This is a genomic window from Massilia norwichensis (assembly GCF_024753245.1).
Taxonomy (GTDB): domain Bacteria; phylum Pseudomonadota; class Gammaproteobacteria; order Burkholderiales; family Burkholderiaceae_D; genus Telluria; species Telluria norwichensis.
Genome location: NZ_JANUGX010000018.1, coordinates 1 through 55,632 on the forward strand (window position 1 = coordinate 1; position 55,632 = coordinate 55,632).

Sequence of the window (55,632 nt, forward strand, 5' to 3'; positions counted from 1 at the left end):
CACCGGTTGAATCTGGGTAGTTCTTGCCGGTCAGTTCAGGATTGACCGAGGTGTTGTTGCCGTTGATGGTGTACTGGCCGCCACCGAGGGCTGCGACGCCGCCGACGGCATAGGTGCCGACGTCGGAAAGGCTGTCGCCGAAGGTGATCTGGTTGCTGAATTTCGTTTTGGGCGCCTGGTCGCCAGCGCTTGGGCCGTTACCGCCGCAGGCGGTCAGGACGGCCGCGGTCAGCAGCGCCAGCGCGAATGAAGTCTTACGCATTGTGTCTCCTAGATGAGTTTTTCTTTGCTTTGAAACGAACGCCCGTGCTATTCGTATCACAACTAATATGCCAGTGTTCAGCCTGGTTGTATAGCGAAAACACTTTTGTATCGTGTGGGGCAAGACTATTTGCAACACGGTACGAATGAAGCCGGCATCGCTGGCGATTATAGCAACGCGATCCGGCTTGTCATACGTAAAAAGTGTATTTTGGAACCTCTCTAGCGCGCCAGTACCGACTGGAAGTAATCACGCGTCGCGGCCATGCAGAAAGGCGCCACCAGACCGGCGTGGTAGCTCGACGCGACGGCGGCATCGCCGTTCGCCGCTCGCAGCAGACTACGCGCGGCCACGAAGCCGGCCTTGGCGGTGCGGAAGGGGTCGTTCAGGCTCGGCGTGTCGTCGATGTCGAGCTCGGTGATGGCCGCGCCGCGCGCACGGAAATAGGCGGCCGAGGCCGTCGTATTGAAATACGGCACGGTCGGATCGTCGTGGCCGCCGCACAGCAGGGTCGGCGCCATCGGCAGGTAGCTGCGCAGATCGTTGCGCACCAGCCACTGACGCAGCGCGTGCGCGGGGGCGCAGTTCAACGGCGCCGTGGCATCCTGGTCACAGGGATGGGCCGCCGCATCAAGCAGGTAGGCCGCGCGGTAATCGCTGCGGATCAGGTTGCCGGCGCCAAAGTATTGGGTATAGCCCGGCGTCTGCGGCATCGAGTCGGCCGCGAACAAACTGGTCGCCGGCAGCTTGCCCTGGCTGACCAGCTCGCTGCTGCCCAGCGTGCCCGGCACCAGGTCGGTGATGGTGGCGGCGTAAGGCGCCTCGTAGACGTCCGCAGGCACGCGGTAGATCGCCGCGCTGGCGTGCTGGGCCGCATTGATGATGGTCGGCACGATCACGGTGGCGCCATCGCGCGGCGCGCCGCCGAACAGCGCATCGCCGAAACGCGCGATCGCATACGGGCCCGACATGCCGCTCGCTGCGGTGAGCGTGAACTCGGCGTTGTTCAGTTCCTGCATCGCGCGCTGGGTTGCCAGCGCCACGAAGCCGCCCTGCGAATAGCCGGTCACCATCAGCTTGCCGGAATCGCGTGCGCCGATGGCCGTGAAGCTGCTGCGCGCCGCGCGCAGGGCGTCGATCATGTCCGCGCCTTCCTGCACGCGGTCGAGGTAGGGATGGTAGCCCAGCGAGGAGCCGCCGTAGCCGGCGTAGTTGGGCGCCACCACGATGAAGCCCTGGGCCGCGAACACGGCGGCGGCCAGGCGCGCTTCCGTGTTGTTGGCGATGTCGGCCATGTCATACGACTTCTGCAGCGAGGTGCCGTGGGCATACAGCAGCACCGGGCGCGAGTTGGTGCAAGAATTGCCGCTGCCGCTGGGCACGAAGATGGCCGCGCTGGCATCGGTCAGCTCGCCGGCGCCGCCCACGGTGTTGTAGCGCACGCGGTAGACCGAGACCGCACACTGCGGCTGGCCGGCCACCGCCAGGGTGCCGGTCTGGGCCGATTCGAGGAAGCCGGCCAGCACGGACGGCGACAGGGTGCTCAGGCTATTGCCGGCGACATTCACGGCGACCGAGGCGGCCTGGCCGACCAGGCTGCCACGGATGGGCGCAGGCAGGGGTGCGGGATTGGCGACGCCTTGCGCGGTACCGCCGGAGGTGGTGCCGCCGCTACAGGCGGCAAGCAGCATGCCCAGGCCGAGGCTGAGGGCCGGGGTGATGAACGAACGCATGGGATGTCCTTCTGACAAAACGGGGCTCACAAACACGTCGTCCCCGCGCAGGCGGGGACCCAAGTTCTGCTGGCGCTATCGAAACGCTCGCAAAATTGGGTCCCCGCCTGCGCGGGGACGACGGGGAAACTAAATTTCCGACAAGCATGCGCCCTGCATGCGTTTTTGAGAAGTAACGGTGTGTATCAGAGGGCGGTAGTGTTGTTTATCAGTCCGTGCACGATGCCGGTCGAGCGATAGGCGGCGCGGCGCAGGCGGTCGTTGACGCCCAGCCAGGCGCCATCCTGCGGCGGTGCCTCGACCAGGATGACATCGGCGCCGACGCCGTCCATCGCGCGCAGCGCCGCATACAGCGCGTGCGCAAAACCTTCCGGTGTGGGCGGCAGCGCGACCTCGGCGTGCGTCGCCGGCAGCGCCGAATAATGGATCAGCGCAACCTTGCGGCCGGCCGCGTGCAGGCGCGCCAGGGTCGAGTTCAGGGTGGCCGTGTCCTGCATCGCCACCGGCGTGTGCGGCGCGTAATGCGATTCGAGCGTGCCGGAAGCGCGCGGTGCCGCCGCATCCGGACGTGCCGGCATGCGGTCGATCACGGCGGCAATCGCCTCGGCCGAGATATGGCCGGGACGCAGCAGCACCGGACCATGGGTCGCCAGGCGCGACAGGTCGACGATGGTCGATTCGATCCCGACCTCGCTCTGGCCGCCGTCCAGCACTGCGGCAATGCGCGCATTTTCACCGACCGCGTCGCCGAACTCGTCGCGCACGTGCTGGGCCGTGGTCGGGCTGACGTGGCCGAACTTGTTGGCGGACGGCGCCGCGACGCCGCCCTGCCCGCCCTTGAAGGCTTGCAGCAGGCGGATCGCCACCGGGTGCGAGGGGCAGCGGATGCCCACCGTGTCCTGGCCGCCGGAGACGGCATCGGGAATGTTCGGTGCGCGCTTCAGGATCATGGTCAGCGGCCCCGGCCAGAAAGCATCGGCCAGCTGGCGTGCCTCGGCGGGGATGTCGGCGCACCAGTAATCGAGAGAAGCACCGGGCGCCACGTGCACGATCACCGGGTGATCCTGCGGACGGCCCTTGGCGGCATAGATGGCGGCGACGGCTGCCGGATTCTCGGCGTCGGCGCCGAGGCCGTACACGGTCTCGGTCGGGAAGGCGACCAGCTTGCCAGCTTCAAGCGCGCGTGCGCCGGCGTCGATATCGGTGCTCACAGTGCAATTCCCAATATCGTGCAGGCCGCTTCGAACTGGCGCTGCGCCTCGGCCAGCGTCGGCGCGACGAAGGTCACGTGCCCCATCTTGCGGCCGCGGCGCGGGTCGTCCTTGCCGTACAGGTGCAGGTTGGCACCCGGCAGGGCCAGCACGCGATCCCAGGCCGGCTCGCGCATCGTCTGACTGTCGCCGTCGAACCAGACGTCGCCCAGGATGTTCAGCATGACGGCCGGCGAATGCTGGCGCACGTCGCCCAGTGGCAGGCACGCCATCGCCCTGACCTGCTGCGCGAACTGGCTGGTGACGCAGGCGTCGATGGTGTAGTGGCCGCTGTTGTGCGGACGCGGCGCCATCTCGTTGACGACCAGCGAACCGTCCACCAGCACGAAGAATTCGATGCACAGCACGCCGACGTAGCCGAGTTCGGCGACGATCGCGCGCGCGGCATCCTGCGCCTTTTGCGCGCACGCGCTGGAGACGTTCGGGCCCGGCACGGTGGTGGTGAACAGGATGCCGTCGCGGTGCACGTTCTCGGCGATCGGATACACGACCGAAGCGCCGTCGTGGCCGCGCGCGGTCAAGACCGACACCTCATAGGCCAGCGGCAGCATCTTCTCCAGCAGGCAAGTGACCTTGCCCATGGATTCGAAGGCCGCGCGCACGTCCTCGCGGGTGCGCACGCGCACCTGGCCCTTGCCGTCGTAGCCCATGCGCACCGTTTTCAGGATGCCGGGCAGCAGATCGTCGGCGATCGTATCGATGTCCTGCTGCGATGCGATCACCTTGTGCGGCGCCGGCATCACGCCGGATTTATCGGCGCAGGCGACAAAGAAGGATTTCTCGGCGATGCGGTCCTGGGCCACCGACACGCCGTGCGCGTTCGGGGCCACGAAGACCTGCTGCGCCAGTTTGCTCAGGCTGTCGGCCGGGACGTTTTCGAATTCGGTGGTCACGGCCGCGCACTGGCTGGCCAGGGCGTCCAGGCCGGCGGCATCCGTATAGCCTGCTTCGACCAGGCGCTCGGCAACCTGCCCTGCCGGACAATCGGCGGCCGGCTCCAGCACGGCAACCTTGAAGCCCATGGCTTGCGCGGCCTGGGCGAACATGCGGCCCAGCTGGCCGCCGCCCATCACGCCCAGCCAGGTGGACGGGTTGGCGGCGGGCAGCAGCGGTTTCATCTCGTGGTCACTCATTTATTCAAGCGGCAAAGTCATGGCCTTGGCGGCCGCGGTCTGCTTCGCGCGGAAGTCTTCCAGTTGCGCGGCCAGCGCATCGTCGGTGGCGGCCAGGATCGCCACCGCCGTCAGTGCGGCATTGGCGGCGCCGGCTTCGCCGATGGCGAAGGTCGACACCGGCACGCCCTTCGGCATCTGCACGATGGACAGCAGCGAGTCTTCGCCGCGCAGGTAGCGCGAAGGCACCGGCACGCCCAGCACCGGCACGATGGTCTTGGCGGCCACCATGCCCGGCAGGTGGGCGGCGCCGCCGGCACCGGCGATGATGGCGCGCAGGCCACGCGAACGGGCGCTTTCGGCATACCCGAACATCTCGTCCGGCATGCGGTGGGCCGAGATCACCTGCGCTTCATGCGGCACGCCGAACTGTTTCAGGATGGCGACCGCATGCTGCATCACGTCCCAATCGGAATTGGAACCCATGATCACGCCGACCACTGGCTTGTTTTGTTCGCTCATTGCTCAGGCCTTCAGCTTTTCGCCGGTCAGGCGCTCGATGGCCTCGAAGTACTTGGCCTGGGTCTTGTCGATCACGTCCTGCGGCAGCGCCGGTGCCGGCGGGGTCTTTTTCCAGTCGGTCAAGGTTTCCAGGTAATCGCGCACGAACTGCTTGTCGAAGGACGGCGGCGACATGTCCGGCGCGTACGAATCCGCCGGCCAGAAACGCGAGGAATCGGCGGTCAGGACTTCGTCCATCAGGTGCAGCACGCCATTGTCGTCGAGGCCGAATTCGAACTTGGTGTCGGCGATGATGATGCCGCGCGTGGCCGCGTAGTCGGCGGCGGTCTTGTACAGCTGGATGCTGATGTCGCGCATCTTGGCAGCCAGTTCGGCACCGATGCGGCTTTCCATGTCGGCGAAGCTGATGTTCTCGTCGTGCTCGCCCAGGTCGGCCTTGGCCGCCGGGGTGAACAGCGGCTCGGGCAGCTTGTCGGCCTGGCGCAGGCCGGCCGGCAATTCGATGCCGCAGACCGAACCGGTGGCCTGGTAATCCTTCCAGCCGGAACCGATGATGTAGCCGCGCACCACGGCCTCGACCAGGATCGGTTTGAGACGCTTGGCGACCACGGCGCGCCCCTTGACCTGGTCCACCTCCTCGGGCGCCACCACGGATTCCGGCGCCACGCCGGTCAGGTGGTTCGGCACGATGTGGCCGAGTTTCTCGAACCAGAAATCGCTCATCTGGTTGAGTACCATGCCCTTGCCCGGGATCGGTTCGTTCATCACGACGTCGAAGGCGGACAGGCGGTCGGTGGTGACGATCAGGATCTTGTCGTCGCCGACGGCATAGTTGTCGCGGACCTTGCCGCGGCCGAGCAGTGGCAGGGAGGAAATAGTGGACTGGTAGAGGCTTTTCATAGAGGGGATATCTTGATAAAGCGAAAACCGGCGGGGAGCCGCCGGTGAGGAAGTGCGTAATTTTACGTCATTTTTGACGCGGTGCCGCATCACTGCCGTCGGCCCGCGCCTTTTGTCCGTCGTTCCCGCGAAGGCGGGAACCCAAGTTTGGTCGGTATGCCATTAACTTGGGTCCCCGCCTGCGCGGGGACGACGGGTGTTTCTTACTGAACGATCTGCGCCAGTTCGCCAGCCTTGTAGCGCTCGGCCATCTTCTCCAGCGGCACCGGCTTGATCTTCGAGGCCATGCCTTCGCAGCCGAAGGACAGGTAGCGCTGCTTGCAGATCTCGGTCGCGGCTTCGCGGGCCGGCTTCAGGTAGTCGCGCGGGTCGAACTTCGACGGGTTCTGGAACATGTACTTGCGGATCGCAGCGGTCATGGCCAGACGGATGTCGGTGTCGATGTTGATCTTGCGGACGCCGTGCTTGATGCCTTCCTGGATCTCTTCGACCGGGACGCCGTAGGTTTCCTTCATGTCGCCGCCGAATTCGCGGATGATCGCCAGCAGATCCTGCGGCACCGAGGAGGAACCGTGCATCACCAGGTGGGTGTTCGGGATGCGCGCGTGGATTTCCTTGATGCGGTCGATCGCCAGGATGTCGCCGGTCGGCTGGCGCGTGAATTTGTAGGCGCCGTGCGAGGTGCCGATCGCGATCGCCAGCGCGTCGCACTGGGTTTTCGCGACGAAGTCGGCGGCCTGGGCCACGTCGGTCAGCAGTTCTTCACGGGTCATGGTGCGGTCCGCGCCGTGGCCGTCTTCCTTGTCGCCCTTCATGGTTTCCAGCGAACCGAGCACGCCCAGTTCGGCTTCGACGGTCACGCCGATCGAGTGCGCGAACTTGACGACTTCGCGCGACACTTCGACGTTGTACTCGTACGAAGCGACCGACTTGCCGTCGGCTTCCAGCGAGCCGTCCATCATCACCGACGAGAAGCCCGAACGGATCGCGGCCATGCAGACCGCCGGCGACTGGCCGTGGTCCTGGTGCATGACGACCGGGATGTGCGGGTAGGCTTCGACGGCGGCGTCGATCAGGTGGCGGAGAAAAGCTTCGCCGGCATATTTGCGGGCGCCGGCCGAGGCCTGCATGATTACCGGGCTGTTGACGGCATCGGCCGCGGCCATGATGGCCTGCACCTGCTCCAGGTTGTTGACGTTAAAGGCCGGCAGGCCGTAACCGTTTTCGGCGGCGTGGTCCAGCAGTTGACGCATTGATACGAGTGCCATGGTTTTGCTCCAAACAATTAAAAAACCGGTGTGGAACCCTACCGATACCGTCATCCCCGCGAAAGCGGGGATCCATGCTCAGTGTCTTCGGCCACCTCAGCATGGGTTCCCGCTTTCGCGGGAACGACGATCAAGGTTTTACGAGGATTCCTTCAAAAAGTTTTCCGCATCGCCGACGCGCACGATCTTCAGCGCGTTGGTACCGCCGGCCTGCCCCATCGGCGAGCCCCAGGTCACAACGATCAGGTCGCCCTTGCGTACGACGCCTTCGGCCTGGAGGAGTTCCTCAGCCTTGCGCAGCACGGCGTGGCTGCCGCCTTCCTGCAGCAGGTGGAAGGCGCGCACGTTGCGGTACAGCGAAGCCTTGCGTTCGGTGGTCTGCGACGGGGTCAGCGCGAAGATCGGGGTGTCGATCGAGTGGCGCGACATCCACAGCGCGGTCGAGCCCGACTCGGTCAGCGCCACGATCGCCTTCACGCGCAGGTGGTGGGCGGTGAACAGGGTGCCGTAGGCGATCGACTGGTCGATACGGGTGAATTCGACGTTCAGGAAGTCGGCTTCGAGCTTGTTGTACTCGGACTGCTCGGCTTCGGCGCAGATCGCCGACATCATCTCGACGGTCTCGATCGGGTACTTGCCCGATGCGGTCTCGGCCGAGGTCATGACGGCGTCGGTGCCGTCCAGCACGGCGTTGGCCACGTCCGACACTTCGGCGCGGGTCGGCACGGCGTTGACGATCATCGACTCCATCATCTGGGTCGCGGTGATCGCCAGCTTGTTCGAGTTGCGCGCCATCTTGATCATGCGCTTCTGCAGCGCCGGCACGGCGGCGTTGCCGACTTCGACCGCCAGGTCGCCACGGGCGACCATGATGCCGTCGGAGGCGTCGAGGATTTCCTGCAGCACCGGAATCGCTTCGGCGCGCTCGATCTTCGCGATCATCATCGGCTTGTGGCCGAAGGGTTCGCCGGCGATGTTCGCCAGCTGGCGCGCCATTTCCATGTCGGTGGCGTTCTTCGGGAAGGAGATCGCCAGGTAGTCGGCCTGGAAGCTCATCGCGGTCTTGATGTCTTCCATGTCCTTCGAGGTCAGGGCCGGCGCGGTCAGGCCGCCGCCCTGGCGGTTGATGCCCTTGTTGTTCGACAGTTCGCCGCCGACCTTGACGGTGGTGTAGATCTCGCTGCCGGCCACCTTGTCGACGATCAGCACGATCAGGCCGTCGTTCAGCAGCAGCTTGTCGCCCGGCTTGACGTCGCGCGGCAGGGCCTTGTAGTCGAGGCCGACGCGTTCCTGGTTGCCCAGTTCGCCGTTCTCGCCCCACTTGGCGTCGAGGATGAAGTTGTCGCCATTGTTCAGGAAGATCTTGCCTTCCTCGAACTTGCCGACGCGGATCTTCGGACCCTGCATGTCGGCCATGATCGCCACTTCGCGGCCGCACTCGGCGGCGGCGCGGCGTACCAGGGCAGCGCGATCGATATGGTCCTGTGCACGGCCGTGCGAGAAGTTCAGGCGCACGACGTCGACGCCGGCGCGAATCATCTTGACGAGAATGTCGAAATCGGTCGATGCGGGGCCGATGGTTGCTACGATCTTGGTGCCACGGTACATGGTTATCCTTCAATGAAAAGCGCAGCCTGGGGCTGCGCTAGGGTCTCACTCAGCTTATTGGACGCTGCGTTGCAGCAGGATCTCCACCGCCGGCAGGGTCTTCCCTTCGAGGAACTCGAGGAAGGCACCGCCGCCGGTCGAGATATAGCCGATCTGGTCGGCAATATTGTATTTTGCGATAGCAGCCAGGGTATCGCCGCCGCCGGCGATCGAGAAACCCTTCGACTGCGCGATGGCCGTGGCCAGGGTCTTGGTGCCCTCGGCGAACTGGTCGAACTCGAACACGCCGACCGGACCGTTCCAGACGATGGTGCCGGCCTGCGCAATCTGCTGGGCCAGGGTAGCGGCCGTTTTCGGGCCAATGTCCAGGATCATGTCGTCGTCAAGCACGTTGGCCACGTCCTTGACGGTGGCGGCGGCGGTCGGCGAGAACTCTTTCGCGCACACCACGTCCACCGGGATCGGCACGGTGGCGCCACGTGCGGCCATCTTGTCGATGATGGTCTTCGCCTCGGCCACGAGCTCGGCTTCCATCAGCGATTTGCCGACGTTCAGGCCAACCGCCTTCATGAAGGTGTTGGCGATGCCGCCGCCGACGATCAGGTTGTCGACCTTGTCGGCCAGGCTCTGCAGGATGGTCAGCTTGCTCGAGACCTTCGAACCGGCGACGATGGCCAGCAGCGGACGCTGCGGCGCGTGCAGCGCTTTACCCAGCGCATCGAGTTCGGCGGCCAGCAGCGGGCCGGCGGCCACCCTAGGGGCGAATTTCGCGATGCCGTGGGTGGTCGCTTCGGCGCGGTGGGCGGTGCCGAAGGCATCGTTCACGTACACGTCGCACAGCTTGGCCATCTTCTGGGCCAGCTCGTCCGAGTTTTTCTTTTCGCCCTTGTTGACGCGGCAGTTTTCCAGCAGCACGACCTGACCCGGCGCGACATCGACGCCATCGACCCAGTTCTGCTTCAGCTCGACCGGCTGGCCCAGCAGCTCGGACAGGCGCTTGGCGACCGGCGCCAGGCTGTCTTCCGGCTTGAACTCGCCCTCGGTCGGGCGGCCCAGGTGGGAAGTCACCATCACGGCCGCGCCTGCCTGCAGGGCGTCGCGGATCGCGGGCACGGAAGCGCGCACGCGGGTATCTTCGGTGATGTTGCCGGCGGCGTCCTGCGGAACGTTCAGGTCGGCGCGAATGAAGACGCGCTTGCCCTTCAGCGCGCCTTGGTCGATCAGGTCTTGCAAGCGGGTGAAATTGAGAACGGCCATGTCAGCGTGGGTCCGAAAGGTAGATTAGTGAAAAAACGCTATTTTACCTTAGCCGATGTTGCCGAAAACATGAAACACACGCAACAGTGTCAGCACTACCATGCCGAACACGATGGTCTGCAACATCGCCCTGCGCCACAGGTAGAACAGCAGCGCGGCAATGCCTGCGATCAACTTCGGGTTGGCCAGCGCCAGCTGCAATTCGTCCTGCGGCCCCAGCAGCATGTCCGGAAACACGATGGCGGCCAGGGCGCAGGCCGGCGCGTAGCGCAGCATTTCCTGGACCCGCGGCGGGATCGTCACCTTGTGGCCGACCAGCCAGAAGACGCTGCGGGTGCAGGCGGTCGCCACGCCCAGCACCAGGATCACGACCCAGATCTCCCAGTCAGCCATGACCGCTCCCCTTCCGACGGCGTTTTTCCATCGTTTCCTGGCAAACCATGGCGGTGAGCATGCCGGCGACCACGGCCGCCAGCAGCCCCAGCTTGTAAGGCAGGCCATGCGCCAGCACCGCCGTGACGCCGGCCACCAGCACGCCGCACAGGGCGGCGCTATTGATAATCAGCGGCACCATGATGCAAAGAATGGCCAGCGTGCCGGCAAAGCCGAGCTGCCATTCGGTCGGGACGGCGCTGCCGAGGAAGATGCCGATCAGCGAGCCGACCTGCCAGGCGAACCAGTTCGGGTACATCAAACCCTTCAGGAAGGCCAGCTTGCCAGGCTCGGGCGCCGGGCTCGGGTAGCGCTGCAGGAACAGGGCGATCGAGACATCGCCGGAGATATAGCCGAGGTAGAAGCGCTGCCACAGCGGCAGGCGCGAGAAATGCGGGCCCAGCAGGGCGGAAAAGATCACGAAGCGCAGGTTGACGACCAGCGCGGTGAGAAAGATTACCCAGATCGGTGCGCCGGCGGCGATCAGCGGCAACGAGGCCAACTGGGCCGAACCTGCGAACGCCACCAGGGTCATACCGGATGCCTGGGCCACCGTCAGGCCGCTCTTGACCATCGCCACCCCGACCACCATGCCCCAGGCGCCGATGCCGAACAGGGTGGGAAGACCGGTGTGGAAGCCTTCACGCCAAGCGCGCGCGTCCGCTTGCGGGTCCGCCGGCAGGTCCGGGTGCATTTGCGTCATGTCGCTTTCCTGCAACATTGAGTATGCGTCAACAGCACAAGGGACGGATGGCAAGGGGACATCGAACGGGACCAGGTGATAGAGCGAGAGAATTTCTTGGAGGGAAATCTACTCGACAGTAATCGACCCGCTATTCTACCGGAGCATTCCGGGCACCAGTGCAAATCCGTTAAAATCATGACTTCGCATATTTCGCAATGACGGAGAAGACCAAACATGAACGAGAAGACCATTCCTGTGGTGGAACTGCAAGCCAAGGACCTGCCGGCCTACTGCCCGAACCCGGCGATGCCGTTGTGGTCGTCCCACCCGCGCGTCTTCCTGGATTTCGATCACCACGGCCACGCCAAGTGCCCCTACTGCGGCACCCAGTACCAGGTGGAACCCGGCGCCCTGAAACACCACTGATCCGACTGATCTTTTCATGGCCGTGAGCCAGTACTGCGCCGAGTGCAGCAGCCTGTTCGAAGGCATGCCCGCCTATCGCGCGCCATTCTGGCTGCCCGGCGGCGACCTGCAGACCATCTACCCGGCCGTCTGCATCCGCAAACCTGACGTGGCATTCCGGCGCGAGCGCTGGGACACGCCCTGCGGCCAGGATTTCATCGACGTCGATTTCGTCGACGGCGCCAGGCCCGATTCGCCTTTCCTGATGCTGTTCCACGGCCTGGAAGGCTCGTCGGACAGCCACTACGCACGCGGCCTGATGGCGGCGGTGCAGGCACGCGGCTGGCATGGCGCGATCCCGCATTTCCGCGGCTGCTCGGGCGAAGCGAACCTGGCGCCGCGCTTCTACCACTCGGGCGACGCCGAAGAGCTCGACTGGATCATCCGCCGCCTGCGTCCGCGTTTCAAAGGCCCCTTCTACGTGGCCGGCGTCTCGCTGGGCGGCAATGCCCTGCTGCGCTGGCTGGGCGAGCAGCAGCACGGCGCCGAACTCGTCAATGCGGCCGTGAGCGTCTCGGCCCCGCTCGACCTCGCGGCTGGCGGCGCGGCCCTGTCGAGCGGCTTCAACCGCGTCTACACGCGCATGTTCCTGGAAACCCTGAAGCCCAAGGCCCTGGCCAAGCTGGAGCGTTTTCCCGGCCTGTTCGATCGCGCCGCCCTGCTCGCCTCGAAAGACCTGTACAGCTTCGACAACGTCGTCACCGCGCCCCTGCACGGCTACCGCGATACCGACGACTACTGGCACCGCGCCAGCGCCAAGCACGTGCTGCACGACATCACCGTGCCGACGCTGGTGCTGAACGCGCGCAACGATCCCTTCTTGCCGGGCAAGCACCTGCCGCAGTCGGCCTCGCGCGCCGTCACGCTGGAATACCCGGCCACTGGTGGCCACGTCGGTTTTCCGGTTGGTCCTTTCCCCGGCCACAACGACTGGCTGCCGCGCCGCATCCTGCACTTCTTCGACCATGCTGCCGGAAAAGCCGGCACGCGCGCGCCGGCGGCGTCCCAACTATGCCAAGCTTGAACCATGGATGACATCGTAAAACAGGCCATGGCCAAGTGGCCGAACGTGCCCAACTGTTATGGCTGGCTGGCGCTCGACGCCCGCGGCACCTGGCGCATGCGCGACGAAGCCGCCCAGCGCGCCGATGCCCCCGGCGACAAGCTGAGCAATGCAGCCCTGGTCGGCTTTATCAACCGCAATTACGCCCGCGACGAGCGCGGCTGCTGGTATTTCCAGAACGGCCCGCAACGGGTCTACGTGAACCTGGAAGCCACGCCCTTCATCGCGCGCACCGACCCCAGCCAGGGTTTTGTCCTGCACACCGGCGAAGCGATGATGGCGCCTGAGCAGGTATTCATGCTGGAAGCCGGCAGCATCCTGCTGCGCGCCGGCGAGCGCCTGGCCCAGCTGGACGACCGCGACGTGGCCCAGCTGCTGCAGCTCATGGAACTCGATGGCAGGCCGGTGACGGATGAAGGTTTGCTGGCCTGGCTGGAAGGCGGCTCGGGCGCGCTGAGCCTGCGCTGGCAGGAGCAGAAGATCGCAGTGGAACGCCTGGCGGCGAACGAGGCACCGCAGCGTTTCGGTTTCGTGCAGCGCCCCGACCGGCTGAGCGATCAGAAATAAAATTTCATTTTAGGCCACTAGGTGAAATATTATTTCATCTGGCGCGGCCTTGTATCCGCTTCTCGAACGCATCCAGCGACTCGAAACCCGAACGGGTGTCGTTGCCGAAGCCCGGCGCGGTGCCGAGCCGGGAATTGCTCATCGTGTCGCTGCTGGTTTCGACCTTGAGCTTCGCGCCGCCGTTCTGGCCCGCGGCCCAATTGTCGCCCCTGTCCTTCTTCTCCTGCTTCTCGTCTTTCTGACGCTGCTGCAGATCGCGCTCGCGGGCGTCGATCACGGCCTGGTCGTAGAAGGACACGTCCTTGGCCTTGCGCGCCATGTTCAACTGGTCGACCGCGGCCGGCAGCGCGCCGCTCAACACATAGGATTCGGCCAGCGCCATGTGCTGCAGCGCGATCTTGCCCTGCGCCGCATAGGCCTTGGCCAGCTGGTCGTAGAGCTTGGGCTCCTCGCGATATTGCTGGACCTGGTCGCGCAGGAAAGCCGCTGCCTGGTCCAGCTTGCCGGACGCGATCATCGCATCGGCGTACTGGCGTGCCAGCATGCGCGACAGCGGGAACTTCTGGTGCGCCTGGCTTGCCTCCTGCTCCGCCTGCGCCAGCACTTCCGGCGGCTGGCCCGGGGCCAGCTTGATCTCGACGCCGAGGCTGGCGAACATCGCCGAACCGTCGGAACCGGTGCGCTCGGCCGACAGCACGCCGGGCTTCGGCTTCATCGAGCCCTTGGCCTTCTCTAACCAGCTCTGCGCCGTTTTGAGATCGCCTTCCTTGAGTGCGAGGAAGGACAGGCCATACATGGCGCCGGTCTGCTCCTGGGTGTTGTCCTGCTTGAGCTGGGTCTCGAACGCCGATCGGGCTTCCTCGCGGCCCTTGGCGCTCGGATCCTGCAGCACGCGGGCGCGGGCGCGCACGAGGTGGAATTCGATCGAATCCGGCTTGATGCGCCCGGGCTTGGGTGCCTCGCGGATGCGGTTCTGGATGTCGGCGATGCGCTCGCCGGTCAGCGGGTGGCTGGACAGCCAGGCCGGCGCCTCGCCGTACAGGCGGGTCGTGCCCTGCAGGCGCTTGAAAAAGGACACCATGCCGGAGGTGTCGTAGCCGGCCGCGCGCATGGTCTGGAAGCCGACGCGATCGGCCTCGCGCTCGGCCTCGCGGCTGAAATTCAGCTGGCGCTGGATGGCCAGGCCCTGTCCGCCCATCACCACGCCCATCGCCGCATCGGCGCCCCCACCGGCCTTGCCGACCAGCGCCGCCAGGATCAGCGCCGCCAGCGGCAGCAGCGCATCCTGCTTCTGCTGCCCCAGCATGCGCGCGATGTGGCGCTGCTGCACGTGGCCGATCTCGTGCGACAGCACCGAGGCCAGCTCGGACTCGCTCTGCGCCGCGATCAGGAGCTGCGAGTGCACGCCGATGAAACCGCCCGGCAGCGCGAACGCGTTGATCATCGGATCGCGCACGGCAAAGAAGAAGAAATCGGCATTCGTCTCGCCGCGCGCACCCGGCGCATAGGTGACCAGGTTCTCGCCGAAATTGTTCAGGTATTCGACGATGGCATCGTCGTCGAGGTAATCGCGGTCGCGCCGGATGTCGTTCATGATCTCCTCGCCGAGCTTGCGCTCGATGACGGGAGACAGGTCGGCGCGCGCGGCATCGCCCAGCGTCGGCAAGGTGGCGTCGGGCGTGCGCAGCACGGACGCGCTTTGCGTGACCGGCGTGGTCGGCGCCGCCAGCGCGCAGGTGGCGGACGCTGCCAGGGCAATGGCCGTGAGCAGGGAATGCAGGCGGCGCGGAGTGGCCGTGCGTAATGGTGAAAGCTGCAACATCGCTGGATTCGGGTTCGGTTTCACGATGCTATGATAACCGCTTCCGCGCCCTTGCAACTGCCGGGCTGCGCCCCGCTTAACCAACTTTTAAGACGACATGAGTCACCAGGAATCCCCGCTCACCCACTTCGATGCCACCGGCCAGGCCCACATGGTCGACGTCAGCGCCAAGCAGGAAACCCACCGCATCGCCGTGGCCGCCGGCACCATCCGCATGAAGCCGGAGACCCTGGCGCTGATCCAGTCCGGCTCCGCCAAGAAAGGCGATGTGCTGGGGATTGCACGCATCGCGGCGATCATGGGCGCGAAGCGGACCAGCGACCTGGTGCCCTTGTGCCATCCGCTGCCGATTACGCGCGTGGCGGTCGATTTCGAGGTCGATGCAGCGGCGCATTCGGTGCACTGCCGGGCGCAGGTCGAGACCGTCGGCAAGACCGGGGTCGAGATGGAGGCGCTGACTGCGGTGCAGGTCGGGCTGCTGACCATTTACGACATGTGCAAGGCGGCCGATCGCGGCATGGTGATGACCAATGTGCGGGTGCTGGAGAAGCATGGCGGCAAGTCGGGGGACTGGACGGCTGAGATTTAAGAATGGCCATACACACCGGCAAATCCCCCCTCTACCGCAAGGTCAACACCCTGGCCCGGGGCGTTCACCACGGTTTCGGCGGCGATTTTCGACATGTGCGCCGGGGCAAATCTAGCACTGATCCGGAAAACACCCGCAGTTCGATGCATGGCAAGAAGCGGCGCGGCCTCGATTACACGCCGCTGTTCCGCTTCCTGCTGTCGAAGGTGGGGCAACACTGGGATGCGGTCTACGGCGAAGCACGCTCCCGGCTCGACCGCGAAGAGCCGATCTTCTGGCTGGTTGCGCGCAATGAGAATGACCGGCACGAACTGGTGCGGACTAGCGAAAGCAGCTTTTACAGCGGCCTGTTCGTCGATGGCGATCACATTCTGCGTCAGGTGAACCCGGCGCTCGGCGCCGCGGACGTGCCCGTTACCTGTACTTGCTGCACTTACACCTTGAATGGCCAACCGGTCCCCAAGCTAGGGAAGATTTTGTCTTAAAGCCATGGGGATCAGGGACGCTCTCGGCCTCATCCTCGCCGCCACGGGCCTGCTCCTGCTGGCCCTCGGCCAATCCGTACTCGGGCCGCGCTGGCTGTTGTGCGGCACTGTACTGCTCATGATCGGGATTCTTGTGATCTACCTGGCCAAGCGCCGGCATGAAACGAGCTATAACAGCGACGGCGACGTCAACCTGCCTGGCGATGAGCACCACCTGCCCGACGATTAAATACCTCCCGTACACGCGGCGATCATTGTCATCATCATTTCATAATATTTCCACTTGGAAATGATAAAATCCGGCTCCGCGTACGCTCCACGTCCATATCGTCATCAAGCTCCACCAAAGATTCAACATGTCGGTAAAGAAAGCTGGCCCTGACAGCAAAACAGGTTTCAATTACATCGCTTGTCTCGACATCATCGTCCTGGTCTGCATCGTCGTGATCGCCGGCCGTCCCGATGGCCTGGCGATCACCGTCAGCGCCGTCATCGTGGCCGTGCTTGCCCTGCTCTACCGCTGCACGGTCAACATCAAAACCTATGTCTCCGGCAGCGCGCGCCGCAAGACGATCGCCGTGCATGCGCGGCAAACCGTTCCTAAAACGCCGCCGGAAGTCCCGGCCGAAACCACGTCCTCCCGGCGTTCCTGGCTGCGCGACGGCGACTGAACTTGCCGCGCTGCCTGGCTCCGGCACCGCATTACTCTGGCTGAACGGACCGGCCGCCAGGCAGCAGCGGCTCGGACAGCGTCCCCACCGCCCGCGTCCTTCCCTCCCACGCCGGCATATCCACGCCTTTGAACAGCAGCCAGAGGCAAAAAGCGCCTTCCCCCAACAGCGGCGGCAGCAGAATGAAGGGGAACAGCATGCCCTGCAAAGCTGGCGACAGCACCATGCAGAAGCTGTTGATCAAGTAGCACAGACCGGCAAGCTGCATGAGCCAGCCGATCAGCGTCGGCAAGTAAGTTGACTTGCGGATCAGATAGCCCACGATCAGGCACTCGACGCCAAAGAAGATCAACGAAAAGCCGAATGCATTGTTGTGCGCGATCGTGGCCAGGTAAGCCTGGACCTGGAACGGCTGCGGGTCTGCGGCCTGGGCGTACAGCGAACTCGTCAGCGGCATCAGCACCTGTTGCAGGAACACCGCGCTGAGGCTTTCGACGGCCAGCGAGACAATGGCGAAAAAGACCGCCGCCAGTGCGATGGGCCGGCTCACCGGGCGCAGCAGCAGGTAAAACACCAGCGTCAGGGCGATCGCGCAAATCAAGAGCACGAGCTGTCCTGCGATACCGAGGCGCCAGAGGAATTCGGATGCGAGGATGCGCTGCGCGGTCGCTGCGGCGTTGCCGGGCACGATCAGGCTGCCTCTCACGACGACTTCACCCAGCAGCCCGATCACGATGATCACCAGGTAGAGCGCGCCGCCGGCACGCGCGATCAGTTGCACGGGAATGCTCGCGTCTTGTATTCGATCTCGCCTGTCCGACATGCCGACCCTCCTGTTTGAATGCGGACGACGCTACGCCGAAATTATCATTCAGTCAACCACCCGCAGCATCGGACCTCACATCCCGGCTTTCCACATGTTAAATTGCTTCTTTTTACCGAAGCACGAGGACAGGATGAAAGTACGTACGCTAGCCCTGGCAGCCGCGGTCGCCGCCACCTTCGCTGCAGCGATGCCGATGCCGATGACGGCCACCGCCGCCAGCACCGGGCGCGGTTTCACGATCGAAGACCTGGTCACGATGGAGCGCATCGGCACGCCGGTGGTCTCGCCGGACGGAACGCGCATCGTCTACACGGTGCGCAGCACCGACATGGCGAAGAACAGGGGCCACACCGACCTCTGGCTGGTCGACCTGCGCAGCCCCAACGCCAAGCCGCAGCGCCTGACCTCGGACGCAGCCAGCAGCACCGATCCGGAATGGTCGGCCAACGGCGACGCCATCTATTACCTGTCCGCGCGCTCGGGCTCGTCGCAAGTCTGGCGCATCGCCCCGGACGGCGGCGAGGCCACCCAGGTCACGAACCTGCCGGTCGACGTCGATGCCTACCGCGTCTCGCCGACGGGCGACCGCATCGCCATCAGCATGTCGGTGTTCCGCGACTGCGCCGACCTCGCCTGCACCAAGGCCAAGGCCGACGCGAAAGAAAAGGACAAGGCCACCGGCATGGTCTACGACCGCCTGTTCGTGCGCCACTGGGATACCTGGAACGACGGCCGCAACGCCGTGCTGTTCTCGGCGCCGCTCGATGCCAACGGCCGCGTGAGCAGCGCCCCGGTCAGCCTGTCCGGTTCGCTGGACGGCGATGTGCCCTCCAAACCCTTCGGCGACCGCGAAGAATTCCGCTTCAGCCCGGACGGCAAGACCGTCGTGTTCTCGGTGCGTATCGCCGGCAAGACCGAAGCCTGGTCGACCAACTTCGACCTGTACGCGGTGCCTGCCACTGGCGGCCAGCCGCGCAACCTCACTGCGGCCAACCTCGCCTGGGACACCAAGGGCGTGTTCTCGCCGGACGGCAGCACCCTCGCCTATCTGTCGATGACGCGTCCGGGCTTCGAGGCCGACCGCTACCACATCGTGCTGCTCGACCTCGCCACCGGCAAGAAGCGCAACATCGCCGAGAGCTGGGACCGTTCGCCGGGCAGCATCCAGTGGACCCGCGACGGCAAGTCGTTGATCGCGGATGCCGAGGACATCGGCCAACATAAACTGTTCAGCATCGACGTCGCCAGCGGCAAGGTGACGGCGCTGACCAACAAGGGCTCGATCGGCGGCTTCGACGTGCGCGGCGACACCGTCGCCTTCACCCAGGCCAGCCTGGCGGCCGGCGCCCAGCTGTACGCGATGAAGCTGGGCCAGAACAATCCGGTCAAATTGACCGACGTGAACACCGACAAGCTGGGCGAAGTCCGCTTCGGCGAGTACGAGCAGTTCTCGTTCAAGGGCGCGAACGGCGACACCGTCTACGGCCACGTGATGAAACCGTGGAATTATGAGCCGGGCAAGAAGTACCCGATCGCCTTCCTGGTGCACGGCGGTCCGCAGGGCAGCTTCGGCAACGGCTGGAGCTACCGCTGGAATCCGCAGGTGTACGCCGGCGCCGGCTATGCCACCGTGTTCATCGACTTCCACGGCTCGACCGGCTACGGCCAGAAATTCACCGACGCCATCAGCGGCGACTGGGGCGGCAAGCCGCTCGAGGACCTGAAAAAAGGCCTGGCGGCGGCCGTCGCCAAGTACCCGTGGCTGGACCGTTCGAAAGCCTGCGCGCTGGGCGCCTCCTACGGCGGCTACATGATGAACTGGATCGAAGGGAACTGGTCGGACGGCTTCAAATGCATCGTCAACCACGACGGCGTGTTCGACACCCGCGGCATGGCCTATTCGACCGAAGAACAGTGGTTCACCGACTGGGAAAACGGCGGCCCCTACTTCTCGGTGCCGGAAAAGCACGAGCGCTTCAACCCGGTCCTGCACGTGAACAAGTGGAAGACGCCGATGCTGGTCGTGCAAGGCGACAAGGACTTCCGTATCCCGACCGCCCAGGGCCTGTCGACCTTCACCGCCCTGCAGCGCCGCGGCATCGAGAGCAAGCTGCTGGTGTTCCCGGACGAAAACCATTGGGTACTGAAGCCGGCCAACTCGTTGCTGTGGCACCACACCGTGATCGGCTGGCTCGATCGGTACATCAAGCCGTAAAGTTCGAACCGGCTTGAGCAGGATGCCCGCCTTTGCGCGGGCATTTTTTTGTATTCACAGCACCTAAAACTTTCCGCAATGCTATCATTTGGAGTTGCAATTCAATCAGCAAGCCACGGAAAACCAGATGAGCCGTATGCAAACCGAGCGGGAACTCGCGCCCAGGGAATTTGAGTTCGAGTCGATGAACCTGCAGGTCGGGGTCCGCTTGCAGTTCATCACCTATCGCCGCATCAAGCCGATGCAGTACTTCTCGACCCTGATCGGCTATCTCAAGGACGAATACCTGATCGTCAAGGTGCCGCTGGAAAACGGCACGCCGGTCGGCCTGGTGGAAGGCGAGCGGATCACGATCCGCGTCTTTTCGGGCATGAACGTGTGTTCCTTCGCCTGCACGGTCCAGCGCGTGTTCGACCGTCCCCTGCTCTACGTCCACCTGTCCTTCCCCGACACGATCCAGGGCACCAGCCTGCGCGCGGCGATGCGGGTCAAGGTCGACATCCCGGCCCAGGTGCTGCCGGCGCGTGGCGGCGCCGCGGTCGATTGCGGGCTCACCAACATCAGCGTCAGCGGCGCGCGCATCGAGTCGCGCACCAGCCTGCCGGAAAACGGTGGCGAGATCACGCTGGAATTCGGTTTGCCTTCGCCGCTGGGCGACGGCGAAATGCGGGTGCGGACCCAGGCCGCGGTCCGCAACGTCAATGCGCTGTCGAGGGAAGACGGCAGCGAACTCTTCGTCTATGGCGTGCAGTTCCTCGACCTCGATCCGGTCCACCATACGATGGTGCAGAACCTGACTTATGAGGTGCTGCTGGCGGATCGGCAGAATATCGTCTGAGGCTAGAAGTAGCCGGCTTCCCAGAGGCGTGGCCAGTGGGCCTTGTCGTTGATGGCCCGCTCGGTGGGCGTCAATACCTCGCCTTTCGCGTGGCGCAGGAAGTCGGGCGCGATCGACCAGGCCAGTGTGCACAAGGCCACTGCAGCAAGCACGGCGGTGACGGAGCGCGTTGCCGGCGATGGCGCCGGCTGCACCATGCCTGCATCAAGCGAATGCAGCCAGCCGCCGGCGCAACCGATGACGAGTGCTATCGCGAGCTGGCTTTGGGGCATCACGAGCACGCCCGAAAATAGGCCGTCCACGAAGATGGCGGCACAAGCCGTCAACAAGGCAGCCAGGATCTGCTGGTTGTGCACGTCTCCCTCCTCAATCCGTTTACCGCTGCCTGCCAGAGCGCGTATACCCGAAATGGCGGCGACGAGCAGGCACAGCAGGGCCGGAAGACCCCACTCGGCGCCTATCTGGAGTAGCCAGTCGTGAGGATGCGCGCCAATGTAGAGCTTCGCACCCTCGTGCGCGAAGTGCTGCGGGCCGACTCCCAGCCAAGGGTGGGTGGCGATCAGCTGCAGCGCCAGTGTCCATAGCAGCGTGCGGCCGGAGGACGGGTCGGCCGCAGTGCGCGCTACGACGTTCGATGGCATGCCAATCGCCCCCTGACCGGCGAGCATGGGCAGCAGGATGAATCCGAACACATAGACGACGACGCCCGCAAGGGCGGTCAGTGCCATCATTTGCAGCAGCGTGCGCGCATGCGAGCGCCGCAGGACGAGCACGGCAAGGCCGGCGGCGCCGAATGCCAGTATGGTCGCGCGAGCTTCGCTGACGAAGAGAAGCGCCCACCAGAACGCGGCCAAGACAAACCAGACACGGCGCATGACGGTCCTTTTCGGCGCGTGCATGCACAGCAGGACGACCAAGGGCAGTAGCGCGGTCTGGGTATGGTTGAGGAAGCGGGCGTTACTGAAGCCGACAGCCAGCATGTGCATGTCGATGTGTATACCGCTGGTAAGGGCTGCCGCGTACATGAGTACGACGCGCAAGGAATATAGCAGGCATGCCACGCCCATGCAGTACAGGACGGCTTGCAGGCCGGCTTTGCCGCTGCGGGCCAGTTCCGCAGCCAATAGCGCAGCCGCCAACAGCAGGAGCAGCAGAATCGACCACTCGTAGGCCGCATGGCGCAGCGAAAAGGTCATCGATGCCGAGATCGCTCCCAGCGTGAAGAAAGCTGCCAGGCACAGGCGGGCGACGGGACGCATGCCGGCAATGGCTTTCGCTGCGCTACGCCCTGCGATGACAGGGCCGGCGAAGATTGCCAGCAGCACGAGCTGGACACAACGCTGCTCATCGTGGCCGGAGCACCAGAGGAATACCACCGCCATGGCGGCGATGAAGAGCAGGGAGAGCCAGGGCCGGTCCGACACGAAGAAAAGAGACGAGCGCGAAGCCGGATGAGCCGAACTGGACATGGATAGCCTCGTGCCTGAATGTGATTTTGGGGAGAAAATGAAAAAGCCGCCCGAAGGCGGCTTTGCTCATGCTACGCTAGATTAGCTACCCGACGGAGCGGAACCGAAGCTGTTCTTGGTCAGCGTTTGCTTCGCGGTTTCGTTGGTCGCGGTGGTAGTGACGTTCCAGGTGATGCTGGTCTGATCTGCAACAGTCGACGGAGTCATGGTGAACGTCGTGCCGTCCACGCCACTGCCGACACCGCTTGCAGCAAAAGTAGCGACGATCTGACCGTTGGTAACTGCAGCGCTCGCCAGTTCCTTGGTTGCGGTGAAGACCGGGATGCTGGTCTGAGCACCACCAGTGACGCTGCTATCGCACGAATCAGCCGCGCCACCGTTTTCCTGGATGCAGTTAGCCACTGCGGTCTGCAGCGAAGCGACCGAGCTCATTGCCGCGCCAACCTTGGCCTTGATGGTGTAGTTGCTGTAAGCCGGAATAGCAACGGCGGCCAGAATACCGATAATCGCAACAACGATCATCAGTTCGATCAGGGTGAAGCCGCCTTCGGCCTTCTTCATCATTTTCGGTGCTTTCATGGTGTTTCTCCAGTTTTGGTACGGCGTTTAAAGGGTCACTGCTTGTCTGGGTTACTGCTTGCTTCTGCCCTTTACTATATGCAACTGCCGTGCCAGGTCGTTTCCAGACAGATTCATTAGCGCCGAGCCAACAAAACAGCGTGCCAGCGCCAATTTTTGTCGCTGTTACCCTTGCCGTATGACAATTTTTGTCACCGGGACCTGTCAAAAATTGTCCAGCTGTCGAAATTTGTCGCCATGCCCGACAAAAAAAACGGGGAGCCGAAGCTCCCCGTTCATCTCTACCAGGTGAACTGGTCGATTACAGCATGGCCTTCAGCAGACGTGCCATTTCCGACGGGTTCTTGGTGACCTTGATGCCGCAGGCTTCCATGATTTCCAGCTTGGCTTGTGCAGTGTCTGCACCGCCCGAGATCAGCGCGCCGGCGTGGCCCATGCGCTTGCCCGGCGGCGCGGTGACGCCAGCGATGAAGCCGACGACCGGCTTCTTCATGTTGTCCTTGATCCAGTGAGCAGCGTTCGCCTCGTCCGGGCCGCCGATCTCGCCGATCATGATGACCGCGTCGGTATCCGGATCGTCGTTGAACATGCGCATCACGTCGATGTGCTTCAGACCGTTGATCGGGTCGCCGCCGATGCCGACTGCCGACGATTGGCCCAGGCCCAGTGCGGTCAGCTGGCCGACTGCTTCATAGGTCAGGGTGCCCGAGCGCGAGACGACGCCGATGCGGCCCTTCTTGTGGATGTGACCCGGCATGATGCCGATCTTGATCTCGTCCGGGGTGATCAGACCCGGGCAGTTCGGGCCCAGCAGCAGGGTCTTCGAACCGGCCTTGGCCATGCGGTCTTTGACTTCCATCATGTCACGGACCGGGATGCCTTCGGTGATGCAGATTGCCAGGTCGAGTTCGGCTTCGACGGCTTCCCAGATCGCAGCGGCGGCGCCTGCCGGCGGGACGTAGATCACGGAGACGGTGGCGCCGGTTTCGGCTTTGGCTTCCTTGACCGATGCGTAGATCGGGATGCCTTCGAAGTCTTCACCAGCTTTCTTCGGGTTCACACCAGCGACGAAGGCTTCACGGCCATTCGCGTAGTCGCGGCACATACGGGTGTGGAACTGGCCGGTCTTGCCGGTGATACCTTGGGTGATGACTTTGGTGTCTTTGTTAATCAGAATCGACATGTTATTTCCTTTGCGAATTAGGCTTGGCCAGCAGCAGCGGCAACGACCTGCTTCGCTGCATCTTCCATGGTGTCAGCCGAGATGATCGGCAGGCCGGAGTCGGCCAGCATCTTCTTGCCCAGGTCTTCGTTGGTGCCCTTCATGCGGACGACCAGCGGCACTTGCAGCGACACGGCCTTCGATGCGGTGATCACGCCTTCGGCGATCACGTCGCAGCGCATGATGCCGCCGAAGATGTTGACCAGGATGGCTTTCAGGCCCGGGTTCTTCAGCATGATCTTGAATGCTTCGGTGACCTTCTCGGCAGTTGCGCCGCCGCCCACGTCCAGGAAGTTGGCCGGCTCGCCGCCGAACAGCTTGATGGTGTCCATGGTGGCCATGGCCAGACCGGCACCATTCACCAGGCAGCCGATGTTGCCGTCCAGCGAGATGTAGGCCAGGTCGAATTTCGATGCTTCGACTTCAGCCGGATCTTCTTCGTCCAGGTCGCGGTAGGCGACGATTTCCGGGTGGCGGAACAGGGCGTTCGAGTCGAAGTTGAACTTGGCGTCCAGGGCGATGACCTTGCCGTCGCCGGTCAGGATCAGCGGGTTGATTTCGGCCAGCGAGGCGTCGGTTTCCCAGTAGGCTTTGTACAGGCCTTGCAGGTTGGCGCGGGCTTGCTCGATCGAGGCTTCCGGCACGCCGATCTTGCGGGCGACGTCATCGGCATCCGCATCGGTCAGGCCGACGCTCGGGTCGATCACGACGTTGTGGATCTTTTCCGGGTTGCTGTGCGCGACTTCTTCGATGTCCATGCCGCCTTCCGACGAGGCCATCAGCACGACGCGCTGGGTGACGCGGTCGGTGACCATCGACACGTACAGTTCTTTCTTGATGTCCGCGCCTTCTTCGATCAGCAGGCGGCGCACTTTCTGGCCTTCCGGGCCGGTCTGGTGGGTGATCAGCTGCATGCCCAGGATCTGGTTCGCGTATTCGCGCACCTGGTCCAGCGACTTGGCAACTTTCACGCCGCCGCCCTTGCCGCGGCCGCCAGCATGGATCTGGGCCTTGACCACCCAGACCGGACCGCCCAGCTCTTCAGCTGCCTTGACAGCGCCGTCGACCGAGTCGCACGGAATGCCGCGCGGAACGGTCACTCCGAACTTTCGGAGGATCTCTTTGCCCTGATACTCATGGATTTTCATGCTGGCTTCCCTTCTTTTATTACTGATTAGATAAAATTTAGCCCGTCACTACCTTCAAGGCCCAGCGCGGGTAGTACTTGGCGACGGCCGGGCCGTCGGTGCGCAATGCGTGGCAGCGATCGAGTTCATAAGGACGCTCGGACGATTGCTCGGCCGTGCGGTTTTCCATGGCGTCGTCGGCAAAGGCCTGGATTGCCGCGGTGGGCAGGACCTGTGCCAGCTCGGTCAAGTGGGTGCATCCGAGGACGCCGGACAGGCGGTCCTTCAGGTGCAGCCGGAAATGTTTCAGCAGCGACAAGCCGATCAGCTTCTTGTAAGCGGGACCGATGGTGTCGCAATAACCGGGATAGGGTACGGCATCTGACGAAGCTTCGGCGTCCGCGATAAGCATGTCGCGGTCGATGGTGATGCGCAGCTTGAGGTCGTGCACAGGCAGCCCGCCCGGACGCTGGCCGGAAGGCAGTTCGATATCGTGGGTCTTGATGTCGCGGATGCAGGCGTCGAGGTCCCACAGCCCATCGTCGCGCGCGTACGCTTCGACGGTAATGGCGCGCGTGTGCCTTAGCTTACGCGGAGCGGGGGATGACAGGGGCATAAACACCAATGCCGGAATGCGGCGAAAAAAGTATGCAGCCGTTGTGCCTGATGCACGTTGCCGCAGCTTCTACGGCAACAACCGCTCTTGCGGCGCTGCTTAAACCATGAAATTTTAGCACAGCATGCTGGCGGATGCACCGGGCTGCCAATTTGACAGGCAGTTTTACAAGGAAGATAAGGGAATTTTGTTGCAAAGATGACGATGCGGAGGAATGCCGGGCCAAGGCCAAAGTGCAAGCGCACAGCGTCATTCTGCCGTTGAGGAGTTGTGCCGGCAGCTGGCTGACGGCACATCGGCAGGTGGCGCTGTGCGCTTGCGCCTCGCGTGCCTACCAAAACCCTCATGGCGGCGTTGCACTGTCTCGCCGTACCGGCGTACTGTCTTCGACAGTGCGCCTTGCCCTGAGGGCTTTGGTAGACGCGCTTTATTTAGAATGCGTCATCGTCGTCGCTACCCTGCAGCGCGCTGCGGATCGCGCCCTGCGAGAAGCCGCGCGCCATGAGGAAGCGCATCTGCTTGCTGCGTTCTTCGGCGTCCTGCGGGACCCGGTTGAATTTGCGGCGCCAGACTTCGCGGGCACGCGCCACTTCGGTTTCTTTCAGTCCGGACTTGAGCTCGTCGAGCTCTTCGCCCTTCAAGCCATGCTGCTGGAGTTCGGCCAGCACGCGGCTGTTGCCGTAGCGGCCGGCACGGCGGTGCACCAGGGATTCGGCAAACCGTTCCTGCGACAGCCAGTTGTTCTTTTCAAGGAAATCGAGGAGGGCTTCGACATCGTCACCCTCCTCGGCATAGCGCGACAGCTTGCGCCCGAGCTCGATCCGGCTGTGCTCGCGCATTGAAAGATATTTCAATGCGCGCGCTTTCAGACTGAGAACCTGTCTCACCGGGCGCTATCGAGAATTACTCGTCACCACCGACTTCGGCAGCGGCCGGTGCTTCACCGGCAGCGACAGGTGCCAGTTCGCGCACGCCGAGGGCGGCACGGACTTTGTTCTCGATTTCGCGTGCCAGGGCCGGGCGGTCTTTCAGGAACTGACGTGCATTGTCCTTGCCCTGACCGATACGCTCGCCGCCGTAGCTGTACCAGGAACCCGACTTCTCGACGATCTTGTTGTCCACGCCCAGGTCGATGATCTCGCCTTCGCGGGAAGTGCCTTCGCCATACAGGATGTCGAAGTGGGCTTCCTTGAACGGCGGCGCGATCTTGTTCTTGACGACCTTGACCTTGGTTTCGTTACCGATCACCTCGTCGCCGGACTTGATCGAACCGGTACGGCGGATGTCCATACGCACGGAGGCGTAGAACTTCAGCGCGTTACCGCCGGTCGTGGTTTCCGGGCTGCCGAACATGACGCCGATCTTCATACGGATCTGGTTAATGAAGATCACCAGGGTGTTCGTACGGTTGATCGAGCCGGTCAGCTTGCGCAGTGCCTGCGACATCAGACGGGCTTGCAGGCCCGGCAGGGAGTCACCCATGTCGCCTTCGATCTCGGCGCGCGGGGTCAGTGCCGCCACCGAGTCGATGACCACCAGGTCAACGCTGCCCGAACGCACCAGCGCGTCGGTGATTTCCAGGGCCTGCTCGCCGGTGTCCGGCTGCGAGATCAGCAGCTCGTCCAGCTTGATGCCCAGCTTTTGCGCATAGGTGACGTCCAGCGCGTGCTCGGCGTCGATGAAGGCGCAGGTGCCGCCCAGTTTCTGCATCTGGGCGATGGTTTGCAGGGTCAGCGTGGTTTTACCCGACGATTCCGGACCGTAGATCTCGACGATACGGCCGCGCGGCAGGCCTCCGACGCCAAGGGCGATGTCCAGGCCCAGCGAGCCGGTAGACACAGTCTGCACTTCCTCGACCGGCGCATTGGCATCCATGCGCATGACCGAGCCTTTGCCGAACTGCTTTTCGATCTGCGCGAGGGCTGCTGCCAGCGCCTTGCCCTTCTCTGCTGCGTTTACTGCGGATTTTTTGTCGTCCATAACTTTCTTTCTGTCCTAGAGTGAACCAAGATAAGGGCCGCTCGCGCGATTTCAATAGGAAGTACTGTATAAAATCCCAGTGGTTTTGGCAAGCAATATTTACTGCGGTTTGACGCATTCGACATGTTGCGAAAGATCACACACAATATGCAAGTAAGCAGGGTCCAACCAACAAAACCGGGAGACATCGATGCGTATTTTACTAGCCGAGGATGATAGCGTACTCGCCGACGGCCTGACGCGCTCCCTGCGCCAGTCCGGCTATGCGATCGACTGCGTCAAGAACGGCCAGGACGCCGATACGGCACTCTCGACCCAGGAATTCGATTTGCTGATCCTCGACCTCGGCCTGCCGAAGCTGTCCGGGCTGGACGTGCTGCGCCGCCTGCGCGCGCGCGGCTCGCTGCTGCCGGTGCTGATCCTCACCGCCGCCGACTCGATCGAGCAGCGCGTGGGCGGCCTCGACGCCGGCGCCGACGACTACATGGCCAAACCCTTCGCCTTATCGGAGCTGGAGGCGCGGGTGCGCGCCCTCACCCGGCGCGGCCAGGGCGGCGGCTCGACCGTGATCCGCCACGGCCCGCTGGCCTACGACCAGGTCGGCCGCAGTGCCTACATCGACGACCAGATGCTGGACCTGTCGGCGCGCGAACTCGGCCTGCTCGAGATCCTGCTGGCGCGCACCGGACGCCTGGTATCGAAGGAACAGCTGGTCGACCACCTGTGCGAATGGGGCGAGGAAGTGTCGAACAACGCCATCGAGGTCTACGTGCACCGCCTGCGCAAGAAGATCGAGACCGGCGGCATCCGCATCGCCACCGTGCGCGGCCTCGGCTACTGCCTCGAACGCTACGCCGACGGCGCGCGCAAGACCATCACGTGAAATCCCTGAAACGGCGCCGCGCGGCCGGGCCTGTCCCCGGCTACGACACGGCGCTCGATCCGGCCCACGAACTGGCACTTGAGCCGGCGCTCGAGCCAGTCTACGTACCGCCGCCGCCCGAGCCCGAGGAAAGCATCCAGCATTCGCTGTTCGGCGAAATCCTCGACTGGATGCTGGCGCCGCTGCTGCTGCTGTGGCCGATGAGCATCGCGATCACCTATCTGGTGGCGAAATCGATCGCCAACCAGCCGTTCGACCATGCGCTGGAAGACAGCGTCACCGTGCTGGCCCAGCAGGTCAAGGAAGTGGGCGGCAAGGTGACGGCGCGCCTGCCCGGCAGCGCGCGCGACATCCTGCGTGCCGACGATGTCGACAGCGTCTATTTCCAGGTCACCGGGCCGCGCAACGAAGTCATCGACGGCGACCGCGAGCTGCCGCTGCCGGTGGGGGAAGACGCCGACCGCAGCGGCCGCGTGCACTTCCGCAACGAGAGCCTGCACGGCACCCCGGTGCGAGTCGCCTATGCCTGGGTCAACCTGCAGCCGCTGGGAGAGAACAGGACCGCACGCGCGCCAGGCGCGGAACCGCGCCTGGCCCTGGTACAGGTGGCGGAGACGCTGGAAAAACGCGCCCAGCTCGCCAACGAGATCATCAAGGGCGTGATCCTGCCCCAGTTCATCATCCTGCCGGTGATCCTGGCGCTGGTCTGGTTCGCCCTTTCCCGCGGCCTGTCGCCGCTGGCCCAGCTGCAGGAACGCATCCGCGCGCGCCCGCCGGACGACCTGTCGCCGATCGATTCGCGCCAGGTGCCGGAAGAGATTTCGCCGCTGGTCGGCTCGCTGAACGACATGCTGGCGCGCCTGGCGCACACGATCGACGCCCAGAAGCGCTTCATCGCCGACGCCGCGCACCAGATGAAGACGCCGCTGGCCGGCATGCGCATGCAGTCGGAGCTGGCACTGCGCCAGATCGACCCCGGCGAGATCCACCGCTCGCTGGAACAGCTGGCCAAGAGTTCGGAATCGGCGACGCGCCTGGTGAACCAGCTGCTGGCGCTGGCGCGCGCCGAGAACCAGCCGCACGCCGGCCTGGCGCTGGAGCCGCTCGACCTGTCGCAGCTGGCACGCAGCGTGGTGCAGGACTGGGTCAGCGCGTCTTTCGTGCACGAGATCGACCTCGGCTACGAAGACCCGGACGGCGCGGTGGAAATCCTGGGCGACGGCATGATGCTGCGCGAGCTGCTGTCGAACCTGATCGACAATGCGCTGCGCTACACCCCGGCCGGCGGCAGCGTCACCGTGCGCGTGCGCAGCGATGCCGGGCTGGCCCTGCTGGAGGTCGAGGACACCGGTCCGGGCATCGCGCCGGGCGAGCGTCCGCGCGTGTTCGAGCGCTTCTACCGTATCCTCGGCTCCAGCGCGTCCGGCTCCGGCCTCGGCCTGGCCATCGTGCGCGAGATCGCGCAGCAGCACGACGCCGAGATCGAGATCTTCAACAACCCGCGCAGCATCCAGAAAAAATACCCGGGCAGCCTGTTCCGGCTGACCTTCCCGCCACCACCCGCACCGCCAGAATCCGATGCCGACTGACAGCGCCCCGCCCTCCCCTCCACCGTCGCGCGAGCGCATCCTCGCCGCGCGCGCCATGCACTGGTCACGCACCCGCAAGATGGTCCTGGTCCTGCTCGGCCTGTGGCTGGCGACCGGCTTCGGCACCGTGTTCTTCGCGCGCGACCTGGCGCACCTGTCGGTGTTCGGCTGGCCGCTGTCCTTCTACCTCGCGGCCCAGGGCGCCTCGCTGATCTACCTGGTCATCATCGGCGTCTACGCCTGGCGCATGCGGATCCTCGACCGCGCCTACCTGCGCATGCTGAAGGACAGCCTGTGAACAAGACCAGGAACCGCAGCTACTTCCACCGCCTGTCGCGCTACTACCTCTGGTTCACGGCCTGCCTCGGCCTGTTCCTGGTGGCGCTGACCATCCTCGAGAACGAGGGCATGCCGCGCCAGTGGATCGGCCATCTGTACATGTTCGCCACCATCGTGCTGTACGCGATCATCGGCGTGGTGGCGCGTACTTCCAACGTGTCCGAATACTACGTGGCGGGGCGGCGGGTCCCGGCCCTGTTCAACGGCATGGCCACCGCCGCCGACTGGATCTCGGCGGCCAGCTTCATCAGCCTGGCCGGCACCTTGTACCTGCACGGCTTCGATGCCCTGGCCTACGTCATGGGCTGGACCGGCGGCTACTGTCTGGTGGCGCTGCTGATCGCGCCCTACCTGCGCAAGTTCGCCCAGTACACGGTGCCGGACTTCCTGGCGGCGCGCTACGGCGGCAGCGAAGGCGCCGGCGGCGGCGACCGCGGCAACGTCGTGCGCGCGCTGGCGGTCAGCGCCACCATCGTCGTCTCCTTCACCTATGTGGTGGCGCAGATCTACGCGGTCGGCCTGATCGCTTCGCGCTTCACCGGCGTCGATTTCTCGGTCGGCATCTTCCTCGGCCTGGCGTCCATCCTGGTCTGCTCGTTCCTGGGCGGGATGCGCGCCATCACCTGGACCCAGGTGGCGCAGTACATCATCATCCTGGTCGCGTTTTCGATCCCGACCATCTGGCTGTCGATGAAGTTTGCCGGCAATCCGGTGCCGCAGGTCGCCTATGGCTCGGTGCTGCCCAAGCTGGCCCAGCGCGAAGCCCAGCTGGCCTACGACCCGCGCGAACGCGAAGTGCGGGCGCGCTTCCAGGCCAGGGCCGACGAATACTCCGCGCGCCTGGCCGCGCTGCCGCAATCCTGGGAAGCGGGGCGCACCGAAGCCCAGCGCCGCCTCGACGGCGCGCGTGCCCGCAATGCCTCGCTCGGCGAAGTGCGCAACGCCGAGCGCGAACTGATGGCCTATCCGCGCACCGCCGACGAAGCCGCGCGGGCCTGGACCGAGCAACGGGCCGCCAACCTGGCGCGCGCCCAGCCGCCCGAACCCCACGCCGAGCCCTTCCCCGGCGCGACCCGCGAAGAGTCCGACCAGCGCCGCAACAACTTCCTGGCGCTGGTGTTCTGCCTGATGTTCGGCACCGCCGCCCTGCCCCACATCCTGATGCGCGCCTACACCACGCCCTCGGTGCACGAGACGCGGGTGTCGGTGTTCTGGACCCTGTTCTTCATCCTGCTGATCTACCTGACCATGCCGGCGCTGGCGGTGCTGGCCAAGTACGACATCTATACCTCGCTGGTCGGCACCGGCTACGACAAGCTGCCGACCTGGGTCTCGTACTGGGCCAACGTCGACAAGGCGAATCCCCTGATCAGCATCGCCGACATCAATGGCGACGGCATCGTGCAGCTGGCCGAGATCGCGATCGACGGCGACGTCCTGACCCTGGCCACGCCGGAGATCGGCGGCCTGCCCTACGTGATCTCGGGCCTGGTCGCGGCCGGCGGCCTGGCGGCGGCGCTGTCCACCGCCGATGGCCTGCTGCTGGCGATCTCGAACGCGCTGTCGCACGACATCTGGTTCAAGATCGTCGACCCGCACGCCTCGACCCAGAAGCGGGTCACGATCTCCAAGCTGCTGCTGCTGGCGGTGGCCTTCATTGCCGCCTACGTCGCCTCGCAGAAGCCGGCGGACATCCTGTCGCTGGTCGGCGCCGCCTTCTCCCTGGCCGGCTCGACCCTGTTCCCGGCGCTGGTCGCCGGCGTGTTCTGGAAGCGCGCCAACCGCCAGGGCGCGATCGCCGGCATGCTGGCCGGCTTCCTGGTCTGCGTCTACTACATGCTGCACACCAACCCGATCCTGGGCGGGAGTGCGGAGAGCGCCTGGTTCCACATCGCGCCGATCTCCGCCGGCGTGTTCGGCGTGCCGGCGGGGCTGGCGGTGCTGGCCGTGGTCAGCCTGCTGACGCCGGCGCCGTCGCGCGAGAGCGTCGGCCTGGTCGAGCATATCCGGGCGCCGGACGAAATCTGATTTCTCGAGGAATATGCCGTGCTAGAGTAAGGCCATGATGCTGCCGCCTTCTCTCCTGCTGCGCCCGGCGGCCGACGCCGACGCCGGCTTCCTGCAAGCCTTGTATGCGTCTACCCGCGACGACCTGCGCCAGCTGCCGCTGCCGCCGGCGCAGCTGGAACAGCTGATCGCCATGCAACAGCGCGCCCATGAAGCGGGCTGGCGCGCCGCCTTTCCGAACGCCGAGGTCCTGGTCCTGGAGCATGACGGCATGGCTGCCGGCAAAGCGGTGCTCGACACCACCGGGCACGACTGGCGGCTGGTCGAACTGGCGCTGCTGCCTGTGCTGCGCGGCCGTGGACTCGGCACGGCATTGCTGACGGCACTACAGGCGCGCGCGCGCCAGTGCGGCGCCAGTATCGGCCTGGCGGTCCTGTGCACCAACACAGGCGCGCTGCGCCTGTACGAACGTGCCGGTTTCCGCATCACTGGCGGCAACGCGCTGCAGCATCAGATGGCCTGGCTGCCTGAAAATTAGGAATTTTCCTAGGGTAAATGTTTTATCCCAAATGCTAGGATTAGTTGTGCCATTGGCTTTGTTGCGTAAATCAGGCTCGACCAGCGTAGAACCCGCAGGTCTGGTAGCCTGAACGGATGAAACCAGCTCCACAGAAGTACCGCACGACGAACTGGAAGACGTACAACGAAGCCCTCAAGGCACGCGGCTCGCTGCTGATCTGGCTTGATCCAACGATGAACTGGCACGGCCAGCCGAGCGGCAAACGCGGGCGTAGCCAGACGTTCAGCGACGAGGCGATTCAGTTCTGCCTGAGCATCAAGTGCCTCTTCAATTTACCACTGCGGCAGGCCATGGGCATGGCGCAAAGTTTGCTGCACCTGGCCGGGCTCGATTGGCCGGTGCCGGACTACAGCACGGTCAGCCGGCGCCAGAAGACGCTGCAGGTCGCCATTGGAGCGGTGCCGACCACGACGGGACTGCATCTGCTGGTGGATAGCACGGGCATCAAGATGCTGGGCGAAGGCGAGTGGAAGACGAAGAAGCACGGCGCGGAATACCGCCGTCAATGGCGCAAGGTACACCTTGGGATCGACGCATCCACGTTGGAGATCCGAGCCATGGAGGTGACCGACAACAGCATTGGCGATGCGCCTGTCCTGCCAGCGCTGCTCGACCAAATTCCTGTCGATGAGAAGATTGCCAGCGTCAGCGGCGATGGCGCTTATGACACGAAGGACTGCCACGAGGCCATCGCCCGGCGTGCCGCCCAAGCCATCATCCCGACCCGCAAGAATACCAAACCCTGGAAGGCGAACCGCTGCGGTGCCAATGAGCGTAACGAGATACTGCACACGACGCGCAGGCTGGGTCGGGCGATCTGGAAGAAGTGGAGCGGCTACCACCGGCGCAGCCTTGTTGAAACCAAGATGCGCTGCTTCAAGCTGCTGGGTGAGCGTGTCATGGCACGCGACTTCGATCGTCAGGTGGCCGAATTGCAGATACGCGCTGCCGTGCTCAACCGCTTCACTCGGCTGGGCACCCCGATCACGGTCCCAGTGTTATAAAATGAACCACAAATAGCGTCAGATCGGCCTTCGTTCGATTTGCTCAACAAAGCCTCGGAGCGCTCGGGCAGCGAGAAACCGAGGTCGGCGCACAGGCCGTTGCGGACCTTGTCGCCGTCCAGCACGAAGACCTGGCAGCCGCGTTCGAACAGCACGCGTTCGGCGGCCATGGCCAGCGTGGTCTTGCCGGCGCCGGACAGGCCGGTGATCCAGACCACCGCGCCGCGGTGGCCGGCGCGGCGCTGGCGTTCCTCGCTGGAGACCGGCGCGCGCATGCCCTTAGTTGACGATGGTCTGTGCCTCGCCCTCGTTACGGGCGCGGATTTCGCCGATGCGGTAGACGGTCTCGCCGGCCTCTGCTAGCCGTGCCATGGCGGCTTCCGCGTTCTCTTTCGAGACGATCACGGTCATGCCGATGCCGCAGTTGAACACGCGGTGCATCTCGGCGTCGGCGACGCCGCCATGCTGCTGCAGCCACTGGAACAGCGGCGGCATCGTCCAGGATTTGCTGTCCAGCACGGCGGTCAGGCCATCGGCCAGCACGCGCGGGATGTTCTCGACCAGGCCGCCGCCGGTGATGTGCACCAGGCCCTTCACTTCCATCGCCTGCATCAGTGCCAGCAGCGGCTTGACGTAGAGGCGGGTCGGCGCCATCAGCACATCGGCCAGCTTGCGGCCGTGGAAGTCGGCGTCCAGGTCGGGCTTGGCGACTTCGATGATCTTGCGCACCAGCGAGTAGCCGTTCGAGTGGATGCCCGACGAAGCCAGGCCCAGCACGACATCGCCTGCAGCGATCTTGCTGCCGTCGATGATCTGCGATTTTTCCACGGCGCCGACGGCGAAGCCGGCCAGGTCGTATTCGCCGTCCGGGTACATGCCCGGCATTTCGGCGGTCTCGCCGCCCAGCAGCGCGCAGCCGGACTGTTCGCAGCCCAGGGCGATGCCCTTGACGACCGCGGTGGCGGTGGCGACGTCCAGTTTGCCGCAGGCGAAGTAATCGAGGAAGAACAGCGGTTCGGCGCCCTGCACCAGGATGTCGTTGACGCTCATGGCGACCAGGTCGATGCCGACCGTGTCATGGCGGTTCAGCTCGAAAGCGAGCCTGAGCTTGGTGCCGACGCCGTCGGTACCGGACACCAGGACTGGCTCCTTGTACTTCTTGCTGATCTCGAACAGCCCGCCGAAACCACCGATGCCACCCAGCACGCCTTCGCGCATCGTGCGCTTGGCAAAGGGTTTGATCGCTTCGACCAGGGCATCGCCCGCATCGATATCGACACCGGCATCGCGGTAGGAGAGAGAAACATTAGACGGTTGGCTCATGATATTTGGCAGCGGAGGCGGTAAAATAGATAGCGGTAGATCAACTGAACGCACCCGCGCCACTGCCGGGAACGGCCAACTGGTCAATCCGCTATTCTAGCAAAATGGTCTGGCCAGGACGTACTTCACTGCGATAACAAGAACAAAATGCCAAATTTCCCTCTGCCCGGATGAGATGCAAGCCATGAAACAGCTGGTGCTCGATTTAGGCGCGGCCGAACCGGCGCAAAGCCTCGACACCTTCCAGATAGGAGCGAATGCCGAAATGGCGCACTTGATGCACCAGTTCGCGCAACGCGCCTCGCGCGAGCATTTCTGCTACCTCTGGGCCGAAACCGGTGCCGGCAAGACCCACATCCTGCACGGCCTGGCCGCCACGCCGGGCTCGCGCTACATCGCCTTCGATGCCGGTGCCAAGGCCTTCGTGTACACGCCGGATGTCAGCCTCTACCTGGTCGACGACATCGACCGCCTGACGCCGAAGCGCCAGATCGACGCCTTCGCCCTGTTCAACCAGGTGCGCGAGCACGGCGCCTACATGGTCTGCGCGGGCCCGGTGCCGCCGGCCGTGCTGCCGGTGCGCGAAGACCTGCGTACCCGCATGGGATGGGGCCTGGTGTACCAGATCCACGGCCTGTCGGACGACGAGAAGATCGCCGCCCTCACCCAGGCCGCCGAGGCGCGCGGTTTGACGCTGTCGGCCAGCGTGTTACCCTATTTGCTATCCCATTTCAAGCGCGACATGCGCTCCCTGTCGACCATGCTGGATGCCCTCGACCAGTATTCGCTCGAGACCCAGCGCCCGGTCACGCTGCCCCTGCTGCGTGACCTGCTGCTTCAGGGAAACCCGCAAAACGATTTAAAAGAATGAGCAATCTCGCGCTGTTTGACCTCGACCATACCCTGCTGCCGATCGACTCGGACTTCGAGTGGGGCCAGTTTCTGGTGCGCCATCAAGTGGTCGACTGCGACGCCTACCAGCGCCGCAACGAGCAATTCTTCGCCCAGTACCAGGCCGGCAATCTCGACCCGGTGGAATACCTCGAATTCGCGCTCGGCACCCTGGCCGGCTTCGACCCGGCGCACCTGAAGGACCTGCACGCGCAGTACATGCGCGAAGTGATCGAACCAGCCATCAAGCCGCAGGCGCTGGCGCTGCTGCAGCGCCACGTCGATGCTGGCGACCTGGTGGCCATCATCACCGCCACCAACGGCTGGCTGACGGCGCCGATCGCGCGCGCGCTGAACGTCGAGCACCTGATCGCGGCGCGCCCCGAACTGGACCAGCGCGGCCACCCGACCGGGCGACTAGCAGGCACGCCGACCCAGGGCCACGGCAAGGTGGTCCACATGCATGCCTGGCTGGACGGCCTGCAACGCCCGTTCGACGGTTTCGAGCGCAGCTATTTCTACAGCGATTCGCACAACGACATCCCGCTGCTGTCCGTCGTCTCGCACCCGGTGGCGACGAACCCGAGCCCCCGACTGGCCCAACACGCTACCGCCCTCGGCTGGCCTTTACTCCATCTGTTCAATGATTAAAAAATTCATCCGCAAGATCCTTGGCGTGAAAGACGAGCGCGACCCCACCCAGCCCGTGGTCCTGGGCCCGGAGGAACACGGCATCGACCCCAGGCTGCTGTCGCCGAACGCGGTGCGCGTGACCCAGACCCTGCAGGAAGCCGGTTATAAAGCCTTCGTGGTCGGCGGCGCCGTGCGCGACCTGCTGCTGGGCGTGAAGCCGAAAGACTTCGACATCGCCACCGACGCCACCCCGGAAGAGGTCAAGAAGCTGTTCCGCCGCGCCTTCATCATCGGCCGCCGCTTCCAGATCGTGCACGTGATGTTCGGCCAGGAGCTGCTGGAGGTGACCACCTTCCGCGGCAACGCCCTCAACAACAATGCGCCGAAGGACGAGCATGGCCGGGTCCTGCGCGACAATAACTTCGGCCCGCAGCACGAAGACGCCGAGCGGCGCGACTTCACCATCAACGCCATGTACTACGACCCGGCCACGCAGTCGGTGCTCGACTACCACGGCGGCATCCAGGACATCCGCGACAAGGTCCTGCGCATCATCGGCCAGCCGGAAGCGCGCTACCGCGAAGACCCGGTGCGCATGCTGCGCGTGGTGCGCTTTGCCGCCAAGCTGCAGTTCACGATCGAGCCGGCGACCCGCGCCCCGATCCCGGTGATGGCGCCCCTGATCAACAACGTGCCGGCGGCGCGCGTGTTCGACGAAATGCTGAAACTCCTGCAGTCCGGCCACTCGCTGGCCTGCCTGAAGGAGCTGCGCGCCTCGGGCCTGCACCACGGCCTGTTGCCGCTGCTGGACGTGGTGCTGGAACAGCCGATCGGCATGAAGTTCGTGACCCTGGCGCTGGAATCGACCGACGCCCGCGTCAAGGCCGGCAAGGGCGTCTCGGCCGGTTTCCTGTTCGCCTCGCTGCTGTGGCACCAGGTGCTGGAAAAGTGGAATGCCTACCGCGCCGCCGGCGAACAGCCGATCCCGGCCCTGCACCTGGCCGCCGACGACGTGCTGGACAACCAGACCGACTCGCTGGCCCTGCAGCGCCGCATCGCCACCGACATGCGCGACATCTGGGCCATGCAGCCGCGCTTCGAACGCCGCAGCGGCAAATCGCCGTATAAGCTGCTGGAGCACCCGCGCTTCCGCGCCGGCTTCGACTTCCTGCTGCTGCGCTGCGAATCGGGCGAACTCGATGCGGAACTGGGCAACTGGTGGACCACCTTCTACGCCGGCGACATCGCCGAGCGCGAGCGCCTGATCAACACGGCGCGCGAACCGGCCGGCGACAAGAAGAAGCGTCCGCGCCGCCGCGGCCCGCGCAAGACCGGCGACGACGGCGCAACGCAACTGGACAGCGGCGCACAGCAGGCCGCTTCCGGCGCGGACGGCGAATGACGGCCTGGGTCGGCATCGGCGCCAACCTGGGCGATGCCCAGGCCAACGTCCTCGACGCGCTGGAGCGCCTGACCTGGAGCCCGGGCGTGCGCCTGCTGCGCGCGTCCTCGCTGTACCGCACCGCGCCCATCGATTCCTCGGGCGACGACTACGTCAACGCGGTGGCCGAAGTCGACACCCTGCTCTCCGCCCGCGCCCTGCTGGCCGTGCTGCTCGATATCGAGCAGGCCCACGGCCGCGAACGCCCCTACCGCAACGCCCCGCGCACCCTCGACCTCGACCTGCTGCTGTATGACGACGAGGTCATCGCTGACGCTCCAGCTCTCCTTGTGCCGCACCCGCGCATGCACGAGCGCGCCTTCGTGCTGGCGCCGCTGGCCGAACTCGCACCCGCGCTGCAGATTCCCGGTCGCGGCCGCGTGGCCGAGCTGCTGCCGCTGGTGGCGGAGCAGGCCATCGAAAGGATGTAAGTCACATGCAAACCTTCCTGCTCCTCGTCTTCTCCAACGTCTTCATGACCACGGCGTGGTATTGGCATCTCAAAGGCGGGATGAACAAGCCGCTGTTCTCGGTCATCATGATCAGCTGGGGCATCGCCTTCGTCGAATACTGCCTGGCCGTGCCGGCCAACCGGATCGGCTTCGCGAGCGGCTGGAGTGCCGGGCAGCTGAAGGTGGTGCAGGAGGCGATTGCGCTGGTGGTGTTCGGCATCTTCATGGTCACCGTGCTGGGCGAACCCCTGCACTGGCGCCACTTTGCCGCCTTCGGCTGCATCATGGCGGCGGTCGGCTTCCTGTTTGTCGGCCGTTGATCGAGGCGGGCAATCTCTAGAACAGCCCCCGGCAGGAATCCTGTCGTGGTATTACACTACGCCGTCGGAGAGCATTCCCGACGGCTTTTTTACGAATTGGTAAAGGAAAAACGATGAGCGGATATTTGCAGGGCAAGGACATGGCGGCACCGGGACAGGACAGCGGCGCGCAGGCGCCCGCGCAGGCACCGGCCAAACCTGTTTCGATGGCCGTGACCCTGCCGTCGCTGCGCGCGATGCGTGCGGCCGGCCAGAAGATCGCCATGCTCACCTGCTATGACGCCAGCTTTGCGGCGCTGATGGACCGCTGCGGCGTCGAGATCCTCCTGATCGGCGACTCGCTCGGCATGGTCTGCGCCGGCTACGATTCGACCCTGCCGGTGACGGTGGCGGACGTGGCCTACCACACGGCATCCGTGGTCCGCGGCCGCAAGAACGCGCTGGTGCTGGCCGACCTGCCCTTCGGCAGCTACGGCACCAAGGAGCAGGCCTACGACAGCTGCGCGACCCTGATGCGCGCCGGCGCCCAGATGGTCAAGATCGAAGGCGGCGCCTGGCTGGCCGAGACCGTGCGCTTCCTGGTCGAACGCGGCATTCCGGTGTGCGCCCACATCGGCCTGACCCCGCAGTTCGTGCACCAGCTGGGCGGCTACAAGGTGCAGGGCAAGACCAGCGAAGGTGCCGACCAGCTCAAGCGCGACGCCATGGCGCTGCAGGACGCCGGCGCCGCCATCGTGCTGCTGGAAGCCGTGCCGGCGGCGCTGGGCAAGGAAGTGACCGAGATGCTGCAGGTGCCGACCATCGGTATCGGCGCCGGCCCCGACTGCTCGGGCCAGGTGCTGGTGATGCACGACCTGCTGGGCGTCTTCCCGGGCCGCAAGGCGCGCTTCGTGAAGAACTTCATGGACGGCCAGACCAGCATCGACGCCGCCGTGTCGGCCTACGTGGCCGCGGTGAAGGACGGCAGCTTCCCGGCACCGGAACACTGCTTCTGACCCGATGGAGGGTGGATATGGCGACTTCTTCGACGACCACCCCGCAGTCCACCCGGCTGTTCCTGGCCCTGTGGCCGGATGCGGCCGTGCGCGAGCAGCTGCGCGCATGGCGCGAGCTGTGGAACTGGCCGCGCGGCGCCTCACCGGTCCACACCGACAAGCTGCACATGACGCTGCACTTCCTCGGCAACCAACCGGCCGAGTCGCTTCCCGCCCCGCTCGACGGCCTGGCGGTCCCGTTCACGCCCTTCCGCCTGCAACTGGGCGTGGCCGAGCTGTGGCACAACGGGATCGCGGTGCTGTCGCCGCAGGACACGCCGCAGCAACTGCTCGACCTGCACACGGCCTTGTCGGGCGCCCTGCCGGGTGTCGGCCTGCAGCCGGAGCAGCGGCCCTACCGTCCGCACGTGACCATGGCGCGCCGCGCGAAAGGGGTGGCGGTGCCGCAAAATGGCCCGGTCATCGACTGGGCTGTCGATCATTACACGCTGGTCGAATCGAAGACTGGCGACGGCAGCGGCTACACTGTCTTGCGAGAATACCGATAAAAATGCTGCGTGGGCTCGGGGAGCCCACCCTACCGATCATCGTAGGGTGGGCTCCCCGTGCCCATGTGGCACATCACCGCGTCACTGTTTGACGATGCGCGCATTCGCCGCAATCACGATCCCGGAAATCGACAACACCCCCAGCGCCACCGCGATATTCGTGTGCGCCGCAATCGACCCCAGCAGCGGCGGCGCCAGCAGCAGGCCCGCATAGCCGAGCGTCGCCACCGTCGCCAGGCCGCCGCCGGCCGACATGCCCGGCGTGCGCGCGGCGGCCGAGAAGATCAGCGGCACCACGTTCGCCGCAGAGAGCCCGATCAGCGCGAAGCCGCAGGCCGACAGCACGAAGTGCGTGCTCAGCACGGCCAGCAGCAGGCCGCAGAACATGCCGAGGCCGCCCAGCACCATCACCCGCATCGCGCCGAAGCGCAGCACCAGGCGGTCGCCCGCGAAGCGGCAGGCAGCCATCGCGATCGAGAAGGCGGAGTAACCCAGCGCCGCCGACGCCGGATCGGCTTTGGTCCTCTCGGTCAGCAGCAGCGCGCTCCAGTCGACCAGCGCGCCTTCCACCGCAAAGCACAGCATGCCGAGCAGGCCGAGGAAGAGCGCCGGCCCGCGCGGCAGCGCGAAGTGGCTCTCTGCATGCGGCGACGGCGCCGCCTTCAGCACGAAGGGCGCGCACGCGGCCACCACCAGCGCGATCGTCACGCCCGCCATCAGGGCGCCGCGGCCGTCGCCCAGTCCCGCGCGGATCATCAGGCCGCCCAGCGCCGCGCCGAGCAGTCCGCCCAGGCTGTAGAAGCCGTGGAAGGACGACATGGTCGGCACGCCGCGCGCCGTCTCGACCTCGCTGGCATTGGCGTTCATCGACACGTCCAGCACGCCGTTACTGGCGCCGAAAGCGAAGGCCGCCAGGAACAGCGCCGGCAAACCGTCGACATTCATCAGCAGCGCGGTGGTGATCGAAAACATCCAGGCGCTGGCCAGCGCCACGGTGCGCGTGCCCCACTTCCCGGCCAGCCCGCCCGCCAGCGGCATGGCCGCGATCGCGCCACCGGCGATCGTCAGCAGCAGGAAGCCGAGCACGCCGGTGTCGATGCCGGCGCGCGCCTGTACCAGCGGCACGTGCGCGGCCCACAGGCCGATACCGGCGCCGTTCAGCAGGAAGATGGTGGAGATGGACCAGCGCGCCCGGTTCACGGCGGCGCTGGCGGGTTGGAGAAGTTCGGCCGGTTTCATGGTCTGGCTGTTGTTATGAATCCGGGCAATGTACACGAATGCGAAAGGCAAGCCTGTTCCGCCAGCCTGGCCCTGGGCGGTGGCTGCGCTCCGTGCGTCACACCAGCAGCATCAAATGCTCCCGCTCCCACGAGCTGATCACCCGCGAAAAGGTCGCAAACTCCAGTTCCTTCACCTCGCAGAACGCCTCGACGAACAAGGGCCCCAGCATCGCCGACAAGGCCCTGCACCCGCGCAGCTGGAAAATCGCATCCTCCAGGTTGCGCGGCAGTTCGCCATGCACTTGCTCGGCGCTCTCGGCGGTCGGCGGCGCCGGCTTCAAGCCTTCCATCATGCCGAGCAGGCCGCAGGCCAGGGTCGCCGCCATCGCCAGGTAGGGGTTCACGTCGACGCCCGGCACGCGGTTCTCGACGCGGCGGTTGGCAGGTGCGGAATTCGGCACCCGGATGCCGCAGGTACGGTTGTCGTAGCCCCAGTGTACGTTCATCGGCGCCGACTGGAAGCGCGACAGGCGGCGGTAGGAATTTACATGGGGCGCGAACAATAAGGTCGCAGGCGGCACGTATTTTTCCAATCCACCGATGAATTGACGGAACAGCACACTTTCGCTGCCATCCTCGTTCGAGAAGATATTGCGGCCGGTGGCCAGCTCGACCACGCTCTGGTGTACGTGCATGGCGCTGCCCGGCTCGGTTTCCATGGGCTTGGCCATGAAGGTGGCGAAGATGCCGTGGCGCAGCGCCGTTTCGCGTACCGCGCGCTTGAACAGGAACACGCGGTCGGCCAGCTCGAGCGCATCGCCATGGGTGAAATTGATTTCCATCTGGCCGGCGCCGGCTTCGTGGATCAGGGTCTCGACGCCCAGCTCGTGCTGCTTGCAGAAAGCGGACAGTTCGAGGAAGAAGGGATCGAAGTCGTTGACGGCGTCGATCGAGTACGACTGCCGGCCCTGCTCCGTGAAGCCGCTGCGGCCCATCGGCGGGCTCAGGGGTTCGTGCGGATTGGTGTTGCGGGCAACCAGGTAGAACTCCATCTCGGGCGCCACCACCGGCTGCCAGCCGCGTTCGCGGTACTTGTCCAGCACCCGCCGCAACACCGAACGCGGCGCCAGGCCGACCGGGCTGCCGTCGAAGTTCTGGCAATCGTGGATCACGCAGGCGACCCGTTCGGTGGCCCAGGGCACGACGCGGATCGTAGCCGGGTCCGGCACGCAGACCATGTCGGGGTCGATCGGGCCGACGTAGGGCGTGTTGTTCGGCTGTTCGCCGTGGACCGTGTTCAGCAGCACGCTCTTGGGTAGGCGCATGTGCTCGCCGGACAGAAACAAGTCTTTCGGCAGGATCTTGCCGCGGGCAATGCCGGTCATGTCCGCGATCACACACTCGACCTCGTGGATGTTGTGGTCGCGTAGAAAACTGCGCATGTCGCCGCTGATTGCCTCTGCCATCGTGCTCCCCGCTTGCCCCGGCGTGGACGAATATAGCACCGGCCCGGCACCCGCCGCGCGCCGGTGCGCGCCGGTGCGCCTCGTGTCGCGATCCCGCAATTCGTTGCACGAATTCCGCAGTTGGCGTCATGGATGTCCCTGCGGCACGCATTCTGCGCGATACTTTCTGTTATGGAACTCACCACATCCCACGATATCCCGACCGGCCGCATGTGGCGCCTGTACACGGTCGGCTGGCTGGTCTATCTTGGCATCCTGTGCTTTGCCGTGCAGTTGGACGACTTGCGGCATGGGCACTTCAATTGGCGCAACAGCGGGGATGTGCTGTGGAGCATGCCGCAAGCCTTCGCCCTGGCACTGATCTGGCCGCTGAGCGGCTGGATGGAGCGGCGGCGCCTGTCGGTCCCACTGGTCTTCCTGCTCCATATACTGGGCAGCGCCGCCTACGGCATCGGCTCCTACTGGCTGCTGTCGGCGATGATCGGCACGGCGCGCCCGCTGTCCTGGTATGTCTGGCCGGTGATGTACACGATGATGACCTATATCGTGATCGCCGCGATCTTCCAGACGGTCCGCATGAGTCACGCCCGCCAGCGCCAGGCGCTCGCCATCCAGCAGGCCCACACCCTGCTGGTCGCCTCCGAACTCAACGCGCTGCGCAACAAGCTGAACCCGCACTTCCTGTTCAACACCCTGCACTCGATCATCGCGCTGACGCGCAGGAACCCGGAAGCCGCCGAGACCGCCCTCTTCCAGTTCTCCGACATGCTGCGCTACGTGCTCGACACCGAAAAAAGCGGCAGCGACCGCGTCACCCTCGACGACGAGCTGCGCTTCGTGCGCGACTACCTCGAGCTGGAAAGCCTGCGCCTGGGATCGCGCCTGAGAATCGAATGGGAGCTCGACGAGGATGCCGCCGGCCTGGCGCTGCCGGCGCTGTCGCTGCAGCCGCTGGTCGAGAACAGCATCAAGCATGCCTTCAACCCGCACAGCCGCCCCGGCCTGCTGCGCATCCGCACCCGCGTCGACGATGCGGCGAAAGCGCTCACCATGAGCGTGGCCGACGACGGTCCCGGCGCCGACCTCGCCACCGTCAGGCAGTCGCCCGGTCTCGGCATCCGCACCGTCGAACGGCGCCTGCAGCTCGAGTACGGCACACGCGGTGCGCTGCGGATCGAGACCGCGCCGGGCGCCGGCTTCCTGGCCACGATGTCGATCCCCCTCGAATCCACCTGATCCCCGAACGCCCACATGAACACCAAAACCGTATTCATCGCCGAGGACGAGCCGCTGGCTCGCGACGTCCTGCGCGACGCCATCTACTCCCACCCCGCCCTGCGCCTGGCGGGCGAAGCCGGCGACGGCGCCACCGCCCTCGCGCAGATCGAGCGCATCCGTCCCGACGTGGTGTTCATGGACATCCAGATGCCGGAGATGACCGGCCTCGACGTGCTGCGCCGCCTGAGCTGCACGCCCGACATCGTGTTCACCACCGCCTACGACCAGTACGCGGTGACGGCCTTCGAGCTGAACGCGGTCGACTACCTGCTGAAACCTTTTACGCGCGCCCGCTTCGATGCGGCGGTGGCGCGCCTGCTGGAGTCGCCGCCGCCGCCGCGTGCGATCGTCGATGCGGCGCTGGCGCAGGCGGTCCAGCACGCGCCGGGACGGCTGGAGCGCATCCTGGTGCGCGACCGTGGCCGTATTTTTCCGCTGTCGCTGAATGAGATCGAATACCTGAAAGCCGATTCGAAATACACGGCCATTGCCGCGCGCGGCCAGACCTTCCTGGTCCGCATCGGCATCTCGGAACTGGAGGCGCAGCTCGATCCAACCCGCTTCATCCGCGTGCACCGCTCGGCGCTGGTGAACCTGGATTTCGTCGATTCGATGCGCGCCGAGGAGCAGTCGCAGCTGGTGATCCAGATGCGGGATGGGGTGGTGCTGACGGCCAGCCGGGAGGCGTCGAAGGTGTTGCGGGAGATGGCGATCTGACCGTCGTCCCCACGTCCTTCACTCGTCATTCCCGCGTCCTTCACTCGTCATTCCCGCGCAGGCGGGAATCCAAGTTTCGCTGATCCGCTACGAGCTTGGGTTCCCGCCTGCGCGGGAACGACGGTCAGATTTGTATCCACGTCGTCTTCAACTCCGTGTACTTGTCGAAGGCATGCAGCGACTTGTCCCGCCCATTCCCCGACTGTTTATAACCGCCGAAGGGCACGGTGATGTCGTCGCTGTCGTACTGGTTCACATGCACGGTCCCCGCCCGCAGCCGGCGCGCGGTGCGGATCGCGCGGCTCATGTCCGCCGTCCACACCGCCGCCGCCAGGCCATAGGACGTGCTGTTAGCCTGCCGCACCGCCTCGTCCAGGTCGGTAAAGGACAACACGGATAAAACCGGCCCGAAGATCTCCTCGCGCGCAATGCGCATCGACGCATCGACGCCATCGAACAAGGTCGGCTCGATATACAGGCCGCCGGTCTCCGCACGCGCGGCCTGTCCGCCGGCCAGCAGGCGCGCCCCTGATGCCTTGCCATCCTCGATATAGCCGAGCACCGTCTTCATCTGGATCGAATCGACGATGGCACCCATCACCGTGTCCGGGTCCAGCGGATCGCCCGGCGCATACTTCGGGATCATGGCCAGCGCCTTCTCCAGGAAAGCTTCGCGGATCGATTCCTCGACGAACAGGCGTGAAGGCGCGTTGCAGCTTTCGCCCTGGTTGAAATAGATGGAGCCAATGGCGCCGGCCACCGCCGCGTCCAGGTCCGGGCAGTCGGCGCAGACGATGTTGGCCGATTTGCCGCCCAGCTCCGTCCACGCGCGTTTCAGGTTCGACTGTCCCGCCATCTGCAGGATCTGCTTGCCGACCCGCGTCGAGCCGGTGAAGGCGATGCAGTCGACGTCCATGTGCAGGCCGAGCGCTTTGCCCGCTTCGTCGCCGTAGCCGGGCAGGACGTTGAACACGCCTTCCGGCACGCCGGCTTCTAGCGCCAGCTCGGCCAGGCGCAGCGAAGTCAGCGGCGCCTTTTCTGACGGTTTCAGGATCAGGCTGTTGCCGGCGGCGAGCGCCGGGCCGATCTTCCAGGCCGCCATCAGCATCGGGTAGTTCCAGGGGATGATGGCCGCCACCACGCCGACCGGCTCGCGCTGGATCAGGGCCAGGCTGTCCTGGGCGGTAGGCGCGACTTCGTCGTAGATCTTGTCGATCGCCTCGCCGTACCAGCGGATGCAGTTCTGCGCCAGCTGCACGTCGACGCTGCGGCTGTAGCGGATCGGCTTGCCCATGTCGAGCGTCTCCAGCAGGGCGAGTTCGTCCTTGTGCGCCAGCATCAGGTCGGCAAAGCGGATCAGGGTGCGCTTGCGATCAACGGGCGCCTTGCCGGACCAGCGGCCGTCCTCGAAGGCGGCGCGGGCGCTGTGCACGGCCAGGTCGACGTCGGATTCGGTGCAGCGCGCGACTTCGCCGAGCTTGCGTCCGTCGATCGGTGAGATACAGTCGAAGTGGGCGCCGGACACCGCGTCGACGCGCTTGCCGTCGACCACTGCCCGGCCATCGATCTGCACTGTTTTGGAACGTTCATGCCAGGATTCCGTAGCCATAATGTCTCCTTCTGGATGCATTGACGTTGTCGAGCCGATACTAGCAAACAAAATCGATCCCATCGCCGATTTCTGCCGCTATAATCGCGAATTTTTCCCGCCAGAATTTTCCATTCCCGGAGCCGGAGCACCTAATGAATACCATCCTGATTTCGTCTGTCGTGCTCTACCTGCTGGGCACCCTGGGCCTGGGCATGTGGGCCGGCACGAGGATCAAGAACACGTCCGACTTTGCCGTGGCCGGCCGCAGCCTGCCGCTGATCATGGTGATCACCACGACTTTCGCGACCTGGTTCGGCGCCGAGACCGTGATGGGCATTCCCGCCAGGTTCGTGCAGGGCGGCCTGAACGGCCTGGTCGAAGATCCCTTCGGCGCCGGCACCTGCCTGATCCTGGTCGGCCTGTTCTTTGCCGCGCGCCTCTATAAACTGAATCTGCTGACCATCGGCGACTACTACCGTGCGCGCTACGGCAAGGGCATCGAGGTGTTCTGCTCGGCCGCGATTATCCTGTCCTACCTCGGCTGGGTGGCGGCGCAGATCACCGCGCTGGGCCTGGTATTTTCGGTGCTGACCGGCGGCGCGATGTCCGAGACAGCCGGCATGATCGTCGGCACCCTGGCGGTGCTGATCTACGTGGTGGTGGGCGGTTTCCTGGCGGTGGCGATCACCGACTTCATCCAGATGATCGTGCTGGTGGTGGGCATGTCCATCATCGCCGTGTTCTCGTCGGAACTGGCGGGCGGTACCGGCGCCGTGCTGCAGATGGTGCAGCAGAAGGACCTGTGGAATTTCCTGCCGAAGCAAAACTTCACCGACATCGCCTTCTTCGTCGGCGCCGCCGTGACCATGATGCTGGGCTCGATCCCACAGCAGGACGTGTTCCAGCGCGTGATGTCGGCCAAGAATGCGCCGACCGCGCGTACCGGCGCCGTGATCGGCGGCGTCAGCTATATCCTGTTCGCCTTCGTGCCGATGTTCATCGTCGCCTGCGCCGTGATCGTGATGGGCAACGATGCGCTGGAACTGGCCAAGAGCGATTACCAGCGCGTGCTGCCGACCTTCGTGATGACCAGGATGCCGCTGATTATGCAGATCCTGTTCTTCGGCGCGCTGCTCTCCGCGATCAAGAGCACCTCGTCGGCGACCCTGCTGGCGCCGTCGACCAGCTTCACCGAGAACATCCTCAAGAACCTGCGTCCGGGCATGAGCGACCGCCAGCAGCTGTTCGCCATGCGCGTGACCATCGTCGTGTTCGCGGCCCTGGTGCTGACCTACGCGATCGCGATGAAGGGCACCTCGATTTATGAACTGGTGTCCTCGGCCTACCAGGTGACCCTGGTCGGCGCCTTCGTGCCGCTGGTGATGGGCCTGTACTGGAAGCGCGCCACCACCCAGGGTGCGATCGTGTCGATCGCGGCCGGCATCGCGACCTGGATCCTGTTCTTCCCGCAGATCTCCTCGCTGGGCGAAGCTTTCCCTGGCCAGCTGGCCGGCCTGCTGGCGGGCTTCATCGGCATGTTCGTGGGCTCGCTGGCGCCGCAGGTGCTGAAGAACCGGCATGAGCCGCATAAAACCGCATTGAGCGTTTAAGGTACGCGTGGGCACGGGGTGCCCACCCTACGTCATCGGTTTGCAAAAATGTAGGGTGGGCACCCCGTGCCCACGTTACATCCATCCCCGACGCTCCACATCTTCCAGAGTCAGGTCCAGACAGAACCTGATCCGCTCCACCATCTCATCGATCTGCGCCGTCGTCATCACCAGCGGCGGCGCCACGATCATCCTTTCCCCCACCGCGCGCATGATCACGCCGTTGTCGAACATGTGCGCGCGGCACAGCATCCCCACCGCCAGCTCGCGCGGGAAGTCTTCGCAGTCGTGCACGCCGGCGCCTTTTCTGCGCACCAGGTTCAGGGCCGCCGTCATACCCATGCTCTCGGCGTGCCCGACCAGCGGGTGCGAAGCCAGCATCGCGAACGCAGTACGCAGATGCGGCCCGGTTTCCAGCGCCACGCGCCCGACCAGCCCTTCGTCTTCCATGATGCGCAGATTCTCCAGCGCCGCCGCGCAGGCGACCGGGTGGCCGGAATACGTGAAGCCGTGGTTGAAGTCGCCGCCCTTCTCGACCAGCGTTTGCGCCACGCGCGCGCCCACCAGCACCCCGCCCAGCGGCACATAGCCGGAGGTGACGCCCTTGGCAAAGGCGATCAGGTCGGGCCTGAAACCCATCAGCTGGCAGCCGAACCAGGTGCCCAGGCGCCCGAAGCCGCAGATCACTTCGTCGGACACCAGCAGCACGCCGTACTTGTCGCAAATGCGCTGGATCTCGGGCCAGTAGGTCGGCGGCGGGATGATCACGCCGCCCGCGCCCTGCACCGGCTCGCCGATGAAGGCGGCGACGTTTTCCGGCCCCAGCTCGAGGATCTTCTCTTCCAGCCAGCCGGCCGCGCGCAAGCCGAATTCGGCTTCGCTCATGCCGTGGCCATGCTCGGCAAAGCTGGGCTGGTCGATGTGGTGGATGCCGGGGATCGGCAGCGCACCCTGCGCATGCATGCCGGCCATGCCGCCCAGCGAGGCCCCGGCCACCGTGCTGCCGTGGTAGGCGTTGTGGCGGCTGATGATGGCCTGGCGCTGCGGCTGGCCCATCAACTGCCAGTAGCGCCACACCATGCGCACGACGGTGTCGTTGGCTTCGGAGCCGGAGCCGGTGAAGAACACGTGCTTGAATCCCGGCGGCGCCAGTTCCACCAGGCGCGCCGCCAGCAGCACCGCCGGCACATTGGTCGTGTTGAAGAAGCTGTTATAGAAAGGCAGCAGGTCCATCTGCCTGGCCACCGCCTGCGTCATGCTGGCGCGCCCGTAGCCGACGTTCACGCACCACAGGCCCGACATGCCGTCGATGACCTTGTGCCCTTCCGAATCCCAGAGGTAGATGCCATCCCCGCGCACCATCACGCGCGCGCCGCGTTCGCGCAGCGCACCGTGGTCGGTGAAGGGGTGCAGGTAGTGCGCGCTGTCGAGCTGCTGCAGCGCGCGTGTATCGAAGATCGATGTTTCAGAACCCGGAGTATCGACCGCCAGGACCGGCGCGAGCACATCGCCCGCAATGATGTCGCTTGCCATGTTGGACTCCCATCGTCTTGAAGCTCTCTTGGTGTGTGATTTTTTATACGTGCAGCAGCAGGTGCTCGCGCTCCCACGGGCTGATCACGGTCATGAATTCCTGGTGCTCGAGTTCCTTGACCGCCGAATAGACGTCGATGAAGCGCTCGCCCAGGATGTCGCGCAGGCGGTCTTCGCGGCGCAGCAGGGTCAGGGCTTCCGGCAGTCCCTGCGGCAGTTCGACCGCCATCTTGTAGGCGCTGCCTTCGACCATCGGGGTCGGTTCCAGCTGCTCCTGGATGCCGAGATAGCCGCAGGCCAGGGTCACGGCCAGCGCCAGGTAGGGGTTGGCGTCGGCGCCGATCACGCGGTTCTCGACGCGGCGGTCCTGCGAGCCCGACACCGGCACGCGGATGCCGACCGTGCGGTTGTCGACGCCCCACTGCAGGTTGATCGGCGCGGCGGTGCGGCGCACGATGCGGCGGTAGGAGTTCACGTAGGGCGCGACGATGGCCATCGCCGACGGCATGTACCTCTGCAGGCCGCCCACGTACCAGCGGAACAGGTCGGACGGCGAGCCGTCCTCGTTGCTGAAGATGTTGCGCCCGGTCTCGCCGTCGACCACGCTCTGGTGCACATGCATCGCCGACCCCGGCTCGCCCGCCATCGGCTTGGCCATGAAGGTGGCGTACATGTCGTGCTTGAGCGCGGCCTCGCGCAGGGTGCGCTTGAAGTAGAAGACTTTATCGGCCAGGCCGAGCGGCTCGCCGTGCTGGAAGTTGATCTCCATCTGGCCGGCGCCGATCTCGTGGATGAGGGTGTCGACGTCCAGGCCCATCATGTCGCAGTAATCGTAGATGTCTTCGAACAGCGGGTCGAACTCGTTGACGGCGTCGATGCTGTAGACCTGGCGGCTGGTCTCGGAACGGCCGCTGCGGCCGATCGGCGCAGCCAGCGGCAGGTCGGGGTCGATGTTCTTGGCGGTCAGGTAAAACTCGAGTTCCGGGGCCACCAGCGGCTTCCACCCTTTTTGCGTGTAGAGCTTGAGCACGCGGCGCAGCACGCTGCGCGGGGCGAAATCGACCAGGCGGCCATCGGCGAAATAACAGTCGTGGATGACCTGGGCGGTGGGATCGACGGCCCACGGGACCATCGTGATCGTGCCGGGATCGGCCTTCAGGATCATGTCGCGGTCGGTGGTCGAGATCGCGCGGTCGAAGGCATCATCGTGCTCGGGCGAATTGCCGGTCACGGTCATGCCCAGCACGATTTCCGGCAGGCGCATGCCGCGGTCTTCGGTAAATTTTACGCGCGGCAAAATCTTGCCGCGGGCGACGCCGGTCAGGTCGGGGACCAGGCATTCGATTTCGGTGACTCGTTTGCCGTTGAGCCACTCGTCCATATCGTTGTAGGAAAAATTGTCGCGGATAGCCATGGTGGTTCCTTGTTCGTTGGAGGGCGCGGGCGCACGAGCGCAGCCCGCGGCGCGCGGGTTGGTCTGAACAGGGACGCTATGGGACGGAACGGGCCGCCCATTTTTCATAGGCGGTCATGGATTCTTCCGTTTCTTGGATTGGAAGCGGGCGCGGCAGGCATCGCCGAAGGCGCCGAACATCTTCATCGAGTGTGGATTGTGGGCGATGCGCCATTCCGGATGCCACTGGACGGCCAGCGTGAAGCCCGGCGAAATCGAGACCGAAAACGCCTCGACCAGTCCATCCTCCGCCACCGCCTCGACCGTCAGGCCGGGCGCGAGTCCGTTGACGCCCTGGCCGTGCAGGGAATTAACGGGGATTTCCTCCACGCCCAGGATGCCATGCAGCATGCCGCCCGGCGTGATCCTGACCTTGTGCGCATCGCCGTACTGCTCGTCCATCCCCAGTTCGGGATTTTCGCGGTGGTCGAAGTGTCCCGGCACCGACTGCACTGCCTGGAACAGGCTGCCGCCCAGCGCCACGTTCATCTCCTGGAAGCCGCGGCAGATGGCGATGATCGGAATGCCGCGCTTGACCGCCTCCCGGATCAGCGGCAGCGTGGTCTGGTCACGATCCGGATCCTGCGGCAGGGTCGGGTCGAGAACTTCTTCGGAGTAATAGCTGGGGTGCACATTCGATGCCGAGCCGGTCAGCATGATGCCGTCGCACAGGTCGAGCATGGTTTCCAGATCCAATCGCTCGCCCATCGACGGCAGGATCATGGGCGCACAATCGGCGCCGATGGCGACTGCATCGACATATTTGTGCTGGGCCGCGTGATAGGGATGTTCTCCGAAATCGCGGGTGCAGGCGGGGACGATAACGATCGGGCGCATGTTCTCTACCTTGTGAAGTGAGGCGCACACGAACCATCATACTGCAATCTGATCCGAATGCGAGTGGCCGTTAATCCAGATCAACAAGCGCCGACATTTACGCCACGCTTTGCTGAGATCTGCTATTGGGAATGGTTCCGCTGTTCAGAAACCGATAGCAAAATCTTATCGTCAACTTGGAAAGCATGCCAACACGAACCGGCTCATGGATGACGCGCCCGATCGGCGCAGCGGCTTGGCGCCCCGTTCAAACAGCCACGAAACCGCCATCAACGAACAGCTCGTCGCCGGCCACGAAGCTGCCCTCTTCGGAAGCCAGGAACAGCACGGCCCGGGCGACTTCGTCCGCCTCCCCGAGACGGCCGAAGGGCGTCATCTGCTTCATGCCGTCTTCCATGCCCGGGTTGGCGTCCAGGTAGGCGTGCATTGCAGGTGTGAAGATCATGCCGGGCGAGACGACGTTGACACGGATGCCCTTGTGCTTGAGGTCGGTCGTCCAGGTGCGTGCGAGGGAGCGGATGGCTGCCTTCGTGGCGCTATACATGGACAAGGCGGGAAACCCCTTGCTGCCGGCTCCCGAGCCGGCCAGGATGACGGACCCGCCCGCCCCCATCAGCGGCAAGGCCTTCTGCACGGTGAACACGGTACCCTTGATATTTGTATCGAAGAGCCGGTCGATGTGCGCTTCGTCGATTTGGCCGAGCGCTGCGGACTCGGAAATGCCTGCGTTGGCGAACACCACGTCGACACGCCCGTGATCCTTCCCGATTCTCTCGTAGAGCCGGTCCAGGTCGCTGCCGTTGCCGACATCGCCCTGGATGCCGATGGCGCCGTGTCCAATCTCCGCAGCCGCCGCGTCCAGACGATCCTGGCGGCGTCCGGTGAAATACACGTGCGCACCTTCCGCCGCAAATCGTTTGGCGGTCGCCAATCCAATGCCGTCGCTGCCGCCGGTGATGCACACTACCTTGTTCTGAAATCGCTGCATGATGCTGACCTTTCATGATTAAGTGGAGGATTGCTCCACTTATAATATGGAGGTATCCTCCACTTAGCAAGAAAAAATTGAGAGCCGACTGGATGGAACAAAAAACCAAACTGCGTGCCGATGCACAGCAGAATCGCGAACGCATCATTGCGGCGGCTGAAGAAGTGTTCATGGAGCAAGGGAATGCGACCTCGCTGGAAGCGGTCGCCAAGCGCGCCGGCGTCGGCATCGGCACGCTTTACCGGCGCTTCGCCACGCGCGACGCCTTGCTGGCAGCCGCCTATAGCGACCGCCTGCTGGCCATCGCACAGACTTTCCGCGAAGGGATGGGGCAGCTGGATGCGCGCAGCGCACTGCGTGCCTATGTCGAAGACATGGTTACGCACATCAATATTTACGAGGGCCTTGCAGCGTCGATCGGCATGGTGCTGCAGAGCGGCACGCCTGGCTGCCAGGCAGTCGGCGAAGTCGGGGCGATACTGCTCGGCCGGGCCCAGCAGTGCGGAGCCGTGCGCGCCGATGTGGCGTACACCGACCTGGTCTACATCATCACGGCGATTTCCCTGGCCATCGAGCAAGAACGCGCCTCGCCGGCGCGCATCGCCCATCTCGTCAGCATTTTTTTCGAAGGCGTATATAGCAAATAGCAAGCCTTATCCAGGTACCGGAATGCCAGGAGGCGCTTTTCAGACTGCGTCTGCCGATCCTTGTCGTGCGTGGTATCTTTGTCCTCTAACACGAACAAGCACGAGGAAACCATGCTGAACCTGAAAGATCCCTCCCTGCTGCGCCAGCAAGCCTACATCGACGGCGAATGGTGCGATGCCATCGAAGGCCAGACCGTGGCGGTGACCAATCCCGCCACCGGCGAATCGCTGGGCACGGTACCGCACATGGGCGCGCAAGAAACGCGCCGCGCCATCGAAGCCGCGAACGCCGCCTGGCCGGCATGGCGCAAGAAGACCGCGCGCGAACGCGCCCTCATCCTGCGCAAGTGGAACGACCTGATGCTGGAAAACGCAGACGACCTGGCCGCCATCATGACCGCGGAACAGGGCAAGCCGCTGGCGGAAGCTAAGGGCGAAGTGAGCTACGCCGCCTCCTTCTTCGAATGGTTCGGGGAACAAGCCAAGCGCATCGAAGGCGACGTGCTGGAGTCGCCCGCGCGCGACCGCCGCCTGATCGTGACCAAGGAGCCGATCGGCGTCTGCGCCGCCATCACGCCGTGGAACTTCCCGTCCGCGATGATCACCCGCAAGGTCGCCCCGGCCCTGGCCGCCGGCTGCCCGATCGTACTGAAGCCCGCCGAACTGACGCCCTACTCCGCGCTGGCCCTGGCCGTGCTGGCCGAACGCGCGGGCGTGCCGAAGGGTGTGTTCTCGGTGGTGATCGGCGATGCGAAAGCGATCGGCGCCGAGATGTGCGCCAATCCGATCGTGCGCAAACTCAGCTTCACGGGCTCGACCCCGGTCGGCCGCCTGCTGATGGAGCAATGCGCACCGACGGTCAAGAAATTGTCGCTGGAACTGGGCGGCAATGCTTCCTTCATCGTGTTCGACGATGCCGACCTCGACGCCGCAGTCGAAGGCGCGGTCGCCTCCAAATACCGCAATGCCGGCCAGACCTGCGTCTGCGCCAACCGCATCTACGTGCAGGATGGCGTCTACGACGAATTCGCGCGCCGCTTCACGGAAAAGGTCAAGGCGCTGAAAGTCGGCAACGGCATGGAGCCGGGCGTGAACCAGGGTCCGCTGATCGAAGACAAGGCCATCGTCAAAGTCGAGAATCACATCGCCGACGCGTTGTCCAAGGGCGCGCGCCTGCTTACCGGCGGCAAGCGCCACGAACTGGGCCACAGCTTCTTCCAGCCGACCGTGCTGGCCGATGTGACGCCCGACATGCTGGTCTCGGAAGAAGAGACCTTCGGTCCGGTGGCGCCGCTGTTCCGCTTCAAGACCGAGGAAGAAGTGATCGCCCTGGCCAACAACACCGAATTCGGCCTGGCTTCCTACTTCTACGCGCGCGACATCAACCGCGTGTGGCGCGTGGCGGAGAGAATCGAGACCGGCATGGTGGGCGTGAACACCGGCCTGATCTCGAACGAGATCGCCCCCTTCGGCGGCGTGAAGCAGTCCGGCCTGGGCCGCGAAGGCTCGAAGTACGGCATGGACGACTACCTGGTCATCAAGTACATCTGCCTCGGAGGCATGTAAACATGAACGGCGACGACCCGTTCGAGTTCGTGCAGGATGCGCCGCTCTTCATCGTGCCGCGCACCCTGGAACAGCTGCGCGCTTTCCGGGAGGGGCCGAAGCTGGCCGACCTGCCGGGCGTGAACCCGTCGCCGGAG

56 protein-coding genes and 1 pseudogene (1 of these 57 only partly in view) are annotated in these 55,632 nt (G+C 64.8%); 28 read left to right on the forward strand and 29 right to left on the reverse strand.

What is annotated here, in order from left to right; all coding sequences use genetic code 11:
• The 11 genes and pseudogenes from NX782_RS15165 to NX782_RS15215 form a co-directional block, all read right to left on the reverse strand.
• Positions 1-262, reverse strand: a pseudogene (locus tag NX782_RS15165) (SGNH/GDSL hydrolase family protein); the annotation flags it as partial.
• A gap of 221 nt (positions 263-483) precedes the next feature.
• Positions 484-1,995: an alpha/beta hydrolase family protein gene (locus tag NX782_RS15170; RefSeq protein ID WP_258846316.1), complete on the reverse strand. Its 1,512-nt coding sequence runs from the start codon at positions 1,993-1,995 to the stop codon at positions 484-486.
• A 185-nt stretch (positions 1,996-2,180) separates the two neighbouring features.
• Entirely contained in the window at positions 2,181-3,206 is a 1,026-nt protein-coding gene (locus tag NX782_RS15175) for an L-threonylcarbamoyladenylate synthase (RefSeq protein ID WP_258846317.1), read from the reverse strand.
• Entirely contained in the window at positions 3,203-4,384 is a 1,182-nt protein-coding gene (locus NX782_RS15180) for a 5-(carboxyamino)imidazole ribonucleotide synthase (RefSeq protein ID WP_258846318.1), read from the reverse strand. The genes NX782_RS15175 and NX782_RS15180 overlap by 4 nt, the downstream gene beginning before the upstream one ends.
• Before the next feature lie 15 nt (positions 4,385-4,399).
• Positions 4,400-4,900, reverse strand: coding sequence for a 5-(carboxyamino)imidazole ribonucleotide mutase (gene purE / locus NX782_RS15185; RefSeq protein ID WP_258846319.1), 501 nt, complete (start codon positions 4,898-4,900; stop codon positions 4,400-4,402).
• Between the two features lie 3 nt (positions 4,901-4,903).
• Positions 4,904-5,800: a phosphoribosylaminoimidazolesuccinocarboxamide synthase gene (locus NX782_RS15190; RefSeq protein ID WP_258846320.1), complete on the reverse strand. Its 897-nt coding sequence runs from the start codon at positions 5,798-5,800 to the stop codon at positions 4,904-4,906.
• 203 nt (positions 5,801-6,003) lie between these two features.
• On the reverse strand, positions 6,004-7,068 hold the full coding sequence (gene fba / locus NX782_RS15195) for a class II fructose-bisphosphate aldolase (protein WP_258846321.1): 1,065 nt from the start codon (positions 7,066-7,068) through the stop codon (positions 6,004-6,006).
• Positions 7,069-7,206: 138 nt separating this feature from the next.
• Positions 7,207-8,676 carry a pyruvate kinase gene (pyk, locus tag NX782_RS15200; protein WP_258846322.1) on the reverse strand — a complete coding sequence of 490 codons (1,470 nt, stop codon included), beginning with the start codon at positions 8,674-8,676 and terminating at the stop codon, positions 7,207-7,209.
• Between the two features lie 54 nt (positions 8,677-8,730).
• Complete coding sequence (locus tag NX782_RS15205) at positions 8,731-9,933, reverse strand: phosphoglycerate kinase (RefSeq protein ID WP_258846323.1); 1,203 nt, start codon at positions 9,931-9,933, stop codon at positions 8,731-8,733.
• A 48-nt stretch (positions 9,934-9,981) separates the two neighbouring features.
• Entirely contained in the window at positions 9,982-10,326 is a 345-nt protein-coding gene (locus NX782_RS15210) for an AzlD domain-containing protein (protein ID WP_258846324.1), read from the reverse strand.
• Positions 10,319-11,068: an AzlC family ABC transporter permease gene (locus NX782_RS15215; RefSeq protein ID WP_258846325.1), complete on the reverse strand. Its 750-nt coding sequence runs from the start codon at positions 11,066-11,068 to the stop codon at positions 10,319-10,321. The genes NX782_RS15210 and NX782_RS15215 overlap by 8 nt, the downstream gene beginning before the upstream one ends.
• 216 nt (positions 11,069-11,284) lie before the next feature.
• Here NX782_RS15215 and NX782_RS15220 point away from each other — a divergent pair, with 216 nt between their 5' ends.
• Genes NX782_RS15220 through NX782_RS15230 form a run of 3 tightly spaced genes read left to right on the forward strand, consistent with a single transcriptional unit; the run spans position 11,285 to position 13,145 of the window.
• On the forward strand, positions 11,285-11,476 hold the full coding sequence (locus tag NX782_RS15220) for a zinc-finger domain-containing protein (protein ID WP_258846326.1): 192 nt from the start codon (positions 11,285-11,287) through the stop codon (positions 11,474-11,476).
• 16 nt (positions 11,477-11,492) lie between these two features.
• Positions 11,493-12,539: a YheT family hydrolase gene (locus NX782_RS15225; RefSeq protein ID WP_370661802.1), complete on the forward strand. Its 1,047-nt coding sequence runs from the start codon at positions 11,493-11,495 to the stop codon at positions 12,537-12,539.
• Positions 12,540-12,542: 3 nt separating this feature from the next.
• Positions 12,543-13,145, forward strand: coding sequence for a DUF2946 family protein (locus tag NX782_RS15230; protein WP_258846327.1), 603 nt, complete (start codon positions 12,543-12,545; stop codon positions 13,143-13,145).
• Positions 13,146-13,179: 34 nt separating this feature from the next.
• Here NX782_RS15230 and NX782_RS15235 read toward each other — a convergent pair whose 3' ends face one another.
• A complete protein-coding gene (locus NX782_RS15235) occupies positions 13,180-14,967 on the reverse strand; it encodes a M48 family metalloprotease (protein WP_258846328.1) in 1,788 nt (595 codons plus the stop codon).
• Positions 14,968-15,064: 97 nt separating this feature from the next.
• Here NX782_RS15235 and moaC point away from each other — a divergent pair, with 97 nt between their 5' ends.
• The 4 genes from moaC to NX782_RS15255 all read left to right on the forward strand — a co-directional run bounded on the left by moaC (position 15,065) and on the right by NX782_RS15255 (position 16,712).
• Complete coding sequence (gene moaC / locus NX782_RS15240; RefSeq protein ID WP_258846329.1) at positions 15,065-15,556, forward strand: cyclic pyranopterin monophosphate synthase MoaC; 492 nt, start codon at positions 15,065-15,067, stop codon at positions 15,554-15,556.
• Positions 15,557-15,558: 2 nt separating this feature from the next.
• Positions 15,559-16,041, forward strand: coding sequence for a hypothetical protein (locus NX782_RS15245; RefSeq protein ID WP_258846330.1), 483 nt, complete (start codon positions 15,559-15,561; stop codon positions 16,039-16,041).
• A 4-nt stretch (positions 16,042-16,045) separates the two neighbouring features.
• Positions 16,046-16,270: a hypothetical protein gene (locus NX782_RS15250; RefSeq protein ID WP_258846331.1), complete on the forward strand. Its 225-nt coding sequence runs from the start codon at positions 16,046-16,048 to the stop codon at positions 16,268-16,270.
• 127 nt (positions 16,271-16,397) lie between these two features.
• Positions 16,398-16,712 carry a hypothetical protein gene (locus NX782_RS15255; RefSeq protein WP_258846332.1) on the forward strand — a complete coding sequence of 105 codons (315 nt, stop codon included), beginning with the start codon at positions 16,398-16,400 and terminating at the stop codon, positions 16,710-16,712.
• Between the two features lie 31 nt (positions 16,713-16,743).
• Here the strand turns inward: NX782_RS15255 and NX782_RS15260 are convergent, their stop codons facing one another.
• The gene (locus NX782_RS15260; RefSeq protein ID WP_258846333.1) at positions 16,744-17,493 is read right to left on the reverse strand and encodes a DUF4386 domain-containing protein; all 750 of its coding nucleotides are present in this window, start codon (positions 17,491-17,493) and stop codon (positions 16,744-16,746) included.
• Between the two features lie 175 nt (positions 17,494-17,668).
• Here NX782_RS15260 and NX782_RS15265 point away from each other — a divergent pair, with 175 nt between their 5' ends.
• Positions 17,669-19,753, forward strand: coding sequence for a S9 family peptidase (locus NX782_RS15265; protein ID WP_258846334.1), 2,085 nt, complete (start codon positions 17,669-17,671; stop codon positions 19,751-19,753).
• 127 nt (positions 19,754-19,880) lie between these two features.
• Positions 19,881-20,591 carry a flagellar brake protein gene (locus NX782_RS15270; RefSeq protein ID WP_258846335.1) on the forward strand — a complete coding sequence of 237 codons (711 nt, stop codon included), beginning with the start codon at positions 19,881-19,883 and terminating at the stop codon, positions 20,589-20,591.
• A 2-nt stretch (positions 20,592-20,593) separates the two neighbouring features.
• Here the strand turns inward: NX782_RS15270 and NX782_RS15275 are convergent, their stop codons facing one another.
• The 7 genes from NX782_RS15275 to recA all read right to left on the reverse strand — a co-directional run bounded on the left by NX782_RS15275 (position 20,594) and on the right by recA (position 27,584).
• On the reverse strand, positions 20,594-22,060 hold the full coding sequence (locus tag NX782_RS15275; protein ID WP_258846336.1) for an O-antigen ligase family protein: 1,467 nt from the start codon (positions 22,058-22,060) through the stop codon (positions 20,594-20,596).
• A gap of 81 nt (positions 22,061-22,141) precedes the next feature.
• Positions 22,142-22,639 carry a pilin gene (locus NX782_RS15280; RefSeq protein WP_258846337.1) on the reverse strand — a complete coding sequence of 166 codons (498 nt, stop codon included), beginning with the start codon at positions 22,637-22,639 and terminating at the stop codon, positions 22,142-22,144.
• A gap of 301 nt (positions 22,640-22,940) precedes the next feature.
• The gene (sucD, locus tag NX782_RS15285) at positions 22,941-23,822 is read right to left on the reverse strand and encodes a succinate--CoA ligase subunit alpha (RefSeq protein WP_258846338.1); all 882 of its coding nucleotides are present in this window, start codon (positions 23,820-23,822) and stop codon (positions 22,941-22,943) included.
• Between the two features lie 17 nt (positions 23,823-23,839).
• Positions 23,840-25,009 carry an ADP-forming succinate--CoA ligase subunit beta gene (gene sucC / locus NX782_RS15290; protein ID WP_258846339.1) on the reverse strand — a complete coding sequence of 390 codons (1,170 nt, stop codon included), beginning with the start codon at positions 25,007-25,009 and terminating at the stop codon, positions 23,840-23,842.
• A 37-nt stretch (positions 25,010-25,046) separates the two neighbouring features.
• Positions 25,047-25,604, reverse strand: a complete 558-nt coding sequence (locus NX782_RS15295; RefSeq protein WP_258846340.1) for a DUF2889 domain-containing protein — start codon at positions 25,602-25,604, stop codon at positions 25,047-25,049.
• A 431-nt stretch (positions 25,605-26,035) separates the two neighbouring features.
• Positions 26,036-26,491: a recombination regulator RecX gene (recX, locus tag NX782_RS15300; RefSeq protein ID WP_258846341.1), complete on the reverse strand. Its 456-nt coding sequence runs from the start codon at positions 26,489-26,491 to the stop codon at positions 26,036-26,038.
• A gap of 16 nt (positions 26,492-26,507) precedes the next feature.
• Entirely contained in the window at positions 26,508-27,584 is a 1,077-nt protein-coding gene (recA, locus tag NX782_RS15305) for a recombinase RecA (protein WP_258846342.1), read from the reverse strand.
• A gap of 190 nt (positions 27,585-27,774) precedes the next feature.
• Here recA and NX782_RS15310 point away from each other — a divergent pair, with 190 nt between their 5' ends.
• The 6 genes from NX782_RS15310 to NX782_RS15335 all read left to right on the forward strand — a co-directional run bounded on the left by NX782_RS15310 (position 27,775) and on the right by NX782_RS15335 (position 33,986).
• Positions 27,775-28,467, forward strand: coding sequence for a response regulator (locus tag NX782_RS15310; protein ID WP_258846343.1), 693 nt, complete (start codon positions 27,775-27,777; stop codon positions 28,465-28,467).
• Complete coding sequence (locus NX782_RS15315) at positions 28,464-30,056, forward strand: sensor histidine kinase (protein WP_258846344.1); 1,593 nt, start codon at positions 28,464-28,466, stop codon at positions 30,054-30,056. Before NX782_RS15310 ends, NX782_RS15315 begins: the two co-directional genes overlap by 4 nt.
• Positions 30,046-30,354 carry a DUF4212 domain-containing protein gene (locus NX782_RS15320; RefSeq protein WP_258846345.1) on the forward strand — a complete coding sequence of 103 codons (309 nt, stop codon included), beginning with the start codon at positions 30,046-30,048 and terminating at the stop codon, positions 30,352-30,354. Before NX782_RS15315 ends, NX782_RS15320 begins: the two co-directional genes overlap by 11 nt.
• Positions 30,351-32,423, forward strand: coding sequence for a sodium:solute symporter family protein (locus NX782_RS15325; protein WP_258846346.1), 2,073 nt, complete (start codon positions 30,351-30,353; stop codon positions 32,421-32,423). The genes NX782_RS15320 and NX782_RS15325 overlap by 4 nt, the downstream gene beginning before the upstream one ends.
• A 34-nt stretch (positions 32,424-32,457) precedes the next feature.
• A complete protein-coding gene (locus NX782_RS15330; RefSeq protein ID WP_258846347.1) occupies positions 32,458-32,940 on the forward strand; it encodes a GNAT family N-acetyltransferase in 483 nt (160 codons plus the stop codon).
• A 116-nt stretch (positions 32,941-33,056) separates the two neighbouring features.
• Positions 33,057-33,986, forward strand: coding sequence for an IS5 family transposase (locus NX782_RS15335; RefSeq protein ID WP_258846348.1), 930 nt, complete (start codon positions 33,057-33,059; stop codon positions 33,984-33,986).
• Here the strand turns inward: NX782_RS15335 and NX782_RS15340 are convergent.
• Both NX782_RS15340 and purM read right to left on the reverse strand, forming a co-directional pair.
• Positions 33,902-34,261, reverse strand: a complete 360-nt coding sequence (locus NX782_RS15340) for an adenylyl-sulfate kinase (RefSeq protein WP_258846349.1) — start codon at positions 34,259-34,261, stop codon at positions 33,902-33,904. The two genes, NX782_RS15335 and NX782_RS15340, sit on opposite strands and share 85 nt — an antisense overlap.
• 4 nt (positions 34,262-34,265) lie before the next feature.
• Positions 34,266-35,309, reverse strand: coding sequence for a phosphoribosylformylglycinamidine cyclo-ligase (gene purM / locus NX782_RS15345; RefSeq protein WP_258846350.1), 1,044 nt, complete (start codon positions 35,307-35,309; stop codon positions 34,266-34,268).
• A gap of 184 nt (positions 35,310-35,493) precedes the next feature.
• Between purM and hda the strand changes: the two genes are divergently transcribed.
• From hda to thpR, 7 genes are all read left to right on the forward strand, one after another.
• A complete protein-coding gene (gene hda / locus NX782_RS15350) occupies positions 35,494-36,180 on the forward strand; it encodes a DnaA regulatory inactivator Hda (RefSeq protein ID WP_258846351.1) in 687 nt (228 codons plus the stop codon).
• Positions 36,177-36,851, forward strand: a complete 675-nt coding sequence (locus NX782_RS15355) for an HAD family hydrolase (protein ID WP_258846352.1) — start codon at positions 36,177-36,179, stop codon at positions 36,849-36,851. Before hda ends, NX782_RS15355 begins: the two co-directional genes overlap by 4 nt.
• On the forward strand, positions 36,844-38,235 hold the full coding sequence (pcnB, locus tag NX782_RS15360) for a polynucleotide adenylyltransferase PcnB (RefSeq protein ID WP_258846353.1): 1,392 nt from the start codon (positions 36,844-36,846) through the stop codon (positions 38,233-38,235). Before NX782_RS15355 ends, pcnB begins: the two co-directional genes overlap by 8 nt.
• On the forward strand, positions 38,232-38,705 hold the full coding sequence (gene folK, locus NX782_RS15365; protein WP_258846354.1) for a 2-amino-4-hydroxy-6-hydroxymethyldihydropteridine diphosphokinase: 474 nt from the start codon (positions 38,232-38,234) through the stop codon (positions 38,703-38,705). Before pcnB ends, folK begins: the two co-directional genes overlap by 4 nt.
• 5 nt (positions 38,706-38,710) lie before the next feature.
• Positions 38,711-39,046: a DMT family protein gene (locus tag NX782_RS15370; RefSeq protein WP_258846355.1), complete on the forward strand. Its 336-nt coding sequence runs from the start codon at positions 38,711-38,713 to the stop codon at positions 39,044-39,046.
• Positions 39,047-39,186: 140 nt separating this feature from the next.
• Positions 39,187-40,041: a 3-methyl-2-oxobutanoate hydroxymethyltransferase gene (gene panB, locus NX782_RS15375; RefSeq protein WP_370661804.1), complete on the forward strand. Its 855-nt coding sequence runs from the start codon at positions 39,187-39,189 to the stop codon at positions 40,039-40,041.
• A 17-nt stretch (positions 40,042-40,058) separates the two neighbouring features.
• On the forward strand, positions 40,059-40,589 hold the full coding sequence (gene thpR, locus NX782_RS15380; protein ID WP_258846357.1) for an RNA 2',3'-cyclic phosphodiesterase: 531 nt from the start codon (positions 40,059-40,061) through the stop codon (positions 40,587-40,589).
• 81 nt (positions 40,590-40,670) lie between these two features.
• Here thpR and NX782_RS15385 read toward each other — a convergent pair whose 3' ends face one another.
• Both NX782_RS15385 and NX782_RS15390 read right to left on the reverse strand, forming a co-directional pair.
• Positions 40,671-41,828 carry an MFS transporter gene (locus NX782_RS15385; protein WP_258846358.1) on the reverse strand — a complete coding sequence of 386 codons (1,158 nt, stop codon included), beginning with the start codon at positions 41,826-41,828 and terminating at the stop codon, positions 40,671-40,673.
• Between the two features lie 97 nt (positions 41,829-41,925).
• Complete coding sequence (locus tag NX782_RS15390; protein WP_258846421.1) at positions 41,926-43,263, reverse strand: glutamine synthetase family protein; 1,338 nt, start codon at positions 43,261-43,263, stop codon at positions 41,926-41,928.
• A gap of 183 nt (positions 43,264-43,446) precedes the next feature.
• Between NX782_RS15390 and NX782_RS15395 the strand changes: the two genes are divergently transcribed.
• Together NX782_RS15395 and NX782_RS15400 are read left to right on the forward strand one after the other, a co-directional pair.
• Entirely contained in the window at positions 43,447-44,511 is a 1,065-nt protein-coding gene (locus NX782_RS15395; RefSeq protein WP_258846359.1) for a sensor histidine kinase, read from the forward strand.
• 15 nt (positions 44,512-44,526) lie between these two features.
• Entirely contained in the window at positions 44,527-45,270 is a 744-nt protein-coding gene (locus NX782_RS15400; protein WP_258846360.1) for a LytR/AlgR family response regulator transcription factor, read from the forward strand.
• A 124-nt stretch (positions 45,271-45,394) separates the two neighbouring features.
• Here the strand turns inward: NX782_RS15400 and NX782_RS15405 are convergent, their stop codons facing one another.
• The gene (locus NX782_RS15405) at positions 45,395-46,879 is read right to left on the reverse strand and encodes an aldehyde dehydrogenase (RefSeq protein WP_258846361.1); all 1,485 of its coding nucleotides are present in this window, start codon (positions 46,877-46,879) and stop codon (positions 45,395-45,397) included.
• A 134-nt stretch (positions 46,880-47,013) separates the two neighbouring features.
• Here NX782_RS15405 and NX782_RS15410 point away from each other — a divergent pair, with 134 nt between their 5' ends.
• The gene (locus tag NX782_RS15410; RefSeq protein WP_258846362.1) at positions 47,014-48,471 is read left to right on the forward strand and encodes a high affinity choline transporter 1; all 1,458 of its coding nucleotides are present in this window, start codon (positions 47,014-47,016) and stop codon (positions 48,469-48,471) included.
• 75 nt (positions 48,472-48,546) lie between these two features.
• Here NX782_RS15410 and NX782_RS15415 read toward each other — a convergent pair whose 3' ends face one another.
• From NX782_RS15415 to NX782_RS15430, 4 genes are all read right to left on the reverse strand, one after another.
• Positions 48,547-50,004: an aspartate aminotransferase family protein gene (locus NX782_RS15415; protein WP_258846363.1), complete on the reverse strand. Its 1,458-nt coding sequence runs from the start codon at positions 50,002-50,004 to the stop codon at positions 48,547-48,549.
• Between the two features lie 43 nt (positions 50,005-50,047).
• A complete protein-coding gene (locus tag NX782_RS15420; protein WP_258846364.1) occupies positions 50,048-51,418 on the reverse strand; it encodes a glutamine synthetase family protein in 1,371 nt (456 codons plus the stop codon).
• 114 nt (positions 51,419-51,532) lie between these two features.
• The gene (locus tag NX782_RS15425; protein WP_258846365.1) at positions 51,533-52,294 is read right to left on the reverse strand and encodes a gamma-glutamyl-gamma-aminobutyrate hydrolase family protein; all 762 of its coding nucleotides are present in this window, start codon (positions 52,292-52,294) and stop codon (positions 51,533-51,535) included.
• 247 nt (positions 52,295-52,541) lie between these two features.
• On the reverse strand, positions 52,542-53,282 hold the full coding sequence (locus NX782_RS15430; RefSeq protein ID WP_308632974.1) for an SDR family NAD(P)-dependent oxidoreductase: 741 nt from the start codon (positions 53,280-53,282) through the stop codon (positions 52,542-52,544).
• A 92-nt stretch (positions 53,283-53,374) separates the two neighbouring features.
• On the opposite strand from NX782_RS15430, the gene NX782_RS15435 reads away from it, so the two are divergent.
• The 3 genes from NX782_RS15435 to NX782_RS15445 form a co-directional block, all read left to right on the forward strand.
• Complete coding sequence (locus NX782_RS15435) at positions 53,375-53,929, forward strand: TetR/AcrR family transcriptional regulator (protein ID WP_258846366.1); 555 nt, start codon at positions 53,375-53,377, stop codon at positions 53,927-53,929.
• A 111-nt stretch (positions 53,930-54,040) separates the two neighbouring features.
• A complete protein-coding gene (gabD, locus tag NX782_RS15440) occupies positions 54,041-55,495 on the forward strand; it encodes an NADP-dependent succinate-semialdehyde dehydrogenase (protein WP_258846367.1) in 1,455 nt (484 codons plus the stop codon).
• Between the two features lie 2 nt (positions 55,496-55,497).
• A protein-coding gene (locus NX782_RS15445) for a DUF4844 domain-containing protein (protein WP_258846368.1) crosses the window boundary here: on the forward strand, positions 55,498-55,632 show its start. 234 nt of this gene lie beyond the right edge of the window; only the first 135 of its 369 coding nucleotides appear in the window; its start codon is at positions 55,498-55,500; its stop codon lies off the right edge, out of view.

What these genes read in the sequence shown, in the direction of transcription:
- NX782_RS15385 (WP_258846358.1), bottom strand. Translation starts at nt 41,828, where the DNA reads ATGAAACCGGCCGAACTTCTCCAACCCGCCAGCGCCGCCGTGAACCGG.
- NX782_RS15410 (WP_258846362.1), top strand. Translation starts at nt 47,014, where the DNA reads ATGAATACCATCCTGATTTCGTCTGTCGTGCTCTACCTGCTGGGCACC.
- fba (WP_258846321.1), bottom strand. Translation starts at nt 7,068, where the DNA reads ATGGCACTCGTATCAATGCGTCAACTGCTGGACCACGCCGCCGAAAAC.
- panB (WP_370661804.1), top strand. Translation starts at nt 39,187, where the DNA reads ATGGCGGCACCGGGACAGGACAGCGGCGCGCAGGCGCCCGCGCAGGCA.
- folK (WP_258846354.1), top strand. Translation starts at nt 38,232, where the DNA reads ATGACGGCCTGGGTCGGCATCGGCGCCAACCTGGGCGATGCCCAGGCC.
- recA (WP_258846342.1), bottom strand. Translation starts at nt 27,584, where the DNA reads ATGGACGACAAAAAATCCGCAGTAAACGCAGCAGAGAAGGGCAAGGCG.
- NX782_RS15245 (WP_258846330.1), top strand. Translation starts at nt 15,559, where the DNA reads ATGGCCATACACACCGGCAAATCCCCCCTCTACCGCAAGGTCAACACC.
- NX782_RS15430 (WP_308632974.1), bottom strand. Translation starts at nt 53,282, where the DNA reads ATGCAGCGATTTCAGAACAAGGTAGTGTGCATCACCGGCGGCAGCGAC.
- NX782_RS15205 (WP_258846323.1), bottom strand. Translation starts at nt 9,933, where the DNA reads ATGGCCGTTCTCAATTTCACCCGCTTGCAAGACCTGATCGACCAAGGC.
- NX782_RS15330 (WP_258846347.1), top strand. Translation starts at nt 32,458, where the DNA reads ATGATGCTGCCGCCTTCTCTCCTGCTGCGCCCGGCGGCCGACGCCGAC.
- NX782_RS15170 (WP_258846316.1), bottom strand. Translation starts at nt 1,995, where the DNA reads ATGCGTTCGTTCATCACCCCGGCCCTCAGCCTCGGCCTGGGCATGCTG.
- NX782_RS15225 (WP_370661802.1), top strand. Translation starts at nt 11,493, where the DNA reads ATGGCCGTGAGCCAGTACTGCGCCGAGTGCAGCAGCCTGTTCGAAGGC.
- NX782_RS15235 (WP_258846328.1), bottom strand. Translation starts at nt 14,967, where the DNA reads ATGTTGCAGCTTTCACCATTACGCACGGCCACTCCGCGCCGCCTGCAT.
- sucC (WP_258846339.1), bottom strand. Translation starts at nt 25,009, where the DNA reads ATGAAAATCCATGAGTATCAGGGCAAAGAGATCCTCCGAAAGTTCGGA.
- pcnB (WP_258846353.1), top strand. Translation starts at nt 36,844, where the DNA reads ATGATTAAAAAATTCATCCGCAAGATCCTTGGCGTGAAAGACGAGCGC.
- NX782_RS15210 (WP_258846324.1), bottom strand. Translation starts at nt 10,326, where the DNA reads ATGGCTGACTGGGAGATCTGGGTCGTGATCCTGGTGCTGGGCGTGGCG.
- NX782_RS15215 (WP_258846325.1), bottom strand. Translation starts at nt 11,068, where the DNA reads ATGACGCAAATGCACCCGGACCTGCCGGCGGACCCGCAAGCGGACGCG.
- NX782_RS15230 (WP_258846327.1), top strand. Translation starts at nt 12,543, where the DNA reads ATGGATGACATCGTAAAACAGGCCATGGCCAAGTGGCCGAACGTGCCC.
- thpR (WP_258846357.1), top strand. Translation starts at nt 40,059, where the DNA reads ATGGCGACTTCTTCGACGACCACCCCGCAGTCCACCCGGCTGTTCCTG.
- NX782_RS15270 (WP_258846335.1), top strand. Translation starts at nt 19,881, where the DNA reads ATGAGCCGTATGCAAACCGAGCGGGAACTCGCGCCCAGGGAATTTGAG.
- NX782_RS15320 (WP_258846345.1), top strand. Translation starts at nt 30,046, where the DNA reads ATGCCGACTGACAGCGCCCCGCCCTCCCCTCCACCGTCGCGCGAGCGC.
- purE (WP_258846319.1), bottom strand. Translation starts at nt 4,900, where the DNA reads ATGAGCGAACAAAACAAGCCAGTGGTCGGCGTGATCATGGGTTCCAAT.
- NX782_RS15425 (WP_258846365.1), bottom strand. Translation starts at nt 52,294, where the DNA reads ATGCGCCCGATCGTTATCGTCCCCGCCTGCACCCGCGATTTCGGAGAA.
- NX782_RS15340 (WP_258846349.1), bottom strand. Translation starts at nt 34,261, where the DNA reads ATGCGCGCGCCGGTCTCCAGCGAGGAACGCCAGCGCCGCGCCGGCCAC.
- NX782_RS15310 (WP_258846343.1), top strand. Translation starts at nt 27,775, where the DNA reads ATGCGTATTTTACTAGCCGAGGATGATAGCGTACTCGCCGACGGCCTG.
- NX782_RS15415 (WP_258846363.1), bottom strand. Translation starts at nt 50,004, where the DNA reads ATGGCAAGCGACATCATTGCGGGCGATGTGCTCGCGCCGGTCCTGGCG.
- pyk (WP_258846322.1), bottom strand. Translation starts at nt 8,676, where the DNA reads ATGTACCGTGGCACCAAGATCGTAGCAACCATCGGCCCCGCATCGACC.
- hda (WP_258846351.1), top strand. Translation starts at nt 35,494, where the DNA reads ATGAAACAGCTGGTGCTCGATTTAGGCGCGGCCGAACCGGCGCAAAGC.
- purM (WP_258846350.1), bottom strand. Translation starts at nt 35,309, where the DNA reads ATGAGCCAACCGTCTAATGTTTCTCTCTCCTACCGCGATGCCGGTGTC.
- NX782_RS15180 (WP_258846318.1), bottom strand. Translation starts at nt 4,384, where the DNA reads ATGAAACCGCTGCTGCCCGCCGCCAACCCGTCCACCTGGCTGGGCGTG.
- NX782_RS15335 (WP_258846348.1), top strand. Translation starts at nt 33,057, where the DNA reads ATGAAACCAGCTCCACAGAAGTACCGCACGACGAACTGGAAGACGTAC.
- NX782_RS15280 (WP_258846337.1), bottom strand. Translation starts at nt 22,639, where the DNA reads ATGAAAGCACCGAAAATGATGAAGAAGGCCGAAGGCGGCTTCACCCTG.
- NX782_RS15275 (WP_258846336.1), bottom strand. Translation starts at nt 22,060, where the DNA reads ATGTCCAGTTCGGCTCATCCGGCTTCGCGCTCGTCTCTTTTCTTCGTG.
- NX782_RS15400 (WP_258846360.1), top strand. Translation starts at nt 44,527, where the DNA reads ATGAACACCAAAACCGTATTCATCGCCGAGGACGAGCCGCTGGCTCGC.
- NX782_RS15190 (WP_258846320.1), bottom strand. Translation starts at nt 5,800, where the DNA reads ATGAAAAGCCTCTACCAGTCCACTATTTCCTCCCTGCCACTGCTCGGC.
- NX782_RS15250 (WP_258846331.1), top strand. Translation starts at nt 16,046, where the DNA reads ATGGGGATCAGGGACGCTCTCGGCCTCATCCTCGCCGCCACGGGCCTG.
- gabD (WP_258846367.1), top strand. Translation starts at nt 54,041, where the DNA reads ATGCTGAACCTGAAAGATCCCTCCCTGCTGCGCCAGCAAGCCTACATC.
- NX782_RS15405 (WP_258846361.1), bottom strand. Translation starts at nt 46,879, where the DNA reads ATGGCTACGGAATCCTGGCATGAACGTTCCAAAACAGTGCAGATCGAT.
- NX782_RS15370 (WP_258846355.1), top strand. Translation starts at nt 38,711, where the DNA reads ATGCAAACCTTCCTGCTCCTCGTCTTCTCCAACGTCTTCATGACCACG.
- NX782_RS15420 (WP_258846364.1), bottom strand. Translation starts at nt 51,418, where the DNA reads ATGGCTATCCGCGACAATTTTTCCTACAACGATATGGACGAGTGGCTC.
- moaC (WP_258846329.1), top strand. Translation starts at nt 15,065, where the DNA reads ATGAGTCACCAGGAATCCCCGCTCACCCACTTCGATGCCACCGGCCAG.
- sucD (WP_258846338.1), bottom strand. Translation starts at nt 23,822, where the DNA reads ATGTCGATTCTGATTAACAAAGACACCAAAGTCATCACCCAAGGTATC.
- NX782_RS15255 (WP_258846332.1), top strand. Translation starts at nt 16,398, where the DNA reads ATGTCGGTAAAGAAAGCTGGCCCTGACAGCAAAACAGGTTTCAATTAC.
- NX782_RS15395 (WP_258846359.1), top strand. Translation starts at nt 43,447, where the DNA reads ATGGAACTCACCACATCCCACGATATCCCGACCGGCCGCATGTGGCGC.
- NX782_RS15295 (WP_258846340.1), bottom strand. Translation starts at nt 25,604, where the DNA reads ATGCCCCTGTCATCCCCCGCTCCGCGTAAGCTAAGGCACACGCGCGCC.
- NX782_RS15435 (WP_258846366.1), top strand. Translation starts at nt 53,375, where the DNA reads ATGGAACAAAAAACCAAACTGCGTGCCGATGCACAGCAGAATCGCGAA.
- NX782_RS15355 (WP_258846352.1), top strand. Translation starts at nt 36,177, where the DNA reads ATGAGCAATCTCGCGCTGTTTGACCTCGACCATACCCTGCTGCCGATC.
- NX782_RS15265 (WP_258846334.1), top strand. Translation starts at nt 17,669, where the DNA reads ATGAAAGTACGTACGCTAGCCCTGGCAGCCGCGGTCGCCGCCACCTTC.
- NX782_RS15220 (WP_258846326.1), top strand. Translation starts at nt 11,285, where the DNA reads ATGAACGAGAAGACCATTCCTGTGGTGGAACTGCAAGCCAAGGACCTG.